59 protein-coding genes and 1 pseudogene (1 of these 60 only partly in view) are annotated in these 54,636 nt (G+C 57.7%); 33 read left to right on the top strand and 27 right to left on the bottom strand.

The genetic code is table 11. The annotated features are described in order from the left end of the window. The 3 genes from ACODS3_RS24890 to acnA all read right to left on the bottom strand — a co-directional run. Positions 1 to 297, bottom strand: the beginning of a protein-coding gene (locus ACODS3_RS24890; RefSeq protein WP_201006194.1) for a methyl-accepting chemotaxis protein. Its footprint begins 1,269 nt before the window's first position; the window shows 297 of its 1,566 coding nt (coding positions 1-297); it begins with the start codon at positions 295 to 297; its stop codon lies off the left edge, out of view. A 109-nt stretch (positions 298 to 406) separates the two neighbouring features. After that, positions 407 to 1,198 carry a CPBP family intramembrane glutamic endopeptidase gene (locus ACODS3_RS24885; RefSeq protein ID WP_489036714.1) on the bottom strand — a complete coding sequence of 264 codons (792 nt, stop codon included), beginning with the start codon at positions 1,196 to 1,198 and terminating at the stop codon, positions 407 to 409. Positions 1,199 to 1,292: 94 nt separating this feature from the next. Further along, on the bottom strand, positions 1,293 to 4,037 hold the full coding sequence (acnA, locus tag ACODS3_RS24880; protein ID WP_489036712.1) for an aconitate hydratase AcnA: 2,745 nt from the start codon (positions 4,035 to 4,037) through the stop codon (positions 1,293 to 1,295). A 159-nt stretch (positions 4,038 to 4,196) separates the two neighbouring features. Here acnA and rlmM point away from each other — a divergent pair, with 159 nt between their 5' ends. The 3 genes from rlmM (at position 4,197) to pdxB (ending at position 6,794) form a co-directional block, all read left to right on the top strand. Next, positions 4,197 to 5,279, top strand: a complete 1,083-nt coding sequence (gene rlmM, locus ACODS3_RS24875) for a 23S rRNA (cytidine(2498)-2'-O)-methyltransferase RlmM (RefSeq protein WP_201006199.1) — start codon at positions 4,197 to 4,199, stop codon at positions 5,277 to 5,279. A 54-nt stretch (positions 5,280 to 5,333) separates the two neighbouring features. Continuing rightward, on the top strand, positions 5,334 to 5,588 hold the full coding sequence (gene tusA / locus ACODS3_RS24870) for a sulfurtransferase TusA (protein ID WP_201006201.1): 255 nt from the start codon (positions 5,334 to 5,336) through the stop codon (positions 5,586 to 5,588). A gap of 66 nt (positions 5,589 to 5,654) precedes the next feature. Then, positions 5,655 to 6,794, top strand: a complete 1,140-nt coding sequence (gene pdxB / locus ACODS3_RS24865) for a 4-phosphoerythronate dehydrogenase PdxB (RefSeq protein ID WP_201019933.1) — start codon at positions 5,655 to 5,657, stop codon at positions 6,792 to 6,794. A gap of 68 nt (positions 6,795 to 6,862) precedes the next feature. Here the strand turns inward: pdxB and ACODS3_RS24860 are convergent, their stop codons facing one another. After that, positions 6,863 to 7,042: a PA1571 family protein gene (locus tag ACODS3_RS24860; RefSeq protein ID WP_201006205.1), complete on the bottom strand. Its 180-nt coding sequence runs from the start codon at positions 7,040 to 7,042 to the stop codon at positions 6,863 to 6,865. A 201-nt stretch (positions 7,043 to 7,243) separates the two neighbouring features. Here ACODS3_RS24860 and ACODS3_RS24855 point away from each other — a divergent pair, with 201 nt between their 5' ends. After that, a complete protein-coding gene (locus tag ACODS3_RS24855) occupies positions 7,244 to 9,025 on the top strand; it encodes an ABC transporter transmembrane domain-containing protein (RefSeq protein ID WP_489036708.1) in 1,782 nt (593 codons plus the stop codon). A 43-nt stretch (positions 9,026 to 9,068) separates the two neighbouring features. On the opposite strand, the gene ppnP is transcribed toward ACODS3_RS24855, so the two are convergent. Both ppnP and ACODS3_RS24845 read right to left on the bottom strand, forming a co-directional pair. Then, positions 9,069 to 9,350 carry a pyrimidine/purine nucleoside phosphorylase gene (gene ppnP / locus ACODS3_RS24850; RefSeq protein WP_201006209.1) on the bottom strand — a complete coding sequence of 94 codons (282 nt, stop codon included), beginning with the start codon at positions 9,348 to 9,350 and terminating at the stop codon, positions 9,069 to 9,071. A gap of 83 nt (positions 9,351 to 9,433) precedes the next feature. Then, a complete protein-coding gene (locus ACODS3_RS24845; protein ID WP_201019931.1) occupies positions 9,434 to 9,976 on the bottom strand; it encodes a 3'-5' exonuclease in 543 nt (180 codons plus the stop codon). A 250-nt stretch (positions 9,977 to 10,226) separates the two neighbouring features. On the opposite strand from ACODS3_RS24845, the gene ACODS3_RS24840 reads away from it, so the two are divergent. Beyond that, on the top strand, positions 10,227 to 11,075 hold the full coding sequence (locus ACODS3_RS24840; RefSeq protein WP_201006212.1) for a substrate-binding periplasmic protein: 849 nt from the start codon (positions 10,227 to 10,229) through the stop codon (positions 11,073 to 11,075). A 13-nt stretch (positions 11,076 to 11,088) separates the two neighbouring features. Here ACODS3_RS24840 and ACODS3_RS24835 read toward each other — a convergent pair whose 3' ends face one another. The 3 genes from ACODS3_RS24835 to ACODS3_RS24825 all read right to left on the bottom strand — a co-directional run bounded on the left by ACODS3_RS24835 (position 11,089) and on the right by ACODS3_RS24825 (position 13,027). Continuing rightward, positions 11,089 to 11,256 (bottom strand): DUF2897 family protein, encoded by a 168-nt coding sequence (locus ACODS3_RS24835; RefSeq protein WP_201006214.1) that lies wholly within the window; start codon positions 11,254 to 11,256, stop codon positions 11,089 to 11,091. A gap of 113 nt (positions 11,257 to 11,369) precedes the next feature. Continuing rightward, on the bottom strand, positions 11,370 to 12,734 hold the full coding sequence (eat, locus tag ACODS3_RS24830) for an ethanolamine permease (RefSeq protein ID WP_201019929.1): 1,365 nt from the start codon (positions 12,732 to 12,734) through the stop codon (positions 11,370 to 11,372). A gap of 17 nt (positions 12,735 to 12,751) precedes the next feature. Beyond that, positions 12,752 to 13,027 carry a hypothetical protein gene (locus tag ACODS3_RS24825; RefSeq protein ID WP_489036704.1) on the bottom strand — a complete coding sequence of 92 codons (276 nt, stop codon included), beginning with the start codon at positions 13,025 to 13,027 and terminating at the stop codon, positions 12,752 to 12,754. On the opposite strand from ACODS3_RS24825, the gene pyrF reads away from it, so the two are divergent. Continuing rightward, on the top strand, positions 13,026 to 13,724 hold the full coding sequence (gene pyrF, locus ACODS3_RS24820) for an orotidine-5'-phosphate decarboxylase (protein WP_200994097.1): 699 nt from the start codon (positions 13,026 to 13,028) through the stop codon (positions 13,722 to 13,724). The genes ACODS3_RS24825 and pyrF overlap by 2 nt on opposite strands. A gap of 164 nt (positions 13,725 to 13,888) precedes the next feature. On the opposite strand, the gene ACODS3_RS24815 is transcribed toward pyrF, so the two are convergent. Beyond that, positions 13,889 to 14,893, bottom strand: coding sequence for an NADP-dependent oxidoreductase (locus ACODS3_RS24815; RefSeq protein ID WP_201019927.1), 1,005 nt, complete (start codon positions 14,891 to 14,893; stop codon positions 13,889 to 13,891). 198 nt (positions 14,894 to 15,091) lie between these two features. Between ACODS3_RS24815 and ACODS3_RS24810 the strand changes: the two genes are divergently transcribed. The 3 genes and pseudogenes from ACODS3_RS24810 (at position 15,092) to ACODS3_RS24800 (ending at position 18,222) form a co-directional block, all read left to right on the top strand. Next, on the top strand, positions 15,092 to 16,027 hold the full coding sequence (locus tag ACODS3_RS24810) for a S66 peptidase family protein (protein ID WP_201019925.1): 936 nt from the start codon (positions 15,092 to 15,094) through the stop codon (positions 16,025 to 16,027). Between the two features lie 224 nt (positions 16,028 to 16,251). Beyond that, positions 16,252 to 17,364, top strand: a pseudogene (locus tag ACODS3_RS24805) (HAMP domain-containing protein); the annotation flags it as partial. Further along, the gene (locus ACODS3_RS24800; protein WP_489036728.1) at positions 17,341 to 18,222 is read left to right on the top strand and encodes a methyl-accepting chemotaxis protein; all 882 of its coding nucleotides are present in this window, start codon (positions 17,341 to 17,343) and stop codon (positions 18,220 to 18,222) included. The pseudogene ACODS3_RS24805 and the gene ACODS3_RS24800, both read left to right, overlap by 24 nt. A 2-nt stretch (positions 18,223 to 18,224) precedes the next feature. On the opposite strand, the gene ACODS3_RS24795 is transcribed toward ACODS3_RS24800, so the two are convergent. Then, the gene (locus ACODS3_RS24795; RefSeq protein WP_489036702.1) at positions 18,225 to 19,418 is read right to left on the bottom strand and encodes a benzoate/H(+) symporter BenE family transporter; all 1,194 of its coding nucleotides are present in this window, start codon (positions 19,416 to 19,418) and stop codon (positions 18,225 to 18,227) included. A gap of 50 nt (positions 19,419 to 19,468) precedes the next feature. After that, positions 19,469 to 19,942, bottom strand: coding sequence for a MarR family winged helix-turn-helix transcriptional regulator (locus tag ACODS3_RS24790; protein WP_201006227.1), 474 nt, complete (start codon positions 19,940 to 19,942; stop codon positions 19,469 to 19,471). Positions 19,943 to 20,024: 82 nt separating this feature from the next. Between ACODS3_RS24790 and ACODS3_RS24785 the strand changes: the two genes are divergently transcribed. The 3 genes from ACODS3_RS24785 to ACODS3_RS24775 are packed head-to-tail and all read left to right on the top strand — an operon-like array spanning position 20,025 to position 22,241. After that, positions 20,025 to 21,191, top strand: coding sequence for an aminotransferase-like domain-containing protein (locus ACODS3_RS24785; RefSeq protein WP_201019919.1), 1,167 nt, complete (start codon positions 20,025 to 20,027; stop codon positions 21,189 to 21,191). 38 nt (positions 21,192 to 21,229) lie between these two features. Next, complete coding sequence (locus ACODS3_RS24780) at positions 21,230 to 21,832, top strand: glutathione S-transferase family protein (RefSeq protein WP_201006229.1); 603 nt, start codon at positions 21,230 to 21,232, stop codon at positions 21,830 to 21,832. Positions 21,833 to 21,854: 22 nt separating this feature from the next. Beyond that, positions 21,855 to 22,241: a lysozyme inhibitor LprI family protein gene (locus ACODS3_RS24775; protein ID WP_489036699.1), complete on the top strand. Its 387-nt coding sequence runs from the start codon at positions 21,855 to 21,857 to the stop codon at positions 22,239 to 22,241. A gap of 18 nt (positions 22,242 to 22,259) precedes the next feature. On the opposite strand, the gene ACODS3_RS24770 is transcribed toward ACODS3_RS24775, so the two are convergent. Both ACODS3_RS24770 and folE read right to left on the bottom strand, forming a co-directional pair. After that, on the bottom strand, positions 22,260 to 22,631 hold the full coding sequence (locus ACODS3_RS24770) for a glutaredoxin family protein (RefSeq protein WP_201006231.1): 372 nt from the start codon (positions 22,629 to 22,631) through the stop codon (positions 22,260 to 22,262). A gap of 71 nt (positions 22,632 to 22,702) precedes the next feature. Beyond that, positions 22,703 to 23,248: a GTP cyclohydrolase I FolE gene (gene folE, locus ACODS3_RS24765; RefSeq protein WP_236124300.1), complete on the bottom strand. Its 546-nt coding sequence runs from the start codon at positions 23,246 to 23,248 to the stop codon at positions 22,703 to 22,705. Positions 23,249 to 23,483: 235 nt separating this feature from the next. On the opposite strand from folE, the gene ACODS3_RS24760 reads away from it, so the two are divergent. Further along, positions 23,484 to 23,675 carry a hypothetical protein gene (locus tag ACODS3_RS24760; protein ID WP_201006283.1) on the top strand — a complete coding sequence of 64 codons (192 nt, stop codon included), beginning with the start codon at positions 23,484 to 23,486 and terminating at the stop codon, positions 23,673 to 23,675. 39 nt (positions 23,676 to 23,714) lie between these two features. Here ACODS3_RS24760 and ACODS3_RS24755 read toward each other — a convergent pair whose 3' ends face one another. The 3 genes from ACODS3_RS24755 to ACODS3_RS24745 form a co-directional block, all read right to left on the bottom strand. Next, positions 23,715 to 24,272, bottom strand: coding sequence for a Smr/MutS family protein (locus ACODS3_RS24755; protein ID WP_201006233.1), 558 nt, complete (start codon positions 24,270 to 24,272; stop codon positions 23,715 to 23,717). A 47-nt stretch (positions 24,273 to 24,319) separates the two neighbouring features. Beyond that, positions 24,320 to 24,640, bottom strand: a complete 321-nt coding sequence (locus ACODS3_RS24750; protein WP_201019913.1) for a hypothetical protein — start codon at positions 24,638 to 24,640, stop codon at positions 24,320 to 24,322. A gap of 134 nt (positions 24,641 to 24,774) precedes the next feature. Beyond that, positions 24,775 to 25,365, bottom strand: a complete 591-nt coding sequence (locus ACODS3_RS24745; protein WP_201006236.1) for a cysteine hydrolase family protein — start codon at positions 25,363 to 25,365, stop codon at positions 24,775 to 24,777. Positions 25,366 to 25,565: 200 nt separating this feature from the next. Between ACODS3_RS24745 and prmB the strand changes: the two genes are divergently transcribed. Next, positions 25,566 to 26,474 carry a 50S ribosomal protein L3 N(5)-glutamine methyltransferase gene (gene prmB, locus ACODS3_RS24740; protein WP_201006238.1) on the top strand — a complete coding sequence of 303 codons (909 nt, stop codon included), beginning with the start codon at positions 25,566 to 25,568 and terminating at the stop codon, positions 26,472 to 26,474. 37 nt (positions 26,475 to 26,511) lie between these two features. Here the strand turns inward: prmB and ACODS3_RS24735 are convergent, their stop codons facing one another. Both ACODS3_RS24735 and ACODS3_RS24730 read right to left on the bottom strand, forming a co-directional pair. Next, entirely contained in the window at positions 26,512 to 27,312 is an 801-nt protein-coding gene (locus ACODS3_RS24735) for a hypothetical protein (RefSeq protein WP_201006240.1), read from the bottom strand. Between the two features lie 115 nt (positions 27,313 to 27,427). Beyond that, positions 27,428 to 28,423, bottom strand: a complete 996-nt coding sequence (locus ACODS3_RS24730; protein ID WP_489036695.1) for an alpha/beta hydrolase — start codon at positions 28,421 to 28,423, stop codon at positions 27,428 to 27,430. Between the two features lie 143 nt (positions 28,424 to 28,566). Here ACODS3_RS24730 and aroC point away from each other — a divergent pair, with 143 nt between their 5' ends. From aroC to ACODS3_RS24700, 6 genes are all read left to right on the top strand, one after another. Further along, positions 28,567 to 29,658 carry a chorismate synthase gene (gene aroC, locus ACODS3_RS24725; protein ID WP_201019910.1) on the top strand — a complete coding sequence of 364 codons (1,092 nt, stop codon included), beginning with the start codon at positions 28,567 to 28,569 and terminating at the stop codon, positions 29,656 to 29,658. Positions 29,659 to 29,698: 40 nt separating this feature from the next. Next, entirely contained in the window at positions 29,699 to 30,862 is a 1,164-nt protein-coding gene (locus ACODS3_RS24720; RefSeq protein WP_489036692.1) for an MFS transporter, read from the top strand. Further along, the gene (locus tag ACODS3_RS24715) at positions 30,859 to 31,473 is read left to right on the top strand and encodes a methylthioribulose 1-phosphate dehydratase (RefSeq protein WP_201019908.1); all 615 of its coding nucleotides are present in this window, start codon (positions 30,859 to 30,861) and stop codon (positions 31,471 to 31,473) included. The genes ACODS3_RS24720 and ACODS3_RS24715 overlap by 4 nt, the downstream gene beginning before the upstream one ends. Positions 31,474 to 31,553: 80 nt before the next feature. Next, positions 31,554 to 32,099 carry a 1,2-dihydroxy-3-keto-5-methylthiopentene dioxygenase gene (locus tag ACODS3_RS24710; protein WP_201019907.1) on the top strand — a complete coding sequence of 182 codons (546 nt, stop codon included), beginning with the start codon at positions 31,554 to 31,556 and terminating at the stop codon, positions 32,097 to 32,099. A 67-nt stretch (positions 32,100 to 32,166) separates the two neighbouring features. Next, on the top strand, positions 32,167 to 32,841 hold the full coding sequence (mtnC, locus tag ACODS3_RS24705; RefSeq protein WP_201019905.1) for an acireductone synthase: 675 nt from the start codon (positions 32,167 to 32,169) through the stop codon (positions 32,839 to 32,841). Positions 32,842 to 33,123: 282 nt separating this feature from the next. Then, on the top strand, positions 33,124 to 33,846 hold the full coding sequence (locus ACODS3_RS24700; protein ID WP_201006250.1) for a helix-turn-helix domain-containing protein: 723 nt from the start codon (positions 33,124 to 33,126) through the stop codon (positions 33,844 to 33,846). A 96-nt stretch (positions 33,847 to 33,942) separates the two neighbouring features. On the opposite strand, the gene ACODS3_RS24695 is transcribed toward ACODS3_RS24700, so the two are convergent. Then, a complete protein-coding gene (locus tag ACODS3_RS24695) occupies positions 33,943 to 34,221 on the bottom strand; it encodes a DUF3509 domain-containing protein (protein WP_201006251.1) in 279 nt (92 codons plus the stop codon). A gap of 331 nt (positions 34,222 to 34,552) precedes the next feature. Between ACODS3_RS24695 and ACODS3_RS24690 the strand changes: the two genes are divergently transcribed. Beyond that, positions 34,553 to 35,083 (top strand): ankyrin repeat domain-containing protein, encoded by a 531-nt coding sequence (locus ACODS3_RS24690; RefSeq protein ID WP_201019904.1) that lies wholly within the window; start codon positions 34,553 to 34,555, stop codon positions 35,081 to 35,083. Positions 35,084 to 35,171: 88 nt separating this feature from the next. Then, positions 35,172 to 35,696 (top strand): hypothetical protein, encoded by a 525-nt coding sequence (locus ACODS3_RS24685; RefSeq protein WP_489036688.1) that lies wholly within the window; start codon positions 35,172 to 35,174, stop codon positions 35,694 to 35,696. Here the strand turns inward: ACODS3_RS24685 and ACODS3_RS24680 are convergent. Further along, complete coding sequence (locus ACODS3_RS24680; RefSeq protein WP_201006254.1) at positions 35,693 to 36,619, bottom strand: ZIP family metal transporter; 927 nt, start codon at positions 36,617 to 36,619, stop codon at positions 35,693 to 35,695. The two genes, ACODS3_RS24685 and ACODS3_RS24680, sit on opposite strands and share 4 nt — an antisense overlap. 138 nt (positions 36,620 to 36,757) lie before the next feature. Between ACODS3_RS24680 and ACODS3_RS24675 the strand changes: the two genes are divergently transcribed. From ACODS3_RS24675 to ACODS3_RS24640, 8 genes are all read left to right on the top strand, one after another. Then, on the top strand, positions 36,758 to 36,949 hold the full coding sequence (locus ACODS3_RS24675) for a PLDc N-terminal domain-containing protein (protein WP_201006255.1): 192 nt from the start codon (positions 36,758 to 36,760) through the stop codon (positions 36,947 to 36,949). Between the two features lie 159 nt (positions 36,950 to 37,108). After that, positions 37,109 to 37,969, top strand: a complete 861-nt coding sequence (gene speE, locus ACODS3_RS24670) for a polyamine aminopropyltransferase (protein WP_201019901.1) — start codon at positions 37,109 to 37,111, stop codon at positions 37,967 to 37,969. A gap of 276 nt (positions 37,970 to 38,245) precedes the next feature. Beyond that, a complete protein-coding gene (locus ACODS3_RS24665; protein ID WP_489036685.1) occupies positions 38,246 to 40,339 on the top strand; it encodes an LTA synthase family protein in 2,094 nt (697 codons plus the stop codon). 140 nt (positions 40,340 to 40,479) lie between these two features. Beyond that, a complete protein-coding gene (locus ACODS3_RS24660) occupies positions 40,480 to 40,716 on the top strand; it encodes a hypothetical protein (RefSeq protein WP_201006259.1) in 237 nt (78 codons plus the stop codon). Between the two features lie 245 nt (positions 40,717 to 40,961). After that, the gene (locus ACODS3_RS24655; protein WP_201006260.1) at positions 40,962 to 41,303 is read left to right on the top strand and encodes a ribonuclease E inhibitor RraB; all 342 of its coding nucleotides are present in this window, start codon (positions 40,962 to 40,964) and stop codon (positions 41,301 to 41,303) included. A gap of 489 nt (positions 41,304 to 41,792) precedes the next feature. Then, the gene (locus tag ACODS3_RS24650) at positions 41,793 to 43,202 is read left to right on the top strand and encodes a circularly permuted type 2 ATP-grasp protein (protein WP_201006261.1); all 1,410 of its coding nucleotides are present in this window, start codon (positions 41,793 to 41,795) and stop codon (positions 43,200 to 43,202) included. A gap of 12 nt (positions 43,203 to 43,214) precedes the next feature. Then, complete coding sequence (locus ACODS3_RS24645) at positions 43,215 to 44,171, top strand: alpha-E domain-containing protein (protein ID WP_201006262.1); 957 nt, start codon at positions 43,215 to 43,217, stop codon at positions 44,169 to 44,171. Further along, the gene (locus ACODS3_RS24640; RefSeq protein WP_201019898.1) at positions 44,168 to 44,965 is read left to right on the top strand and encodes a transglutaminase family protein; all 798 of its coding nucleotides are present in this window, start codon (positions 44,168 to 44,170) and stop codon (positions 44,963 to 44,965) included. Before ACODS3_RS24645 ends, ACODS3_RS24640 begins: the two co-directional genes overlap by 4 nt. An 82-nt stretch (positions 44,966 to 45,047) precedes the next feature. Here the strand turns inward: ACODS3_RS24640 and ACODS3_RS24635 are convergent, their stop codons facing one another. Further along, positions 45,048 to 45,419 carry a rhodanese-like domain-containing protein gene (locus tag ACODS3_RS24635; protein ID WP_201006264.1) on the bottom strand — a complete coding sequence of 124 codons (372 nt, stop codon included), beginning with the start codon at positions 45,417 to 45,419 and terminating at the stop codon, positions 45,048 to 45,050. Between the two features lie 614 nt (positions 45,420 to 46,033). On the opposite strand from ACODS3_RS24635, the gene ACODS3_RS24630 reads away from it, so the two are divergent. Next, positions 46,034 to 46,762, top strand: a complete 729-nt coding sequence (locus ACODS3_RS24630) for an amidotransferase (protein ID WP_201006266.1) — start codon at positions 46,034 to 46,036, stop codon at positions 46,760 to 46,762. Between the two features lie 48 nt (positions 46,763 to 46,810). Here the strand turns inward: ACODS3_RS24630 and ACODS3_RS24625 are convergent, their stop codons facing one another. From ACODS3_RS24625 to ACODS3_RS24605, 5 genes are all read right to left on the bottom strand, one after another. Then, positions 46,811 to 47,782 carry a magnesium and cobalt transport protein CorA gene (locus ACODS3_RS24625; protein ID WP_304575874.1) on the bottom strand — a complete coding sequence of 324 codons (972 nt, stop codon included), beginning with the start codon at positions 47,780 to 47,782 and terminating at the stop codon, positions 46,811 to 46,813. A gap of 137 nt (positions 47,783 to 47,919) precedes the next feature. Continuing rightward, positions 47,920 to 48,609: a crotonase/enoyl-CoA hydratase family protein gene (locus ACODS3_RS24620; protein WP_201019895.1), complete on the bottom strand. Its 690-nt coding sequence runs from the start codon at positions 48,607 to 48,609 to the stop codon at positions 47,920 to 47,922. 217 nt (positions 48,610 to 48,826) lie between these two features. Beyond that, a complete protein-coding gene (locus ACODS3_RS24615) occupies positions 48,827 to 49,507 on the bottom strand; it encodes a class I SAM-dependent methyltransferase (RefSeq protein WP_489036680.1) in 681 nt (226 codons plus the stop codon). A gap of 30 nt (positions 49,508 to 49,537) precedes the next feature. Further along, on the bottom strand, positions 49,538 to 49,831 hold the full coding sequence (locus ACODS3_RS24610; RefSeq protein ID WP_201006271.1) for a DUF6388 family protein: 294 nt from the start codon (positions 49,829 to 49,831) through the stop codon (positions 49,538 to 49,540). A gap of 139 nt (positions 49,832 to 49,970) precedes the next feature. Then, positions 49,971 to 50,858 carry a manganese catalase family protein gene (locus ACODS3_RS24605; RefSeq protein ID WP_304575871.1) on the bottom strand — a complete coding sequence of 296 codons (888 nt, stop codon included), beginning with the start codon at positions 50,856 to 50,858 and terminating at the stop codon, positions 49,971 to 49,973. A gap of 360 nt (positions 50,859 to 51,218) precedes the next feature. Between ACODS3_RS24605 and ACODS3_RS24600 the strand changes: the two genes are divergently transcribed. Both ACODS3_RS24600 and ACODS3_RS24595 read left to right on the top strand, forming a co-directional pair. Beyond that, complete coding sequence (locus ACODS3_RS24600; RefSeq protein WP_489036678.1) at positions 51,219 to 52,940, top strand: ShlB/FhaC/HecB family hemolysin secretion/activation protein; 1,722 nt, start codon at positions 51,219 to 51,221, stop codon at positions 52,938 to 52,940. A gap of 51 nt (positions 52,941 to 52,991) precedes the next feature. Next, the coding region (locus ACODS3_RS24595; protein ID WP_489036676.1) for a two-partner secretion domain-containing protein at positions 52,992 to 54,636 on the top strand (1,645 nt) is incomplete at its 3' end.

The raw sequence follows: 54,636 nt of genomic DNA, 5'->3' as shown, positions 1-54,636 counted from the left end.
CACATAGGCGTTGACCCAATAGTGATCGCCATTCTTGCAGCGGTTCTTGACGATACCCATCCACGGCTGGCCACGTTTCAGAGTGGTCCACATGTGCTCGAAAACGGCCGGAGGGACGTCAGGATGACGAACCAGATTATGCGGAGCCTTTATCAGCTCTTCATGACTGAAACCGGAGACTTCCTGGAAAATCTCGTTGCAGTAGGTGATCACGCCTTTGGTATCGGTGGTAGAAATCAACCGCTGTTCAGCAGGAAATGTCCGCTCACGTTGAGTGATTGGCTGGTTGTTACGCATGGCTTTCGGTCCTTCGATCCAATAGGCTTCGGAGAGTTATCGGCAAACTTACCTGTAAATTGAGCCTGTTAAGCGAAATGATTAGCGATTCATTGTCATCCATCAATGCTTATCGATTGAGCATCGGGTAGGTGAACAGGCCGAAATGCACCAGATTCAACCCCAGGTGAGTGATCACCGAGGCCAGCAGGCCACCGAACCGATAAGCGATGCCATAACCTGCCCCAGCCAGGCTCGCGAGCAATATCCATTGCCATCCCGAGCCCACATGGGCAAGCCCGAACAGTATGGCAGCGATACTGATGGCAAGTGTGCTACCAAACCATAGTTTGTTAAAAAATTGTTGCAATGCACCTTGCAGATAAGCGCGGAAAAACAGCTCTTCGGTCAATGTCACCAGCAGCAGATTATTCAATAGCCAGAGTGTGCCGTGCTCCGGCCATTTTGCAGACCAGCCGGTTACCCCGAGGGCTATTGCCGTTGTCATGCACAGTACGCTGGTGGCGATCAGCGTGCCGGCTGCGACTTTCAGCGAGCGGGCAACGCCTGTTGACGCCAGTATCCAGGGGCAGAACAGCAGTATCCAGAAGCCGATCAGGGGTTTGTCCAGATTCAGGGACATGGAGAAGGGCGCGGCTTCAGGGCTGAAGCGAACCGCGTCGAACACTTTTGCGTTGTTGAAACCGGGCAACAGATGGCTGGCCAGCGCAATGCCCGTGACAATGAAGGTGGCATGCCCAAGCCCGCGGACAAGCCTGTTTCCTGACTGCCTTGCGCAAAGCCCTGCAATAAGCAGAACGCCGACAGCCAGGGCCGCGGGCCACTCCAGTTGCCCGTAAAACAGGGCAATGGAGTAGCCGAGGCCAAGCAGGCCGAAAAATACCCACAGCCTTGGTGCCATTGAGAATCTCCTGAAGCAAAAGCGGAGATTCTAGGGGTTTCCAGCGGGCGTGTGCGGTATCAATAGATATTGGCCAGGCATCATTTTCACGACGTCAGGACGCAATCAACTGCCTCAACACGTAATGCAGAATACCTCCTGCCTTGAAGTATTCCACTTCGTTGAGGGTGTCGATCCGGCATAGTACGTCCAGATTTTCCTGGCTGCCGTCTTCCCGGGTGATCTTGAGCGTCAGGCTCATGCCCGGCTGCACCTCTGCATGTGTCAGCCCGCTGATTTCCAGTGTCTCCTTGCCCGTCAGCTTCAGGGATTTGCGGTTCTGGTCATTTTTGAATTGCAGGGGCAGCACGCCCATCCCGACCAGATTGGAGCGATGAATCCGCTCAAAGCTTTCGGCGATGACGGCTTTTACGCCCAGAAGGTTCGTGCCTTTGGCTGCCCAGTCGCGGCTTGAGCCGGTGCCGTATTCCTGGCCTGCGATAATCACCAGTGGTGTGCCTTCTGCCTGATAGCGCATGGCAGCGTCGTAGATGGCCAGCTTTTCGCCGCTGGGTACGTGAAGGGTATTGCCGCCTTCCTCGCCGCCCAGCATTTCATTGCGAATGCGGATATTGGCGAAGGTGCCGCGCATCATCACTTCATGGTTGCCACGACGTGATCCGTAGGAGTTGAAGTCCTTGGGTTCTACGCCCTGATCGCGCAGGTAGCGTCCGGCCGGGCTGTCAGTCTTGATATTGCCCGCCGGGGAAATGTGGTCAGTGGTAACCGAGTCACCCAGCAGTGCCAGGATTCGTGCGCCTTGAATATCTTCGATCACCGGCAAAGGGCCGGCAATGTCTGCAAAGAACGGCGGGTGCTGAATGTAGGTGGAGTCCGGCTGCCAGACATAGGTGGCCGCCTGAGGGACTTCGATGGCCTGCCATTGTTCGTCACCGGCAAAGACCTCGGCGTACTCCTTGTGAAACATGCTGGTGTTGACGCTTTCTACCGCTTCGGCGATTTCTTTCTGGCTGGGCCAGATATCGCGCAGGTAAACCGGTTTGCCGTCCGAACCTTCACCCAATGGTTCGCTACTGATATCGATGCGCACACTACCTGCCAAGGCATAGGCCACAACCAGCGGTGGTGACGCCAGCCAGTTGGTCTTGACCAATGGGTGTACGCGGCCCTCGAAATTGCGGTTACCGGACAATACCGAGGCCACGGTCAGGTCCGAGTTCTGGATGGCGTTCTCTATGGGCTCCAGCAGTGGCCCGGAATTACCGATGCAGGTGGTACAGCCATAACCCACCAGATCGAAGCCCAATGCATCAAGGTATTGCGTCAGGCCAGCGGCCTTGTAGTAATCGGTGACGACCTTGGAGCCGGGAGCCAGCGAGCTTTTTACCCAAGGCTTGCGCTTGAGGCCTTTTTCCACTGCTTTTTTCGCCACCAGCCCGGCTGCCATCATCACGCTGGGGTTGGAGGTGTTGGTGCAGGACGTAATGGCCGCGATAACGACTGCGCCGTCTTTCAGGCGATAAGTCTGGCCGTTGTGCTCATATTCAGCTTCGCCGCTGAGCTGTTCGGCATTGCCCACGGCCACGCCACCGCCGCCTTCGCTTTCCAGGCGACCTTCTTCTGTGCGGGCAGGTTTGACCTGCAGGCCGAGAAAGTCATCGAATGCCTGGGCGACGGCAGGCAGATCGACTCTGTCCTGCGGACGTTTCGGCCCGGCCAGGCTGGCCTGTACAGTGCTCATGTCCAGTTCCAGGCTGTCGGTGAACACAGGCTCCTTGCCAGGCAGTCGCCACAGGCCCTGCGCCTTGCAATAAGCTTCCACCAGCTTCACCGTTTCATCCGGGCGGCCGGAAAGGCGCAGGTAATCCAGCGTTACATCATCCACCGGGAAGAAACCGCAGGTTGCACCATATTCGGGTGCCATGTTGGCAATGGTTGCGCGGTCAGCCAGCGGCAGGTCTGCCAGCCCGTCGCCATGGAATTCGACGAATTTCCCGACCACGCCTTTCTTGCGCAGCATCTGGGTGACGGTCAGCACCAGATCCGTCGCGGTGATGCCTTCCTTGAGCTTTCCGGTCAGTTTGAAACCGATCACTTCCGGGATCAGCATCGACACCGGCTGGCCGAGCATGGCCGCTTCGGCTTCGATCCCGCCCACGCCCCAACCCAGCACACCCAGGCCGTTGATCATGGTGGTGTGGGAGTCGGTGCCGACCAGGGTGTCGGGGAATGCATAAGTGCGGCCATCCTCTTCCTTGGTCCAGACCGTGCGGCCCAGGTATTCCAGGTTCACCTGATGGCAGATTCCGGTGCCCGGCGGTACGACGCTGAAGTTATCGAAGGCGCTCTGGCCCCAGCGCAGGAAGGCATAACGTTCTCCGTTGCGCTGCATTTCAATATCGACGTTGTCGCTGAAGGCGTCGGGATCGCCAAACCGGTCCACCATGACCGAGTGATCGATGACCAGATCAACCGGCGATAGCGGGTTGATACGCTGTGGATCGCCACCGGCCTTGGCCACGGCGGCGCGCATTGCGGCCAGATCCACCACAGCGGGCACGCCGGTAAAGTCCTGCATCAGAACCCTGGCCGGGCGGTACTGAATTTCGCGGTCCGAACGGCGTTCGGTCAGCCAGGCCGCAAGGGCCTTCAAGTCGGCTCCGGTGACGGTCTTGTTGTCTTCCCAGCGCAACAGGTTTTCCAGCAGCACTTTGAGCGACATGGGCAGCTTGTCCAGGTCACCCAATGATTTGGCAGCTTCCGGCAGGCTGAAGTAGTGATAGGTCTTGTTATCGATTTCGAGTGTTTTCAGGCTTTTCAGGCTATCCAGGGAGGGCATGAATGACTCCTTAAAGAGTTATGCAAGCGGTACTGGCTCCATGCAACAGGTCGGGAGCGCAGTCCGAGGCTCGTCATTCTGTGGACTGTCGGGCTGCGCCAGTGGTTCCTGATTGGGCTATCATGAGCGGCTTTCAAGTCTGCGGGGCCGTGAGTCACCATGAATACGCTGTTTATGCATTGTCGACCCGGTTTTGAGAGCGAGGTCTGTTCGGAGATATCCGACCATGCTGCACGCCTGAACGTGGCAGGTTATGCCAAGGCCAAGCCCGATACGGCCTGTGCCGAGTTCATTTGCACTGAAGAGGATGGTGCCCAGCGTCTGATGAGCGGTCAGCGTTTTGATCGCTTGATCTTCCCTCGGCAGTGGGCTCGGGGAGTCTTTCTCGATTTACCTGAAACCGACCGCATCAGCGTGATCCTGGCTCATATGGCGAGTTTTCCTGTCTGCGGCAGCGTGTGGCTGGAAGTGGTCGACACCAACGATGGCAAGGAACTGTCGAATTTCTGCAAGAAATTCGAGGCTCCGCTGCGCAAGGCGCTGACCCAGGCGGGCAAACTGGTGGACGATTCGCGCAAGCCGCGTCTGTTGCTGACCTTCAAGAGTGGCCGAGAGGTGTTTCTCGGTCTGGCCGAGGCAGATAACTCGGCGATGTGGCCCATGGGGATTCCGCGTCTGAAGTTTCCTCGTGAAGCGCCAAGCCGTTCGACCCTGAAGCTCGAAGAGGCCTGGCATCACTTTATCCCGCGTCAGGAGTGGGATGAGCGCCTGTCCAGCGACATGACCGGCGTAGACCTGGGGGCGGCGCCGGGTGGCTGGACCTATCAACTGGTGCGTCGTGGCATGCTGGTGACGGCCATCGATAACGGCCCGATGGCCGAAAGCCTGATGGATACCGGTCTGGTGCAGCATTTGATGGCCGATGGTTTTACCTACAAGCCTCGCCAGACAGTGGACTGGATGGTCTGCGACATCGTCGAAAAACCGGCACGTAACGCCGCCTTGCTGGAAACCTGGCTGGGAGAGGGGCTGTGCCGTGAGGCCGTGGTCAATCTCAAACTGCCCATGAAGCAGCGTTACGCTGAAGTGCGTCGGCTGCTTGATCGTATCGAGGAAGGGTTCCAGGCGCGTGGTGTCAGGGTTTCGATTGGCTGCAAGCAGCTTTATCACGACCGCGAAGAAGTGACCTGCCACCTGCGCAGGCTGGACGTTGCCAAGCCAGCCCGCCCGCGCAAGGGCTGATTGGCCTGATTGAATCAATTGAGCGACAATTGCCGCCAGTTTTTGGAGTGCCTCATGTCTGAACCCATCGAAAACCAGCCTGTTGATGCAACCCTGGATGCCAGCGGCCTCAATTGTCCTGAACCTGTGATGATGTTGCATCAGAAGGTTCGTGACCTGCATGCCGGTGGCCTGCTCAAGGTGATCGCCACGGACCCTTCGACCCGTCGTGACATTCCCAAGTTTTGTGTGTTTCTAGGGCATGAACTGGTCGAACAACAGACCGATGGCGGTACTTTTCTCTACTGGATTCGCAAGAAACAGGATTGAGGCAGGTTTTACCTGCCGCAACCGTGTTTCACTACGGGTTATCCCTCAGTTACCAGAGACTCTTTCATGCGCATTGTCGCTGACGAAAATATCCCGCTGCTTGATGCCTTTTTCGCTCATTTTGGCGAGATACGCCGTCTGCCGGGGCGCTCTATCGATCGGGCCGCGGTTGCCGATGCCGATATCCTGCTGGTGCGCTCGGTGACAAACGTTGACCGCACGATGCTTGAAGGCAGCCCGGTGCGTTTCGTCGGGACCTGCACCATTGGGACGGACCATCTGGATCTGGAGTATTTCCAGCAGGCGGGCATTCAATGGTCCAGCGCTCCTGGCTGCAATGCCCGAGGCGTTGTGGATTATGTATTGGGCAGTTTGCTGACCCTGGCCGAAATCGAAGGTGCAGACCTCAAGCAGCGCACTTATGGTGTCGTGGGTGCAGGTCAGGTGGGTGGCCGCCTGATCAAGGTGTTGAAGGCTCTGGGCTGGAACGTACTGGTCTGTGATCCGCCTCGGGCTGGCGAGGGCGGCGAGTTCGTCAGCCTGGATGAGATCGTTGAGCGCTGCGATGTCATCAGCCTGCACACGCCTTTGACCAGGGTGGGGGAGCAGCCAACCTGGCATCTGTTCGATAAGTCGCGGTTACTTCAGCTCAGGCAGGGTGCCTGGCTTATCAATGCCAGTCGTGGTGCAGTGATCGATAACGTTGCGCTGCATGATGTCCTGCTTGAACGTGAAGACCTGCAAGCGGTACTCGATGTATGGGAAGGCGAACCTCAGGTCAACGTGCCGCTGGCGGATCTGTGCGTGATCGGCACGCCGCATATTGCAGGCTACAGCCTCGATGGCAGGCAGCGTGGAACCGCGCAGATCTATCAGGCGCTCTGTGCCTTTCTCGATCAGCCGGCAACCATTCTTCTGGACGATCTGCTGCCTCGGCCCTGGCTGGCGCAAGTCAGCCTGGACGGGCAAACCGATCCTGTCTGGGCACTGAACATGCTGTGCAGGGGTGTCTATGATCCGCGTCGCGACGATGCCGATTTCCGTCGCAGCCTGGTGAACGATACCGCCAGCCAGCGTCTGGCTTTCGATGCCTTGCGCAAGCACTACCCGCCACGTCGGGAAATCGAGGGTTTGAAAGTCCGGCTGGAAGGCGATTCGCAGGCCTTGAAGCAGATGGTCTTGGCGCTGGGTGCATCGCTTGTCTGAACAGGCGCACAGGATTCAAGGCAGAAAAAACCCGACACTGGGTCGGGTTCTGAAAAATGGGGTGATGCTTAATTATTCTGCTTTGCAGGCGTGACCCAGAACTTTTCGCATTCCTGGCAGGCAGCCTGAACCATTTCTTCGGTAATGAGGACTTCGTGTCCATCCTTGTCGAGCACAGCGCCACCTACAGAGAGGTCGGGGGTGGATCGAACGACCTGGACTTGATTGCTGCTTTCTTGCACGTTCATAGTCTTTCTCCTTGATCAGGTGTTACATCTAAACTACCCGCGTTTGATGACCGTGCAGTGACACTTCCAGTCGCAAGCGGAGTCCCAGTGCAACAGAAATGATATAAAACCGCCAGTATTTGCTTAGATCGATCCTTTCTAGAAGAGAAGCAAGGCGTCATAACGCTTGGCTTTCCTGCCCCCCATACAGGTTTAATGATTATGTCGTCGGTGTTTTCCATCGCTCAGCGGCCTTCTATCCGTCTGGCTCTGAGTTTTCTCGTCCCTTACCGCTGGCAGGCTTTGGGGGCATTGCTGGCCTTGATCATTACGGCAGGTCTCATGCTCTTCATGGGGCAGGGCATCAAGATGATCGTGGATCAGGGGTTCGTGACGGGCTCGGCTGAACAACTTGAGCGATCCATCGGTTTTTTCCTGCTGGTGACTGTGGGGTTGTCGATCGGCACCTTTACCCGCTTTTATCTGGTGTCCTGGATCGGCGAGCGGGTTGTGGCGGATTTGCGCAATCGCGTATTCGAGCACCTGATCAATCTGCATCCGGCTTTCTATGAAAATAACCGCAGCTCGGAAATCCAGTCCCGCCTGACGGCAGATACCACCTTGCTGCAGTCGGTGGTGGGGTCGTCTCTGTCGGTATTCCTGCGCAGTGCGCTGATGGTGATTGGCGGCATCATTCTTTTGTTCATCACCAACCCGAAGCTGACCAGTATCGTGGTGCTCACCTTGCCACTGGTGATCGTGCCAATCCTGGTATTCGGTCGCCGGGTGCGTCGTCTGTCCCGCGAGACGCAGGACCGTGTGGCTGACGTAGGCAGTTATGTCGCCGAAGCGCTGAGGCAGATCAAGACCGTTCAGGCGTATAACCACCAGGAGCACGACAAGGCGCATTTTTCCCGGACGGTCGAGAATGCCTTCGGTACGGCACGCAAGTATATCTTGCAAAGGTCCTGGCTGATTACCATCGTGATCTCGCTGGTACTGGGTGCTGTTGGCGTGATCCTGTGGGTTGGCGGGATGGACGTGATCAAGGGCACCATCAGCAGCGGTGAATTATCGGCTTTTGTGTTTTATGCCCTTCTGGTAGGCACTTCCTTTGGTTCGCTGAGTGAGGTGATTGGCGAGTTGCAGCGCGGCGTGGGTGCAGCCGAGCGCATCAGCGAACTGCTTCAGGTCTCTAGCGAAATCACACCTCCAGCCAGCGGCCTGCTTTGTCTGCCGGGCAGAATCAGTGGTCGTCTGGCGTTCGAGGGCGTCAGTTTTGCCTACCCGTCACGGCTCGATCACAATGCGGTCGACGATCTGACCCTGAGCATCGTGGCCGGTGAAACCATCGCGCTGGTCGGTCCATCGGGGGCGGGCAAGTCCACGCTGTTCGATTTGTTGCTGCGTTTCTACGATCCTCAGCAGGGCCGCATCCTGATTGAAGGGACCCCCATTCTTCAGCTTGATCCTCAAGACCTGCGTCGCAACTTTGCCCTCGTTTCACAGACGCCAGCCTTGTTCTTCGGCAGTGTCGAAGACAACATTCGCTATGGCAACTCAGAGGCCAGTATCGAGCAGGTGGAAGCCGCAGCGCGCATTGCTCATGCCCATGAGTTCATCATGCAAATGGCTGATGGCTACAAGACCCATCTGGGGGATGGCGGCCTTGGGTTGTCCGGTGGTCAGCGGCAGCGTCTGGCGATTGCCAGGGCATTGCTGGTCGATGCACCGATTCTGTTGCTGGATGAAGCGACCAGTGCGCTGGATGCTCAAAGCGAGCACCTTATCCAGCAGGCGCTGCCAAGCCTGATGAAGGGGCGTACGACGCTGGTTATCGCCCATCGACTGGCCACGGTACAGAATGCCGACCGTATTGCAGTCATCGATCAGGGGCGTCTGGTGGCGGTGGGGACGCATCAGCAACTGATAGCCGGCAATGCGCTGTATGCGCGTCTTGCGGCACTTCAGTTCAATGTGCAGATGGAAGGCGAGATGGGTTGAGGCTTTGGCTGGCTGCGTGTCTGGCACGCAGCCTTGGCTTTACTCAGCGGTATTCGCACAGGTAAGCAGTATCGACACTTACCTTCAACTGAAACTTGCTGTTGGCCGGTACATTGAACTGGCTGCCGGTGCTGAAGGTTTCCCAGTCAGTGCTGTCCGGTAGCTTGACGATCAGTTCGCCGGAGATGACATGCATGATTTCGCGTTGTGCAGTGCCGAACTCATATTCGCCCGCTGCCATCACACCAATGGTGGCCTGGCCTTCCGTCTGACTGAAAGCGATGGATTTGACAGTGCCGTCGAAGTATTCATTGACCTTGAACATGCGAGATTCCTTGGTGAAAGGGCTGAAAAGGGTCGAATAGTATGCCCAAGGTATCAACCATCGTCACTTGGCAATCCTGATATTCAATTGGGAAGAATCAGCGGCAGCAGTCTGGCGGTGTTGCGTGCATCGACCAGAGCGCGGTGTTGCTGGCCGCTGAACTGCATGCCGGCCAGTTGCAGCGCGCTGTTGAGCCCCGGCGCGCGTTGTAGTTGGCGGGCCTCGGCGAAGCGCTGCTTCAGGTTCACATAGGGCATCTCGCTCAGGGCGCTTTGCAGATGATGCTGGCGCCACTGCTCCTCCAGTTGCCTGCGGTCGTAATCGCCCCAGCTGGCCCAGCCGACAACACGGGCCTGATGATGGCTGAGCCAGCGCTCGAATTGTGGCCATACGCTGGTCAGCGGTGCGGCGCTGTCGATATTGCTTTGGCTGATGTGGGTCAGTTCTCGGCAGAAGTGCGTCAGCAAGGGGCGGCGTGCGGGGCGTACGAAGCGCTCGAAATGATCCAGTTCGCGTCCGTCCTGATTCACCAGCGTTGCACCGATCTCGATGATTTCCATTTCTGCGACCGGCCATCCGCCTTCCTCGGTGGTAGCCTCCAGGTCGATCACCAGCCAATGCGGCATTATGAAGCTCCATCCAACAGTTTGAGTGAGATCAGAGTAGCCATATTCATTCGGCTATGCTCGATAAGGTTTTGCCACGGGGTTGCCGATACTTCAATCGACCGTTGAATACTCCTTGAGTGCCTTGTCTTTTGTCGCCATTCACCTGTCGGCTTTCATGGCGCATCCGATTATGCCGATTCATTGATTTGGTAGTTGTTTAAACTGCTGAAAGCGCATAGCGTGTGGCGTTTTTGACCGATACCTTTTCATGAAGACGCACGCAGTAATAACCGATGTGTTGTTGCGCAGGGGAGCGATGCTGATTGTATCGCTGTTATTGAGCTGGCAGGTTCAAGCCGCTCAAGTCGTGCAGGTTGCGGCCGTGCATTTTCCGCCCTATATGATTCGCCCTGAAAGAGGCAATGATACCGGGCTTCTGCCCAAGCTTATCGAGGCCTTGAATGCCAGTCAGCACGACTACGAGTTCGTGGTGGTGCCGACTTCCGTGCAGCGTCGCTTTCGTGACTTTGCACAAGGTCGCTTCGACATTGCCATTTTTGAAAACCCGGACTGGGGTTGGAAAAGTGTTGCCTATGACAAAGTGGATATGGGGCTGGAAGATGCCGAAGTCTTTGTTGCCCGACGGGCGGAAGGGCGTCAGCAGAGTTATTTCGACGACCTGTCCGATAAACGCCTGGCTCTGTTCAGTGGTTATCACTATGGGTTTGCCAACTTCAATGCCGACCCGAAGTTTCTGAGCGAGAACTTCAACGTCACGCTGACCTATTCACATGACAGCAATTTATTGATGGTCATACGCGAACGTGTGGATATTGCGCCGGTAACGCGCTCTTACCTGGTGGATTTCATGGCGCACAACCCGACCGAAGCCGAGCAGTTTCTGGTGTCCGAGCGGGTGGATCAGCTCTATCGTCAATATGCACTGTTGCGTCCGGGTGGCAGCATCAGCGCAACGAAGTTTGATCAGTTGTTGCAGCAGTTGCGTGACAGTGGGGCGTTCGCGAAGATCTTCGAGCCTCTGCACATAAAGGTATTGGCCGTGCCTCCTTACTCGGCTGCGCAAGACAAGGCAGCGAGCAAGAAGGCTGGAAGGTGAGAGAAGGCCAGGATCACTGATCCTTGGCTTCCTTGGCATCCATCTGCGCATTACGTTCATGAATACGCTTGAGCTGCTCTTCGGTCAGAGGCAGCTTTTGTGCTGTGTCGCGCAGTAACATCAGGCCGCCGACGATGGAGCCAATTGCAACGATCAGAATCAACCAGGCATACCAGGGCATAGCACTCTCCTTGTAGTCATACCGGTTTGAGCAAGGTGTTGCCCAATGGTTCAAGTGTATGCGCTCTGGAAGGGCCGCGTGAAACCGTGATGGTTTCACGCGGCCTTTTGCTGTTATGAGCCGGTCAGCATCGCGTCGGCAGGGGCGTTGGCGCGCGATTGGGAGGTAAGGCTGAAGTAGATGAAGCCTACAGCCATGAAGCAGAGGAAGATGAACCCGATCAGCATGTTGAACCAGGCCATTGCCACCAGGCATACCACGGCCAGCGCCAGGGCGATTCCTGGCACGACAGGGTAGCCCGGTGCGCGGAAGCTGCGTTCCAGCAGGGGTTCGGTCTTGCGCAGTTTGAACAGGCTGAGCATGCTCATGATGTACATCACGATTGCACCGAATACGGCCATGGTGATCATGGCTGCGGTCAGGGTCATACCGCTCAGGTTGATCAGGCCGTCGCTGTAGATGGCTGCAATGCCGATCAGGCCGCCCGCGATGATTGCCCGGTGAGGCGTCTGGAAGCGTGAGAGCCTGGCCAGCGAAGCGGGCAGGTAACCGGCACGCGCCAGGGCGAAGAACTGACGCGAGTAACCCAGGATGATCCCGTGGAAACTGGCAACCAGCCCGAACAGGCCGATCCAGACCAGCATGTGCAGCCAGCCGGAGTTATCACCCACCACGGCCTTCATGGCCTGTGGCAGCGGGTCGTTGATGTTGGACAGGGTGCGCCAGTCGCCGACACCGCCCGCAAACAGCATTACGCCGATGGCCAGCACTACGAGGGTCAGGATGCCGCTGACATAGGCTTTCGGAATGGTGCGTTTCGGGTCCTTGGCTTCTTCGGCAGCCATGGCTGCACCTTCGATAGCCAGGAAGAACCAGATTGCGAACGGAATCGCGGCGAACATACCGGCAATCGCGCCCGGCCCGAAGGTATCTGAACCTGCCCAGCCATGCAGTGCGAAGTTACTGAAACTGAAGGCCGGAGCCACCACGCCCATGAACACCAGCAACTCGGCCACGGCCAGGACGCAGACAACCAGCTCAAAGGTCGCCGCCAGTTTCACGCCCAGAATATTGAGGGTCATGAAGACGATATAGGCGCCGACCGCTGCATGCTTGGGGTCCAGGGTCGGAAACTGCACATTCAGGTAGGCACCGATTGCCAAGGCAATGGCCGGTGGCGCAAAGACAAATTCGATCAGTGTCGCCATGCCAGCGATCAATCCACCTTTCTCTCCGAATGCGCGGCGACTGTAGGCGAATGGCCCGCCCGCGTGGGGAATGGCAGTGGTCAGTTCGGTGAAGCTGAAGATGAAGCAGGTGTACATCGCTGCGACCATCAAGGCCGTGACCAGAAATCCGAGTGTTCCCGCCACACCCCAGCCGTAGCTCCAGCCGAAGTATTCGCCGGAGATCACCAGCCCGACTGCGATCCCCCATAAGTGAATTGTGCCTAGCGTTGGCTTGAGTTGTTGACTCATGTGTTTCTCCCTGAGGGTCAGAAAAGCATTGAAATATTTTTTTGCTTGCTCTTTTTATTTGCTTTGTTTGCAGGCTCCGTGCCAGTGCATGAATCGTCGTCGTATTGCTTCAAATGAGGTCGTTTGCAGAACGGCTCTGGTCGCTGCCTCGTGTTCTGGCGCAGGTTTGGTGCGCAAGGCCGCAAGGGTGAGCGCTGTAAGTGCGTATTGGCTTTTTTAAAGTCCAGGTCCCGTCCGCCAGCAGGTTCGGCTACAATGCGCGCCGATTTCGACTTACCTGAGAACACGCTCATGTCCGCCTGCCAGACTCCTGTCATCGTCGCCCTGGATTTTCCGACCCGTGACGCCGCCTTACGGTTGGCTGACCAGCTTGATCCGAAACTGTGCCGGGTCAAGGTCGGCAAGGAACTGTTCACCAGTTGCGCTTCGGATATCGTTGAAACCCTGCGTAACAAGGGCTTCGAGGTTTTTCTGGATCTTAAATTTCACGACATTCCCAACACCACGGCCATGGCTGTCAAGGCAGCAGCGGAAATGGGTGTCTGGATGGTGAACGTGCATTGCTCCGGCGGCTTGCGCATGATGTCGGCGTGCCGTGAAGTGCTGGAAAAGCGCAGTGGCCCTCAACCGCTGTTGATCGGTGTTACCGTGCTGACCAGCATGGAGCGTGAAGACCTGGCAGGTATCGGTCTGGATATCGACCCTCAAGTGCAGGTGCTGCGCCTGGCTGCCCTGGCGGAAAAAGCAGGCATGGACGGTCTGGTATGTTCGGCTCTGGAAGCCCAGGCGCTGAAGGCTGCTCATCCGTCCCTGCAACTGGTCACCCCCGGCATTCGCCCTGCTGGCAGCGCCCAGGACGACCAGCGTCGTATCCTGACACCGCGTCAGGCGCTGGACGCTGGTTCCGACTATCTGGTCATCGGCCGTCCGATCAGCCAGGCCGCCGATCCGGCACAGGCCCTGGCGGCTGTGGTTGCCGAACTGGCCTGATCCTCCGGTAGGATCATGCTGGTACAGTTAAGGTCATAAATCACTTTGTGGGAGGCAGCTTGCTGGCGACTTCAGCGTACAGACGCAGAATATCTGCCGGTTTTGAGGCTTTTTCGCCAGCAAGCTGTCTCCCACAAGTTTTGTTCCTTGACTGATCGTTCCTATCAGACCTTCAGCACCAACTTGCCGAAGTTCTCGCCACTGAAGAGCTTGAGCAGGGTTTCAGGGAAGGTTTCCAGCCCGTCGACCACATCCTCACGGCTCTTGAGCTTGCCTTCGGCAATCCAGCCTGCCATTTCCTGACCGGCTTCGGCGAAGCGCGAGGCGTAGTCCAGCACCACAAAGCCTTCCATGCGCGCACGGTTGACCAGCAGCGACAGGTAGTTGCTCGGCCCTTTGATCGGTGAGGTGTTGTTGTACTGGCTGATGGCGCCACAGATCACGACGCGGGCTCGCGGTGCCAGGCGGCTGAGCACGGCATCCAGGATATCGCCACCGACGTTATCGAAATACACGTCCACGCCTTTGGGGCACTCGCGTTTCAGTCCTGCCAGAACGTCTTCGCTCTTGTAGTCGATAACGCCATCAAAACCCAGTTCGTCGATCAGCGAGCGGCACTTTTCCTGCCCGCCCGCGATGCCGATGACCCGGCAGCCCTTGAGCTTGGCGATTTGCCCGGCCACGCTGCCCACCGCACCGGCAGCACCGGAGATCACTACGGTGTCGCCGCTTTTCGGGGCGCCCACATCCAGCAGTGCGAAGTAGGCGGTCATGCCGGTCATGCCCAGTGCGGAAAGGTAGCGGGGCAGCGGCGCGAGTCTTGGATCAATCTTGTAAAAGCCTTTGGGTTCGCCGACGAAGTAATCCTGAACCCCTACCGAACCTTGTACGTAGTCGCCTGCCGCGAACTGCGGGTTCTTCGATTCGATCACTTCGCCAACGCCCAGGGCGCGCATGACATGGCCCAGTTCAACCGGCGGGATATAGGATTTGCCCTCGTTCATCCAGCCACGCATGGCCGGGTCGAGGGAAAGGAATTGGTTGCGCACCAGAATCTGTCCGTCTGCCACTTCTGCGACCGGTACCTCCTGATACGTGAAGTTCTCTCTGCCGGGATGGCCAACAGGTCGCTTGGCGAGCAGAAACTGGCGATTGGAAAGAGTGGTCATGACAGGTCCTCGATCTGAAGAAGAAAGGCTGATTGAAGCTGTTGATGCTCTTTGAGGCAAGCAACGGTCATGTAGCGAATGCGGCTCCATCCAGCAGGATGATGCCTGTTGGCAGTCGTCACCGAAGGTGTTTCGACTTGAGTCACCCGCAGTGGTGCTCTACATTGCCTGTTCATTGAAAGTCTGGATTGTCGCGCAATGTCCCCTACGAATTTGCCAACCCTTTATCCCCGCGCGCTGCGTGCAGGTGACGCTGTTGCGCTGGTGTCGCCTGCCGGGCCGGTGGTTGCCTCCAAGGTCGAAGCCGCAGTGGAGGTGCTGAAGGGCTGGGGATTGAAGCCGCGGGTCTATCCCCATGCATTGGGCAAGCATTCCTTTTATGCCGGCACTGACGAGGACCGCCTCGCGGATCTGAACAGCGCACTGGCCGACCCGGAAATCCGTGCGGTGATCTGCAACCGTGGCGGTTACGGCACGCAGCGAATTCTTGGGCAACTGGATTTTGAATCCGTTCGGCGCGATCCGAAGCTGGTCACCGGCTTTTCCGATATCACGGCCCTGCACGGTGCCCTATGGACGCATGCAGGTCTTGCGACCATCCACGGCCCGGTGGCGGCTCAACTGGAGCGTGGCGGCTTGTTCGTCAGCGGCATGCGCCATGTGCTGATGAGCGCCGAGCCGGTGCTGCTCAAGGCCGATCCCGAGGCTGCGACCGGTAGTGTGCGAACTCAAGGCAGCGCCAAGGGTTTGCTGCTCGGTGGCAATCTGAGCATGCTCAGCACCTGCATCGGCACGCCTTACATGCCGGATCTGACAGGTGCCATCCTGCTGATCGAGGATGTCGGGGAAGCGGCTTATCGGGTCGACCGTCTACTGACTCATCTGGGCAATTGCGGGATCCTGCAGCGTCTGGCCGGTATTGCCGCGGGCGATTTCAGTGTGCCTGCCCATACCGCCGGTTCGATCACCCCGGCCCACGTGTTGCAGGAACGACTGGGCAATCTGGGGATTCCGGTTCTCGGAGGCTTGCCGGTGGGTCATGGCGACGTCAATCAGGCCGTGCCGCTGGGTACTCAGGCCATTCTCGATGCGGATGCGGGAACACTTTTAGTGTCCGCCGCTGCCCATTCTTGAGGCACGAACCTCTCTTATAGCATCGCGTTTCTCTGTGCAGGCGGAGCGTTCGGCCGCCTGCTGCCAGGGCAACCATCCTGAAAGCGACGTCTGCATAGCTCTTTGCCATTATTCCTGACCCGCAGGCTTGCACTCGACCCTGCCCGTTGCGAATGTGCACGGATATTGAATGGCCTCGTGAGTGGATCATTCAAGGCGAATGAGTCGAACGGGGGTTGAACGCTATGATCTTGGCCATTCAAGGACGCTTCGCCAACCTCGGTATGGCGAAGAAGCTGGGCTTTGGTTTTACTCTGGTGCTGCTGTTGACGGCTCTGGTGGCAGCCATTGGTGTCTGGTCGCTGAAAAGCATCAGCCAGCATGTCGATGGCCTGAAGCAGATGTCTTCCCTTAATAGTGGACTGCTGCGTGTACGCTTGCTCGAGCAGGAATACGCCCTGCACAGCGATCCCAAGGTCGTGGAGCAGATTCACACCCGAATCGATGACCTGAGCACTCTGGCGCAATCGCTGCAAGAGCAGTCGCCTGCCAACGAGGCGATGCTGTTTCAGGTTCGGCAGGCATTGGGCGCCTACCGCACCTCTTTCGATGAATTCGTCGATATCAGTCAAAGCAAGGATCTGGCACTGGAAATGGCCAGTTGGTCGGTGTCCAGCGTAGCCAACAATCTTGAAGTGTTGCAGGCCGGGCTGGCCGATGATGGAACCTGGACCCTGAAGGATTCTCAGGGGCAGCAAGGTGCAGAGTTCGTCGAGCAGGCCGGCAAGGTCAGTCAGGTATCGAAGCTGATGCAGCAGGCCATGGACGAAGCCCGTGTACGTCTGGACAAGAGCCGCAGGACCGGGTCGGGCGAAGCTGCGAAAACCGGGACCATCGAGCAGGCCGATCAAGCCAGGGGGCTGGCCGAAGAACTCAAGTCCCAGATCAAGGATGAGGGTTATCTGACGGTGTTGGGTGAAGTCAGCACGCACATCGTCAGCTTCACCGAAAAGCTCAAGGAGTACACCGACCTGCTGGCCAGGGAAGCTCAGGTTTCCGGCCAGTTGGCGACCAATGCCCGGCAAGTGGTGGAACTGGTCAAGCAGGTTTCTGCCACCGAAGATCAGTCCATGCAGACTCAGCTCACCGCCAATACCTTGCAGATTATCGGGTCGTCGGTGGTGGCCTTGTTGGTGGGGTTTATTGTTTCCTGGTTGATTACCCGCTTGATCGTCGGCCCGCTGCGCGGTGTTATCGGCCTGGCACAGCGCATTGCCGCAGGAGACTTGAGTGGCAGTGTGCAGGTTCGGCGGCGCGATGAAATCGGTCAGTTGATGCTCGCCATGCAGCAGATGGGCGAGGGCTTGAGCCGTATTGTCAGTGGCTTGCAGTCGGGCATCGAGCAGCTGTCGAACTCGGCGCACTCCTTGTCGGCCGTTACTGAACAGACCAACCTGGAAGTCAGTTCCCAGAAGGAAGAAACCGAACAGGTCGCCACAGCGATGAATCAGATGACCGCCACTGTCCATGATGTGGCGCGTAATGCCGAAGAGGCCGCATTGGCTGCGCAGGCGGCTGATGAAAAGGTGGACGGTGGGCAGGCGGTGGTGCGTCAGAGCATGCAGCGTATTGAGCAACTGGCCAGTTCATCGCAGTCTGCCAGCCAGGGTATCCAGAACCTGAGTGCCGAGATTCAGAACATCGGTCAGGTCTTGAATGTGATCAAAAGCGTTGCCGAACAAACCAACCTGCTGGCACTCAATGCCGCTATCGAGGCGGCTCGGGCGGGTGAGCAGGGGCGTGGTTTTGCGGTGGTGGCGGATGAGGTTCGTGCCCTTGCCAAGCGTACTCAGCAATCAACCCAGGAGATCGAGAATCTGGTGTTCAGGCTGCAAAGTGGCGCTCAGGCGTCGGTTGAGCAGATTCAGAGCAGTGGCGAGCTGGTGAAGCTGGCGGTCAGCGATGCGCTGCAAACCGAAAGCGCGTTGGGTGGTATTGCGGTAGCTGTTTCCATGATTCAGCAGATGAACCAGCAGATCGCTGCGGCCGCCGAGCAGCAAAGCTCGGTGGCCGAGGAGATCAACCGCAGTGTGACAAGCATCCGTGCCAGTGCCGATCAGTCGGCTCTGGCCATGCAGGGCAACGCAGCTTCCAGTCTTGAACTGGCCTCATTGGGAGTGGAACTGAAGGGGATGGTCGGGCATTTCAGGCTTTAACCTCATCCACTCTTGCGCATATTGAGGATCAGCAGCGTCAGTACCCCGGCCACGATTCCCCAGAGTGCCGAACCAATGGAAAACAGGGTCAGGCCTGATGCGGTGACCATAAAGGTGATGAGTGCCGCTTCCCGCTCCTTGGGCTCGTTCATGGCGACGGTCAGGCCGTTGATGAGTGAGCCGAACAGCGCCAGAGCGGCAATCGACAGCACCAGCTCCTTTGGAAAGGCTGCGAACAATGCCGCCAGGGTCGCGCCGAAGATTCCGGCGATGCCGTAGAAAACCCCGCACCAGACGGCGGCCGTATAACGCTTTTTCTTGTCTTCATGGGCATTGGGGCTGGTGCAGATGGCGGCGCTGATCGCTGCCAGATTGAGCCCATGGCAGCCAAAGGGTGCGGTCAGCAGCGAGGTGATGCCCGTGGCTGTAATCAGAGGCGAAGAGGGCGTGTGATAGCCATCGGCACGCAACACGGCGATGCCTGGCATGTTCTGCGAAGTCATTGCCACCACGAATAACGGAATGCTGATGCTGATGGTCGCCGCCAGCGAGAACGAAGGCGTCGTCCAGACCGGCGCGGCCACTTCCAGAGAGAGGTCAGTGAAATTCAGCAGCCCCAGCACGCCGGCTATTGCGATCCCCACCAGCAGCGCCGCCAGTACCGAATAGCGCGGCGAGACTCGTTTGACCAGCAAGTAGGTGAAAAACATGGCCAGTACCAGGCTGGTGCGATGCTGTACGGCGATGAAGATATCGCTGCCGATCTTGAACAGGATCCCGGCCAGCAAGGCCGCCGCCAGGGAGGCGGGCAAGCGCTTGACCAGCCGCTCGAAACTGCCGGTCATGCCGCAGATGACCACCAGGAGCGAGCAGGTGATGAACGCGCCGATAGCCTCCGGGTAAGCCACGCCGCCCAGTGTGGTAATCAGCAAGGCGGCGCCGGGTGTTGACCAGGCCACGCTGATCGGCGTGCGGTAGCGCAGCGACAACCCGATACTGCAAATCGCCATGCCTATGAACATCGACAAGAGCCAAGATGACATCTGGCCACTGGTGAGGCCAGCAGACTGCCCTGCCTGAAGCATCAGCACCAGCGAACTGGTGCAGCCGGTCATCATTGCAATGAAACCAGCGACCACGGCTGAAGGTGATGAGTCTGCCAATGGGCGCAGTGGCGCCTTGAGGGTCTCGTTCATGCAGGGCTTTCCTTAAACGGGCAGGTTTGAAAGGTGTCGGTATTTCTTATTCAGTTATCGGTATCTGTGCCGCCGGGCCGGGCGCCCGACTGGAGCGTCTGCCCCAGCGCCTGGTTGACGGCTAGCCATCCATCCACCGCAGCCTGACCTGCGTCGGAGAATACCCGCTGCAAGAGCTTCACCTGTTCCTGGCGCAACGCCTGCTCGAATCTGATTCCTTCTTCGCTCAGTACCAGCAGTCGCTTGCGCTTGTCGGTATCAGGCGTCGTGCTGTGTACCAGCTCCATGGCAATCAACTGGCGCAGTGGCACATTGAGCGCCTGTTTGCTGACCCCCAGCACGGTGAGCAGCTCCTTCACGCTCAGGTCGGGGTAGCGAGCAATAAAAAACACAATGCGCTGATGAACACGGCTGAGCCCGCGCCGGGCCAGCATTTCATCGGCTTTGGCGGTAAATGCCTGGTAGCCGAAAAAGAAGGCTTCCATGGCAATTTGCTGATTGGCAGGATTTTTAAGGTCAAGCATGTTGACGTATCCGGGCTTTGCGTCGTAATTTGAGTCAACAAGTTTGACGTATTTCCCTTTCACTCGGCTACAGGTAGTTGCCATGGCTTTCTCCGAACGTGTTACCCGCCTGAAAAGTTCATTGATTCGCGAAATCCTGGCCGCTGCACAACGGCCTGAAGTGATGTCCTTTGCCGGCGGCTTGCCTGCCGAGTCCATGCTGCCGAAAGTGGAGTGGGCCGACATGCCGTTGACTCTGGGGCAATACGGCATGAGCGAAGGCGAGCCCGAGCTGCGTGAAGCGCTGGCCGCCGAGGCGCGGGCGCTGGGTGTTCCTTGTCAGGCCAGCCAGGTCCTGGTCGTCAGCGGTTCGCAGCAGACGCTTGATCTGGCCGCCAAGCTGTACATCGACAAAGGCACTGAAATCCTGCTGGAAGCCCCGACTTACCTGGCAGCGCTGCAAATCTTCCAGTTGTTCGGCGCTGATTGCCTGACTGTGCCCTTGCAGGCCGAGGGGCCGGATCTGATTGTCTTGCGGCAGCGTCTGGAGCAGCACAAGCCTGCGTTCGCCTACCTGATTCCGACCTTTCAGAACCCATCAGCGGTGCGTTATAGCGAAGCGAGTCGTGATGCGGTCGCGGCTCTGCTCGACGAGTTTGGCGTGACGTTGATCGAAGATGAGCCTTATCGCGAACTGACCTTCGATGGCGGCAATGCAAGACCGATTGTCGCTCGTCTCAAAAAGGCCAGCTGGATCTATACCGGAACCGTCTCCAAAACCTTGCTGCCGGGGTTGCGTGTCGGTTACCTGATCGCCAGTGCGGATCTGTTCCCGCATCTGCTGCGCCTGAAGCAATCTGCCGATCTGCATACCAACCGGATCGGTCAGTGGCAGGCCTTGCAGTGGATCGGCACCGAACACTACCGTGAACATCTGAGTGAGTTGCGTGGGTTCTATCGACAGCGACGCGATGCATTCGAGGCGGCCTTGCAGGAACACTTTGGCGATCTGGCCGACTGGAACAGCCCGCAAGGTGGGTTATTCTTCTGGCTGACGCTCAAGCAGAAGCTCGATACCCGCACTTTGCTGGATGCTGCGCTGTCTCAGGATGTGACTTTTATGCCGGGTGAACCGTTCTTTGCGAACCCGGACGCCAACCACGGTCATCTGCGGTTGAACTTCAGCCATATTGATCCGGCGCGTCTGGATGAGGGCTTGAAACGATTGGCCGCGGTAATTCGCTTGGCCAGTGCAAGGCAGGCGGCTTGATTCGATCCAATACAAGGGATTCCAGCGGGAGCAGGGCGATGTACAAGGTTTACGGCGATTACAACTCAGGCAATTGCTACAAGGTCAAACTGATGCTCAGCCTGCTGGGCTGCGAGTACCAGTGGGTGCCTGTCGATATTCTCAATGGCGAAACCCAGACCCCGGCGTTCCTTGAAAAGAACCCCAATGGCAAGATTCCGGTGCTGGAACTCAGTGACGGCACCTGCCTGTGGGAGTCCAATGCGATTCTCAATTTCCTGGCCGATGGCAGTGCCTACCTGCCCACTGAGCCTCGGCTGCGTACGCAAGTGCTGCAATGGCAGTTCTTCGAGCAGTACAGTCATGAGCCTGCGATCGCGGTGGCACGGTTTATCCAGTTCTATCTGGGTCTGCCTGAAGAGCGTCTGGCCGAGTACCGTGCATTGCAGAAGTCTGGCTATCGTGCCCTTGCAGTGATGGAGCAGCAGCTCAAGCGCACGCCGTTCCTGGTGGGCGACAGTTTTTCCATCGCCGATATCGCTCTCTACGCCTATACCCACGTTGCCCATCAGGGCGGTTTTGACCTGACCCCATATCCTGGCATTCAACAATGGCTGGAACGGGTCAAGGAGCAGCCCGGTTATGTAGGCATGCTGGATTGATCGAAAGAGAGAGGAGCGTTTCGTGAGGTATTCCATCGTCGCTCTGGCAGCCGTCATCGCTCTGGGCATTGGTTGTTCGGCGCAGGCCGAGGATTGCAATGCCAACCAGGCCAGCATGAATCAATGTGCCGGCAAGGACCTGGCTGCGCTTGATGCTGAGTTGAACAGGCAGTACAAGGCGCAGATGAGCTGGCTGAAAGATCCCGCCAGGAAGCAGGCACTCAAGGACGCGCAGCTCAAGTGGATCGCCTTCCGCGATGCCGACTGCCTGTATCGCGTGGGCAAGGCTGAGGATTCGGGGTCGATCTGGCCTTTGCTGCAATCACAGTGTCTGGCCGAGCATACCCGCGTGCGGGTCAAGGAGTTGAAGGCGTATGTGGCGTGTCGCGAGGATGGCTGCCCGCGTTGATGCAGGCAGCCTAAAGGTTCAGACAGTGCTGAAGCGCTGATCCAGGTACTCGATGATGGCCTTGGACTCGTAGAGCCAGGTGGTCTTGTCGCCTTCCTGGATACGCAGGCAAGGCACCTTGATCCTGCCGCCTTCGTTGAGCAGCGTCTGGCGGTCGTTTTCATTGTTCTTGGCGTCCCGCAGGGCGACCGGAACATTGAGGCGGCGCAGGGTGCGGCGGGTCTTCACGCAGAACGGGCAGGCATGGAACTGGTACAGGGCCAGATCTCTGGCTGCTTGATCGACGGCAGCCTGAGCCTGAGGTTCGCGTTTCTTCCTGGCCGGGCGGGTCAGGAAGTCAGCGAAGATAACGAGCTGGCCAAGGCCAACCCTGAGGGCTTTCATGAACACGGTCAAACCTCTTGCGGGGCACGCATTGAAAGGGCGGGCCCGCGCCAACAGGCGGCGCAGGCTGCTGCGCCTTACTTGATAAGGCTGAGGAATTCGCTGCGGGTCGCTGCGTTTTCACGGAACTCGCCAAGCATCACCGAAGTGATCATCGAGGAATTCTGTTTTTCCACGCCGCGCATCATCATGCACATGTGCTGGGCTTCGATGACCACTGCAACGCCCAGGGCGCCGGTCACCTGCTGGATGGCTTCGGCGATCTGACGGCTCAGGTTTTCCTGAATCTGCAGGCGCCGGGCGAACATGTCGACGATACGCGCCACTTTCGACAGGCCCAATACCTTGCCATTGGGGATGTAGGCGACATGGGCCTTGCCAATGAACGGCAGCAGATGGTGCTCGCACAGCGAGTACAGTTCGATGTCCCTGACCATCACCATCTCGCTGGCGTCGGAGCTGAATAGAGCACCGTTGGTCACTTCTTCGAGAGACTGTTCATAACCGCGACACAGGTACTGCATGGCTTTGGCTGCACGCTTTGGCGTGTCCAGCAGGCCTTCGCGCGAAACATCTTCGCCCAACTGACTCAATATGGCGGTGTAATTCTGTTCCAGTGTCACAGGAGTGTGTTTCCGTGTGGGTTTCGATAAACGCGAGGGGCATGGCCCTCGCCAAAGTCGCACATAATAACTTACACATGCGAACAGGTGTATGGCCACTGCACAAATCGGCATGTGAAGTCTGTTTGTATCGCTTTTATTACGCTTTGGCTACCCGATTGCTACCGACTTCCATCGCTGGCTGCGGTCATAGGGAGCAGTAGTCAATCACTGCTTCATGAGAGAGTAAATTCGGATGTTGAGTCGAGTAGCAAAAATAGCGATGGTGATCGTTGTCCTGACTTCGGTTTCCGGCTGCTGGCCGTTCTGGCCCGGCCCTGGTGGTCACGGCGGTGGCGGAGGCGGCGGTCATCATCAGGGTGGTGGCGGCCCCGGTGGTCCGGGCGGTCCTGGTCCGGGTTTTGGTCCTGGTGGCGGTCCTCGCTGACAACGCGGGTCGGGCAGCGTCAAGGCTGCCCGGCCTTCATCACTCGTCGCGACCTTCCATCATGGTGCGCTTGAGCATGACGTAAACCGCGCCAGCGCCGCCATGTTTGGCCAGGCATGAGCAAAAGCCCAGCACTTGCGGGTGCTGGCGCAGCCAGGTGTTGACGTGGCTCTTGATCATCGGGCGCTTGCCGTCCAGGCGAACAGCCTTGCCATGAGTGACACGCACGCAGCGGATTTCCAGCTTTGTGGCTTCGGCGAGAAATTCCCACAGGGTTTCCCTGGCCACTTCCACGCTCATGCCGTGCAGGTCCAGGCTGCCCTCGAAACTGATCTGGCCAAGCTTGAGCTTGCGCATCTGGCCTTCCTGCACGCCATCGCGAGCCCAGCTCAATACATCTTCCGGGCCGACATCGATCACGAACTGGTCGGACAGCCCGTCGACCGTGACCGAATCGGTACGCACCGTGGCGGACTGACGTAGCTTTGCCAGCAGTTTGCGGTCGGTCTTGGGTTTGCCGACGTCGGCGTGCTCGTGCTTGATGGGCTTGACGCCGCGCGTCTCGTTTCTGAACAGGGAAAAATCGTCGTCTTGCATGGGGGCCTCCGCGAAGGAAGCTAGTTTAACCCTGTCGAGCGGCAGGGTCAGTCGTGTTTTTTCATCAGGTGCGCAGACATGCTCAACCCTTTCGCACGGCGTTGACGTCGGCGGCAGCGGCGCCACAGCCAGATGCCCAGGTACAGCACCAGAAGCCCGATGCCGGCAATCACGGCAGCACCTGCCGGGGTTGCATCGAGATCGCCGAGCGCCTGGGGATGGCCGATCAGGCCGGATGCACCCGCCATTGTCAGCAGTACGCCCAGGGTCACCAGCAAGGTGGCAAACGCGGTACCCAGACGCATGCGCCAATTGCCCGGCTCTTTGGAGCGCAAGCGACGGGCATCGAAACCGCCGGATATTTTCATGCCGATTTCCTCAGTGGTTATCGGCGCTATGACCCGAATGAAGTGGGGTTGTTCCCGGTTTCCATGGGCGAGGGGGAGTAAAGGGATGGGCGGTTATGTGAGAGGGTTCACACAACCACACAGGCCGCCTGTCGTCAGATCAGGTCTTTGGTCAGTGCCAGCGTGGCGAAGTTGTCCGCCATGATCGCCATTTCCGTGCGGTGTACGTCATGAGCGCTGACGTCGCCGTTGGGGCCGGGCAGATTGCGGGTGGCGCAGGCATCGTCAACCAGGGTGACGCGATAGCCATAATCCTTGGTCGCACGCACGGTGGTGCTGATGCTCGAATGGCTCATGAAGCCGCAGATGATCAGGTCCAGATGACCCAGGCTTTGCAGCAGCTCATGCAGGCCGGTGCCGTTGAATGCGTTGGGCAGGCGTTTCTCGACCAGATGTTCATCACCTTGAGGTACCAGCTCCGGGACCAGCTGGCCACGTTCGCCTTGCGGGTCGAACAGGCCGCCCACGGTGCCAAGGTGGCGTACATGCACGATAGGGCATTTTACGGCGCGGGCTTTGGCCACCAGTTGACCGATATTGTCCAGGGCTTCATGGATGCCTGTCAGCGCCAGAGGACCGCTGAGGTACTCTTTCTGGGCGTCGATGATAATCAGTGTGGCATTGCTCAAGTTGGCCGCTGCATGAACGCGGCCACTGAGTTGAAACATGGTCTTTAAAGATGACATCCAGAGGGCTCCTTCGGGTGGGGCTTTTGCGACATTCTCCTCTGGCTGAGCGCTTCTGTGAATCTCAACAATCACAAGCCCCGGTTTTATTGGGCTGCAGGGCATTTTGCCGCGGCAGTTGGTGGCGGTTTGCCTTGATGAAGGGCGGTTAATGGTGGAAACTTCCGGGTCTGCCAGATAGTTTCCCCAGGAGTTTGTCCATGATCACTTCTCGTTTGCGCACCGTGCGTGACCATATCCGTTGGGCCGTCAGCCGCTTTCACGAGGAAGATGTATTTTTCGGACACGGCACCGACAATGCCTGGGATGAAGCGCGGCAACTGGTGCTCGGTGCTCTGCATCTGCCTTGGGAAATTGCCGACAGCTATCTGGACTGCCGCCTGGAAGTCGATGAAATCTCTGAATTGCAGCGCCTGATCAAGCGTCGCATCGATGATCGCGTTCCTACGCCTTACCTGCTGGGAGAAGCCTGGTTCTGCGGCATGTCCTTTATTGTCGATGACCGCGTATTGATTCCCCGCTCACCGATTGCCGAACTGATCGAAGACCGCTTTGCACCCTGGCTCGCCAATGAACCCGCCCGCATTCTGGACCTGTGCACCGGTTCCGGTTGCATTGGCATTGCCTGCGCCGACGAGTTCCGGGACGCCGAAGTGGTATTGGCCGACCTGTCGTTCGAGGCCCTTGAAGTGGCTAACCAGAACATCGAGCGCCATGGTGTGGAAGATCGCGTCTATACCGTGCAGGGCGATGGTTTCGATGGCCTGCCGGGGCAGCGTTTCGATCTGATCGTGTCCAACCCGCCGTATGTCGATGCCGAAGACTTTGCCGACATGCCCGATGAGTACCAGCATGAGCCGGAACTGGCGCTGGCCTGCGGTAACGACGGCCTGAATCTGGTGCGCCGCATGCTGAGCCAGGCGGCCGATCATCTGACCGAGAAAGGGTTGTTGATTGTCGAAGTGGGCAACAGCCAGGTTCATGTCCAGGCGCTTTACCCGGAAGTGGATTTCGCCTGGCTGGACTTCCAGCGCGGTGGGCATGGCGTGTTCATGCTGACTGCCGAACAGTGTCGCGAGCATCAGGCGCTGTTCGATTCCAGGATTTGAGGCCGTTGTGAGCGGGGTTTCAGACCCCGCTCACAAGCTAGCGATGTGTCGCAATCCAGATCAGCAATCCCGCCTGAAACACTGCAAAGGTCACCAGGCAAGCGATGGTAAAGCGCAGGCTGCTGTCTTCGCGCTTGTACTTGCTCACCCGGTCTTCATGAGCACGAATCACGACTTCCTGTTCGGTCAGGTTCTGCTCGGCCTTTTCCAGCATCTGTGATGCTTCGAGGATCTCGATGATCCGCACCTTGTCGTTGTTCCAGGTGCTGTGCAGGTTGCCGACGTGAACATCCTTGATGCTGCCTTTCATATGCTGCGCATCGGCATAGATGACTTCAAAGCCCAGCGTGCGCAGGAAGTGATCGCGGCGCAGGCGGGTGTCTTCGTTCAGGCCGTCCTTGCTCGCCAGCGGGACGCCTTCAATCTTGTAGGATGACCATTTCTTTTGTGCCCAGTGAACCGCGTGGGCAATCAGGAAGCGCCCAAGACCACGGTTCCAGGGTTCTATCTGCAACCCTGATTCGGGGCCAAAGCGCACCATATGTTTCTGGTGATCGACCCACACGTCCAGATTGTTCTGTTCCTTGCGCACCCGTTGCCCCGGCAACTGGATATTGATGCGCAGCAGGCTCAGTTCCTTGCTGTGGCGCTCGGCTCGTCCGAATTGCACGAAACGCAGCGGCCGTCCGCCGGTTGCGCGGTCGGTTGGCAGCGGCGAAAGGCGAAGCATCTGAAAGCTTTCGGGCACCACATCTTCCCAAGGCTGTGGCGGCAGGGCCTCGGCTTCTGGCTTTTCTGGGGCTTCGGCTTTTTCGGTCACGGTAGTTGTGTCAGTCATTAACGATGATCCTGTCCATGGCCTTGTGCAGCAAACACAATGCCAGCACATCCCTATCGGCCGGTTTTCCCAAGTCTGAAGGGGTTTGCGGCTTTGTTGACGTCAAATCTTTCGCTCAAGCAGGTGGCAATGCACCGATAAAGCGCAAGATGTGCGCTGAAAGCTCGCTCGCCAGTGGCAATGTCGGGTTTCTGTAGGATTGCAGTTGCTTATCCAGATCGTCGGGGACGATGCGCAGTACGTGATTCATGCCGTCGATCAGCGCAAGTTCGGCATCTGGCCGGGCTTTTTTCAGGATCAAGGCGTCATTGATGCTGACCTGAATATCGTTGCGCCCCTGGATAATCAGCGCAGGCATCTGCAACTTGCCGAACGCGACGGCCGGGTCCTGACGAAACAGCGAGATCAGATAAGGCTGGACGCTGGGCCGGAACACGACCTCCAGGTCGGCAGGCACCTTATCGTCGGTCTTGCCGGCCTTGAGTTCATCAAGCAACTGATTGCTGCGCTGCAACAGTTCTGGAGGCAGGCGTTCGCGAAATTGTTCACGCAGCACCTGATCCACCGGGCGACCCGTGCCCGCGACGGAAATCACGGCATTTGCTCCGGCCTTTTCCGCAGCCAGTGACGCCACCAGCGCGCCTTCGCTATGCCCCAGCAGAATCAGTGAGCCAAGTCGCGGGTTGGCCTTGAGCTTCTGGGCCCAGGCCTGTACGTCGGCGACATAGCCTTCAACGCTCAGGTTGCGTTCGTCCGGGGTTGCGGCCTTGCTGGCCGCGACGCCGCGTTTGTCGTAGCGCACGCTGGCAATATTGTTCTTGGCCAGGATTATGGCCAGACGCTTCATGCTGTCGTTGCGTCCACCTTCCGGATTGTTGCCGTCGCGGTCGGTGGGGCCTGAGCCGGCAATGATCAACACCACGGGCACCGGTTTTGTGGATTGCGGGAGCAGAAGGGTGCCGAACAGTTTTCCGTTTTCCGTATCCACGCTGATCGGGCGCTGCACGATGGCGGGGGATGCAGCGTTGGCTACGCCAGCCAGCATGCACAGTGTCAGGGCCAGCATGCGCAGGGCGTTCAGGGCTCGAATCGGGGAAGTGCCAGGTAGCATCGCAAGGCCATCATTGGTTCAGGTTTCGCTTTGACGCGCGCCGTTGCATAAGGTTCGAGGATGAACTGCGCGGCCAGCCTGCGTATACTGGCGCGCTTGATTGAATTGATCTGGTTTTTTGGCTGATTTCTCGGAGCGCCCGCATGTCCGGCAACACTTTCGGCAAGCTGTTCACTGTCACCACCGCCGGCGAAAGCCATGGCCCGGCGTTGGTCGCTATCGTCGACGGCTGCCCGCCGGGGTTCGAGCTGTCCCTGGAAGACCTGCAACGTGACCTGGACCGGCGCAAGCCCGGTACCAGTCGCCACACGACCCAGCGTCAGGAAGCCGATGAGGTCGAGATCCTTTCAGGCGTGTTCGAGGGCAAGACCACGGGCGCTTCCATCGGCCTGCTGATCCGCAACACCGACCAGAAGTCCAAGGATTACTCGGCGATCAAGGACTTGTTCCGTCCGGCTCATGCCGACTACACCTACCATCACAAATACGGCATCCGCGACTATCGCGGTGGCGGTCGCAGCTCGGCGCGTGAAACCGCCATGCGTGTGGCGGCTGGTGCCATCGCCAAGAAGTACCTGGCGACCCAGGGCATTGTCATCCGTGGCTACATGAGCCAGCTTGGCCCGATCCAGATCCCGTTCAAGACCTGGGACTCGGTCGAGGAAAACGCCTTTTTCTGCCCGGACCCGGACAAGGTGCCGGAGCTTGAGGCCTACATGGACCAGTTGCGTCGCGACCAGGATTCAGTGGGTGCCAGGATCACTGTGGTGGCTGAAGGCGTGAAGCCGGGCCTGGGCGAACCGATCTTTGATCGCCTGGACGCTGAACTGGCCCATGCACTGATGAGCATCAATGCCGTCAAGGGCGTGGAAATCGGTGCGGGCTTCGACTGTGTCGCCCAGCGCGGCACCGAACATCGAGACGAGCTGACGCCGGAAGGTTTCCTGTCCAATCAGGCGGGTGGCATCCTGGGCGGCATTTCGTCCGGCCAGCCGATCGTTGCGCATCTGGCGCTCAAGCCGACTTCCAGCATCACTACGCCGGGACGCTCCATCGATGTCGATGGCAACCCGGTGGAAGTCATCACCAAAGGCCGTCACGACCCTTGCGTCGGCATTCGCGCCACGCCTATCGCCGAAGCGATGATGGCTATCGTGTTGCTGGATCATCTGTTGCGTCATCGTGGACAAAACGCCGACGTCAGCGTCAATACGCCTGTATTGGGGCAGCTGTAATGAATGGCGCTGTTACGGTCGTTGATCATGGATGACTGACGTGGCGCCACTGCCTGCCGGACAGCTTCCCTATTGGAGGCTCTCCGGGTTCTACATCTTCTACTTCGCTCTGCTGGGGTCGGCCGCCCCCTATCTGGCTCTGTATTTCCATCATCTCGGGTTTTCCAGTGCGCGGATTGGCGAACTGGTCGCGATCCCGATGCTGACGCGCTGTATCGCTCCCAATCTGTGGGGGTGGCTGGGTGACTATACGGGGCAGCGCCTGTTGATCGTACGCCTGGGGGCGCTTTGCACCTTGCTGGCGTTTTCCCTGATTCTGGTCGACAAGAGCTACGCCTGGCTGGCCATGGTCATGGTGCTGTATTCATTCTTCTGGCATGCCATCCTGCCGCAATTCGAAGTCATCACCCTGGCGCATCTGCGCGACCAGACCTGGCGCTACAGTCAGATCCGGGTCTGGGGTTCGGTTGGCTTTATCCTCGCGGTCATAGCGCTTGGGGGCGTGTTCGAGTTTTTCAGCCTGGACCTGTTTCCCCATATGCTGCTGATCGTCATGGCCGGTATCGCGATCAGCAGTTGGTGGGTGCCCAATGCACAGCCGATGACTTCTGCGCAGCCACTGGATGCTGGCGGTTTTCTCAGGCAGCTGACGCGCCCCAGTGTGCTGGTCTTTTATGTTTGCGTGGCCTTGATGCAGCTCAGCCATGGGCCGTACTACACCTTCCTGACCTTGCATCTGGAGCAGTTGGGCTACAGTCGCGATGTGATTGGCATGCTCTGGGCCGTGGGTGTCGTGGCCGAGGTACTGATGTTCATGGGCATGAGCCGCATATTGCAGCGCCTTTCCGTGCGTCAGGTATTGATGGCGAGTTTTCTGCTGGCGTCGCTGCGCTGGTTATTGCTGGGAGGTCTTGCCGAGCATTTGCTGGCGTTGCTCGTGATTCAGCTCATGCACGCTGCGACCTTCGGCAGTTTTCACGCGGCTGCCATTCATTTCGTGCAACGTAGCTTCGGTTCACGCCAGCAAGGGCAGGGGCAGGCCTTATATGCCGCCTTGTCTGGAGTGGGAGGCGCGTTGGGTGCGTTGTACTCCGGTTATAGCTGGAATGCGCTCGGGCCGTTCTGGACATTTGCCATCGCCAGCCTTGCGGCATTGGCGGCAGCCGTCATGATTGCTACATCAAAGAAAGAGGAGGGTGTATGACCCGCGAACAACTCAGCCTGGAAATCATCGAAGCCGGGCGGTTTCTGTATGGACGTGGCTGGTCGCCCGCCACCAGTAGCAACTATTCCGTACGCCTGTCCGCCACCGAAGCACTGTTGACGGTGTCCGGCAAGCACAAGGGCCAGTTGGGTATGGACGATGTGCTGGCCACCGATCTGTCGGGTAACAGCCTTGAGCCCGGCAAGAAGCCTTCTGCCGAAACCCTGTTGCACACCCAGCTTTACAGCTGCAAGCCTGAAGTGGGCGCGGTGTTGCATACGCACTCGGTCAATGCGACCGTCCTGTCGCGGCTGACCGACGCCGATCATCTGGTGTTCGAGGATTACGAGCTGCAAAAGGCTTTCGCTGGCGTGGTCACCCATGAATCCCGGGTGGTGGTGCCGATCTTCGATAACGATCAGGATATTGCTCGCCTGGCCTCAAAGGTGCAGCCTTGGCTGGACGCTCACCCCGACTGTGCCGGCTACCTGATTCGCGGGCACGGCTTATATACCTGGGGTGCGAAGATGAATGATGCGCTGCGTCAGATCGAAGCGTTCGAGTTTCTGTTCGAGTGCGAGCTGAAAACCCGTACGGTCCTGAATCGTTGACCTTTAACCGTTAATCAGGGAACCCAGCCTGAACGGCCTGTAAAAGCCGGGGGCCTGTTTCCAGCCGAGGAATTTACATCATGAGCTGCCTGTCCGTTTACCACGTATCCAGCCCTGAAGTGCCCAACAAGGTTCTGACCAACCTGGAAGATATCGCTTCGACCCTGGCCGAGCACGGCGTTGCGTTCGATCGTTGGCAGGCGGCTGCGCCGATTACGCCGGGCGCCAGCCAGGAAGAAGTGATCAGTGCCTATCGCACGCAGATCGACAGGCTCATGACCGAGCGCGGTTATATCACCGTCGATGTGGTCAGCCTCAACAGCGATCACCCGCAGAAGGCCGAACTGCGCGCCAAGTTCCTTGAAGAACACCGCCACGGCGAAGACGAAGTACGTTTCTTTGTCGCCGGGCGTGGCCTGTTCACGCTACATATCGATGATTACGTGTATGCCGTGCTGTGCGAAAAAAACGACCTGATCTCGGTACCCGCCGGAACCCGGCACTGGTTCGACATGGGCGAAAACCCGCACTTCGTCGCCATTCGCCTGTTCAACAACCCGGAAGGCTGGGTGGCGAATTTCACCGGTGAAGATATCGCCGGTCGTTTTCCACGGCTGGATGATTGATAAATGACGCATTGAGGAGCGCGCTTGCTCGCGGCCTCAATGGCTCAAAACTAGGAGCCTATCCCTGATGCCCATCAAAGTTATCCTCACGGATATCGAAGGCACGACCAGTGCTGTAAGTTTCGTGTTCGATGTGCTGTTCCCGTTTGCAGCAAAACATTTACCCGATTTTGTCCGCCAGCAGTCGGATACACCTTCGGTAGCCGCTCAATTGCAGGCTGTACGCCAGGAAAGCAACGAACCTGATGCCGATGTAGAGCGGGTGATCGACATTCTTCTCGACTGGATTGCCCAAGACCGCAAGGCCACACCCCTCAAGGCCTTGCAAGGCATGGTCTGGGAACAGGGCTATAACGCCGGGCAACTCAAGGGTCATGTCTACCCGGATGCGGTCGAAGCGCTCAAGCGCTGGCATCAGGAGGGTTATAAACTTTATGTTTATTCTTCCGGCTCGATTCAGGCTCAGAAACTGATTTTCGGCTGTTCGGAGGCGGGCGATCTGTCCGGCCTGTTCAGTGGCTATTTCGACACCACGTCCGGCCCCAAGCGCGAAGAGCAATCCTATCGCACCATCACCGCCAGCATCGGCTGCCCGGCCGAGGAGATCCTGTTTCTGTCGGACATCGTCGAAGAACTCGATGCCGCCCAGGCTGCGGGTATGGCGACATGCGGGCTGGTACGCGCTGGCGGTGAGCTGCCGGGGCATGAGTCAGTGGCCAGCTTTGCCATGATTGCCCCGTAGGAACTAATTCATTCGCGAAGACGGTATTCCAGACGATGCATTTTCTCTGGATGTACCGTCTTCTCGCGAATGAGTTCGCTCCTATGGCCATCATTCCTTCCTTATCTGTAATCCCGATCTTGCTTTCAGGTAGGCCCGTGCCTGTCTTTTTGTGCATAAATCCTGTTTGTTTTACCCCTCGTTTTTAAACGCAATTATTCGTGTAAGTTCTGGCGGCCATTCCCCCTGATTAATCAAAAAACAGCTGTGCATTAGAGAGGGGGCGCAATAGGAGCGGCAGCGATGTGCAGTGCCAGGACAGTAAATACAACGATGGGTTTATTGATACAGCAGATGGTCAGTAGCATTACCGAGGACGATGGCCAGGTGGCTATCGCAAATGCACTTCAGTGGCTCAGGCATGAATGCCGCTGTGAGCGAGCGATGTTCTACCAGTTCAAGGGCTCGTTATTGCTGACGTTCATCACTTCCAATGTCGATGATACCTGGGGAGATATCTATCGAAACCGCCGCATGCTGACGGAAGATCCGGTTATCCGTTGTTATCGCAATGCGCTGGGTTTTCTCGACTGGCGAGAGGCGTTCAAACAGTATCAGGCCCCTGATTGCTATAGCGCAGCGGTTGATGCCTGCCAATTGATGCCAGCCTTGTCCTACGCTTACTCCAGCCATTGCCGAGGTGTCAGTGGCGTGACGTCGGTGTGTACGTTGAGTGCGATGCAACGGGGTACTACAACCGAGGACCGGTACTTGCTGAGCAGTCTGGTGCCGGTGCTGCATATGGTCGGCAGGGGAACCCGGTTTCGATCCCATGGTTTGACCGGCAAGGAACTGGAAATCCTGCAATGGGCGCGCGATGGCAAGACCGCCTGGGAAATCGCCTTGATCCGCGAAGTGTCCGAGGCCACGATCAAGTATCACTTCAAGATGATCTACAGCAAGCTGGGGGTTGCCAACCGCGCTCAGGCGGTAGGGGAGGCTCTGTGCCGTGGCTTGATCAAATGAGACAGGCAAAAAAAACCGCGAAAGCAATAATGTTTCGCGGATAACAAGGGAGGAGGTGGCCGCCGACAGCAGTCGGCGGCAGGGTGATACGGTCTGTCAGCGGGTATGGTAAGTCGGCAAGTCAAAACGGTGCTGGCTTTGCAGCATCGAGATTGCGGGTAATTCACTGGCTTGTGCTGCCAGGTCACGGCGAATGGCGCTGATGACCCACTCAAGCTGAACCGGTGTGTGCAACTGGGCATAGGAGATGGAGCGTCGAATCTGTTTGCCTTCGTTATCGCGCAGAGACAAGAGCACACCACCGTCCGGGCGAGGCTGGGCAGTAACGGTATAGCTGGAGAATACGGAAGCGAATTTTTCTTGGATAAAAGACATGTCTAGCGGCTCCATTGCTCATGGGATAACAAGCTTGTGAGTACTATTGCAGTGTCCATGCCATGGTTTGGTCTTTATTAAATTCCTTTAAAATCAACAGCTTGTAAATATTACGGTTTTCATGCTTCGTGCAATTTGCATGAATGGCCATCGGGCATCCTGCATTTTGCTGGTTGCCGACGAAGCCTCTCGCCGTGCAAGAGCACGCGCAATATTTTCCTATCGGGCATATAGCTTGACCCAAAGGGCACGGCTGGCAAGACTTGCGGTCATTGTATCGAGTGCCGCAAGTGATATCGGGTTCTCGTAACCTTGCGCCAGGGAGTGACACATGACTGATTCAAACACCAATACCCCGAAAACCATGACCCATGACGAAGCTGCCGAGTTCGCCGAGCAGGTGTTCGAGGTCGCTCGACAGGGCGATGCGCAGATGCTGGGCCGGCTGCTGGAAAAAGGCCTGCCTGCCAATCTGCGCAATCACAAGGGCGATACATTGCTGATGCTCGCCAGTTATTACGGTCAGCAGGATGCCGTGCGTGTATTGCTCGATCACAAGGCTGATCCGGAAATCCGTAACGACAATGGCCAGAGCCCGATTGCCGGTGCCGCGTTCAAGGGGGATCTGGCGGTCGTCAAACTCCTGGTCGAGTCTGGCGCGGACGTGGAGGGCGCTTCGGCAGACGGTCGGACAGCGTTGATGATGGCGGCGATGTTCAATCGCACTGAAATCGTCGACTACCTGATCGGCAAGGGTGCCAACCCCCATGCCCGCGATGCCAAGGGCGTCAATGCACTGGGTGCTGCTCAGGCAATGGGGGCGACAGAAACCGCCGGGCAGTTGAGCAGGCTGGGCGTTTGAGGGCTCTGGTCCTGAATCGATAGAGGTGTGCAGCGTTTCCCGCTATCCTGCGCGCCTCGTTTTTTGCCTCTATCAGGATCGCCCCTTCATGAAAGACTCCCTCATTGAATTAATCAGCAAAATCAGTTCGGGCTGCATGGGGGAAGACGAGATTGCAGGCATCGCTGCCGAAGCCGCTCAGGCTTACGCGGACCCCGAGGCATTTCTGGTTTCCAACCCCGATATCAACTACGACGATACGTTTCCCATTCCCCTGGGTGAGTGGGTGGTAGTGGGCAGCCTGCCGGAAACCGTATTGTTTCAGGCAGACACCTACATGGACCTGTTCGAGCAGATCGTCCAGTCGTTCGGCAAGGACGTCTCCTTCAATATCAAGCCCAGGCAACTGGCCAAGGTAGAAGCGCTGACTGCGCTCAATCGTATCCAGATCCAGCTGAGCAGCATGAACAAGGAAATGGGCGGCTATGTGCTCATGTATTTCAGTCAGCCGCTGGATGATGAGTTGCAGGCGGTATTGGTCTACGGCTGTGATGAGGCGCGAGTGCTTGAACTGGCCGCAGTTGCCGGCATCCATGCCGCGTCTTCATTGCAGGTACTTAAAGCCAAAGCCTAACCCAGGGCGGTATCCAGAAACATCATCACCCCGAAGCCCAGCATCAAGCCCAGGGTTGCAGAGGTCTGGTGACCATTGCGGTGGGTTTCGGGTATGACTTCGTGTGAAACCACGAAAATCATGGCACCTGCCGCCAGACCCAGGCTCAGCGGGTAAGCAATCGCAAAGCCGCTGGAAATCCCCAGGCCAACCACTGAGCCCAGGGGCTCCATCAGGCCTGAACCAATCGCCACCAGCATGGCTTTGAACGCCGATAGGCCGGTTGCCCGCAACGCCAGGGCAATTGCCAGCCCTTCGGGAATATCCTGGATGGCAATCGCGGTGGTCAGGGGCAGGCCGACATTCATGTCGCCGCCGGCAAAACTGACACCAATGGCCATGCCTTCCGGCAGGTTGTGCAGGGTGATTGCCAGCACGAACAGCCAGACCCGGTTGATACGGTCGGCATTCGGCCCTTGTCGGCCTACGCTTTCGTGCTCATGGGGCGTGAATCGATCCAGCCCCAGCATCAGCAGCACGCCAAGCCCCAGCCCTGTCACCACGGTGGCGGCGGCGAGCGGGCCGTTGCCGGTGATGTCGCGCGCAGCGGCCAGCCCGGGCAGAATCAGCGAAAAGGAACTGGCTGCCAGCATCATTCCGGCGGCAAACCCGAGCATGATGTCCTGAGTCCGCTGGCTGATATTACGGAACGCGACAGCCATTACCGCACCCAGCGCCGTCGCCCCGAAGCCCGCCGTGCCGCCTATCAAGGCGTAGGCCAGATTGCTCTGGTTGGTGCCGAAGAAGGCGTTATAAAGACTGGCGGCACCCAGGCCAATAACGATGACCAGCGCCAGAAGGAATCCCAGGCTTACCAACGGGCTGGTCTGGAGTTGAGCTGACCACGTTGCCCATAGCGTTCGGGGTTGCAAGGGTGTTTGCATGAAAGGCGACCTGTCTGAAAACAATGATTCAAAGGATAGCGGACTCAGTTTCCGAGCATGGAAATGTGCCGTTGGTTCAATGGGGCTGACTATTCTCTATGGAGTCATTACTTACACAGTCTGCACAGGAGCTACATCATGGGTTCAACTTTCAATAGCCTGATCGGCTTGATCATTCTGGCCCTGGATATCTGGGCCATCATCAATGTACTGAAAAGCAGCGTGAGCACCGGTATGAAAATCGTCTGGGTGCTGTTGATTCTACTGCTTCCGGTATTGGGGCTGATTATCTGGGCGATTGCCGGCCCTCGCGGTAATGTTCGTATCTGAGGCAACCGGGCAGGAGCGAATGAATTCGCTCCTGCGCATGGACTCGTTTGTCGTTATGCAGTGATGAGGTTCGACCTGTCATCTTTCGCAACGTAGAATGCGCGCCTTTCTTGTGGGCGGTCGGCCGTCCTGTCATCAGTCTTTAGCGGGAGCTTACCCATGAGCGATTATCAGGAAACGTTGTACGAAGGCTATGGCCAGCGCTTTCGTATGGAAAAAATGCTGCATGAAGTCCGTACCGAGCATCAGCATCTGGTGATTTTCCAGAATCCGCGGATGGGGCGCGTAATGGCCCTCGATGGCGTAATCCAGACCACCGAAGCTGATGAATTCATCTACCACGAAATGCTGACCCACGTGCCGATCCTGGCTCATGGTGCTGCCAAGCGTGTGCTGATCATCGGTGGTGGCGACGGCGGCATGCTGCGTGAAGTCGCCAAGCACCTGAGCGTCGAGCACATCACCATGGTCGAGATCGATGCCACCGTAGTGGAAATGTGCAAGGAATTCCTGCCTGGCCACTCCAGCGGTGCTTTCGAGGATTCTCGTCTGAACCTGGTGATCGATGACGGCATGCGTTTCGTCGCGACCACCGAAGAGAAGTTCGACGTGATCATTTCCGACTCCACCGACCCGATCGGTCCGGGTGAAGTCCTGTTCTCGGAGAACTTCTATCAGGCCTGTCATCGCTGCCTGAACGAAAACGGCATCCTGGTCACTCAGAACGGCACGCCGTTCATGCAGTTGAGCGGTGTGCAGACCACGGCTGGTCGCATGAATGGCCTGTTTGCGGACTGGCATTTCTATCAGGCGGCAATCCCCACCTATATCGGTGGCGCAATGACCTTCGCATGGGGCTCGACCAACACCACCTATCGCAAACTGCCGCTGGAAACCCTGCGCCAGCGCTTTGTCGGTAGCGGTATTGTTACTCGCTATTACAACCCGGAAATCCATATCGGTGCTTTCGCCTTGCCACAATACGTGCTGCAAGCCGTGAACAAACCCAGCAACGACTGAGGTTTTCTTCAGGCATGGGCATGACCTGAATCCTTGAAGGTCATGCCCGCGTGGCAAGGATTGCGGCACCGCTCACATCGGTTGCCTGCGACGCGCAACAAATTTTTCACACCCTTTTGTCGAAAATGGCGCGCGATTATTCAGTGCCACGCTCTGATAAGCGCTAAAAACACGGCAATCACGTAATATCAGCCCCCCATGCGCTGCCTCCTCTTTCGGATCGGCAGGTATCGCATATCCGAACTCAATTCCTGAATCCACCGGATCCTGACAAAAATGGCTAACACGGACGCCCAGATTCATCGGCAAGCTTTGTCCCGCCTGCAACACCCCACTGTCAAATCACATCTGGCCTACACGCTGCTCAGCGGCCTGGCCTTGATGGTGATGTACACCCTGCTGCGTATCGGGCTGCTGGTCTACAACCGTGAAATGATTGGTGATACGCCGGCATCGACCTTTATCGAAGCACTGTTCAACGGCATGCGCTTCGACCTGCGTCTGACGGTCTATCTGCTCATTCCTCTGATGCTGTCGCTGTTCAGTGTCAGGGCCATGTCTGCGCGGGGCTTCTTCCGGTTCTGGCTGACACTGGTCGGCAGCATCACGCTGTTCTTCGGCCTGATGGAGATGGACTTCTACCGTGAATTCCACCAGCGTCTGAACGGTCTGGTGTTCCAGTACGTCAAGGAAGACCCCAAGACTGTGCTGAGCATGCTCTGGTACGGTTTCCCGGTGGTGCGTTATCTGCTGGCGTGGGCGCTGGTCACCTGGTTGTTGAGCCTGGTGTTCAAGGGGATTGACCGCGTGACGCGCCCTCGTCGCGAATTCAGTGTCAGCAGTGGCAGCAATCGCTCGATTGCTCCCTGGTACCTGCGCATCGTTGTCTTCTTCATCGTGCTGGTCATCGCAGTCATTTCTGCTCGTGGCACCTTGCGTCAAGGCCCGCCGCTGCGTTGGGGCGATGCTTATACAACGGAGTCGAACTTCGTCAACCAGTTGGGCTTGAACGGTACGTTGACGCTGATTACCGCCGCGAAAAGCCGCATGTCCGAAGACCGCGACAATATCTGGAAAGCCACTTTGCCTCAGCCTGAGGCGCAGCAGGTCGTGCGCGACATGCTGTTGACCCCCCATGACCGGCTTATTGATCCGAATACTGCTGCCGTACGCCGAGACTTCACTCCGCCAGCGGAAAACACGTTGCCGATCCGTAACGTGGTGGTGATCCTGATGGAAAGCTTCGCTGGCCACTCGGTCGGTGCTCTGGGCGACAAGGCCAACATCACGCCTTACTTCGACAAACTGTCCAAGGAAGGTCTGTTGTTCGACCACTTCTTCTCCAACGGTACCCATACCCACCAGGGCATGTTTGCCACCATGGCGTGCTTCCCGAACCTGCCGGGCTTCGAGTACCTGATGCAGACTCCCGAAGGCAGCCACAAGCTGTCGGGCCTGCCGCAGTTGCTCAGCACAGGACGCAACTACGATGACGTCTATGTCTATAACGGCAACTTTGCCTGGGACAACCAGTCGGGCTTCTTCAGCAATCAGGGCATGACCAACTTTGTCGGCCGTGAAGACTTCGTCAACCCGGTGTTCTCCGACCCGACCTGGGGTGTGTCCGATCAGGACATGTTCGACCGTGGTGCCGAGGAGCTGAAAGCCCGCCAGAATGGCAAGCCGTTCTATGCCTTGCTGCAAACCCTGTCCAACCACACGCCTTATGCCTTGCCGGAAAACCTGCCGGTGGAGCGTGTCACCGGGCATGGCACGCTGGATGAGCATTTGACCGCCATGCGCTATTCCGACTGGGCGCTGGGACAATTCTTCGAGAAGGCCAAGAAAGAGCCTTACTTCAAGAACACCCTGTTCGTGGTACTGGGCGACCATGGTTTTGGCAACAAGATGCAACTGACCGAAATGGACCTTGGCCGTTTCAACGTGCCATTGCTGCTGATCGGGCCGGGCGTGCAGGAGAAGTTCGGCCAGCGCAGCAGTATCGTGGGCACTCAGGTCGATGTGGTTCCGACCATCATGGGGCGCCTGGGCGGTCAGACCCGCAACCAGTGCTGGGGACGCGACCTGCTTAACCTGCCTGAAGGCGACAAGGGTTTTGGTGTGATCAAACCGTCGGGCAGCGAGCAGGTGGTGGCTATCATCCATGGCAACCGTATCCTGATCGAACCAACGGAAATGCCTGCCAAGGTCATGACCTACACACTGGGCGCCAACCCGCATGCCGAAGTGGTTCCCGATGCTCCGGACACGGCCGAGCTCAAGCAGAAGCTGGAAAGCTTCCTGCAGACAGCCACCAAGAGCCTTCTGGATAACACTGCCGGGGTAGAGGCCAGCAAGAACCCTAACTGATCTTTTGCTGTCATGAACGAAGGCCCTCTGCACTGGTTGCGAGGGCCTTTCTTTTTACCTGCATTTTTCTTGAACGAATGCCGTTGGCAAAAGGTCCAGATCATGTAGGCCAGCGTTCTGGCTTTGTTCTGGAGACATCGATGAGACAGTGGGCCATTTCATATATCGATAAAGATGGTGTACAGCAACGTCATGATATTGATTCACTGGAGCGCCCGAGCGAGGAGGCTGCGGCACGTCTTCTGCGTCCCATTCTGTTTCCGGTCACCGATGAACTGAACCTCAATGATCTGGAGGGGAGAACCGAGGAGCCCACAGTGAAAACCCTCAAGGATCACAACAGTGTCCAGATCATTTCCATTACAGAAGTAATCTGATTCATTTACACACGCAAAGACTTGTTGTGTCAGGCACTTGGCAGCCGACCCGAGATGGGTCTACTCTGCAAACGAGGCCGATACGTCGGCCTCTCCATGTCGAAACCCGAGCTGTCACAGGCTCGGTTTGGTCAGCTTCATGCTTGATTCCCCACTTCGGATTAACTGTCGTGTGGCGACCCCCGCCAAGGTGGTCGTTCTGGAAGAGTTGAAACTCTATCTATCGTTGCATAGGAGGACGTTTCATGAGCACAGCCTATCAAGAGGACATCAGCAGTAACGTACTGCGCCGCATGAAAGAAGGCGGTTTTGATTTTGCACGCAGTTACCCCATCGAGTTCTATGCCGTATTCCCGGATGAGGAAAGGGCGCGGCAGGCAGCAGGACAGTTTCGTGGTGAATCCATCAATACCCAGATCAACGTGCGTGACGACGGTGCGTGGCACTTGCAATTGAGCAAGGTCATGTATGCCACGTACGACGGGATCGGAGACTTTGAGCAAGACTTCCAGAGCGTGATTTCACCGATGGACGGTGAAGTTGAAGGATGGGGGGTCACAGCGGAGATCAGAAGACTGCACGCATGAATCATCTCGATCCAGTCACGACCGGCCAATTGCGGAGCACTCTGCAATTGGCCGGTCTTGTTTTTGGGTGCTGGTGGCAGGAGCGAATTCATTCGCGAAAGCCCACTGAAGTAAATTCGATGGTCAAAAAAAAGCCACTCAATGGAGTGGCTTGAAGGGAAGTCCGGTTATAAAGGCGCGAGGGCGCAGGTGCTGACATATTTCCAGAAAAAAACGTGAAACAGGCATTCGGGCCTTTGTTTGCTCGGTGCTGGTGATTGTGGCGAACTAATATCTCACCATCAAATCAACACTGACTATGCTGGTGATAGATTTCGCGAGTGACTGACGCTTCCGAATGAGGCGTAGGAGAATTGACTGGGGCGTTTATTGCACAGGAATGGTGCGCTGGATGTTCTTGTTTTACATAAGTTGTTGATATTAAAGCGTTTATGCCGATGGCACGGGCCTTGCGAAGGCCCTGATGTCCATGGTGACAAGGAGTACGGCATGATCCGCACCTTTTATGACGAGATGTACGACGCTGGCGGTCAGGTCCGCCCGCATTATCGGGAATTTGCCCGCTGGTTGGGGGATACGCCTCCTGAGCTTCTGGCTCAACGCCGGCGTGAAGCCGATCTATTGTTTCATCGCGCCGGGATCACGTTCACGCTCTATGGTGACGAGCAGGGGACCGAAAGGTTGATCCCCTTCGATACGATCCCGCGCAGCATTCCTGCCAGTGAATGGCGGGTTGTGGAGCGCGGCTGCATTCAGCGCGTCAAGGCGTTGAACATGTTTCTCGCCGACCTGTATCACGATCAACGGATCATCAAGGCGGGCATCATTCCTGCCGAGCAGGTCCTGGCCAACGAGCAATACCAGTTGGCAATGCAAGGTCTGAATCTGCATCGTGATCTGTACTCGCACATCTCCGGGGTCGATCTGGTGCGCGATGGCGATGGCACTTATTACGTGCTTGAAGACAACCTGCGCACCCCGAGTGGCGTGAGCTACATGCTCGAAGATCGCAAGATGATGATGCGCCTGTTCCCGGAGCTGTTCGCCGCGCAACGCATTGCACCGATCGATCACTACCCGAACCTGTTGCTCGACACGCTCAAGAGTTCGAGCCATCTGGACAACCCAAGCGTTGTGGTCCTGACGCCTGGTCGTTTCAACAGCGCATTTTTCGAGCACGCCTTTCTGGCGCGGGAGATGGGCGTTGAACTGGTGGAAGGGGCTGACCTTTTCGTCCGTGATGATCGTGTCTTCATGCGCACCACCGACGGCCCGAAAGCCGTTGATGTGATCTACCGCCGTCTGGACGATGCCTTCCTCGATCCGCTGGCCTTCAACCCCGATTCGATGCTGGGTGTTCCGGGCCTGCTGTCGGCCTATCGTTCCGGCAATGTGGTCCTGGCCAATGCCATCGGCACCGGGGTGGCCGACGACAAGTCGATTTATCCATATGTCACAGACATGATCCGTTTCTATCTGGATGAAGAGCCGATCCTCAAGAACGTGCCGACCTGGCAGTGCCGCAAGCCTGAAGAGCTGTCCCATGTGCTGGCCAATCTGGGTGATCTGGTGGTCAAGGAAACCCAGGGCTCCGGTGGTTACGGAATGCTGGTCGGTCCTGCGGCAAGTGCTGCTGAAATCGAATCGTTCCGTGCCCGTCTCAAAGCCAAGCCACACGCTTATATCGCCCAACCGACCTTGTCCCTGTCGACCTGTCCGACCTTCGTCGAGAACGGCATCGCCCCGCGACATATCGACTTGCGCCCATTTGTCCTCTCCGGCCGCGAAACCCGCGTCGTGCCTGGCGGGCTTACCCGAGTAGCGCTGCGTGAAGGCTCGCTGGTGGTGAACTCGTCGCAAGGTGGTGGAACCAAGGACACCTGGGTGGTCGAGGATTAAGGATACCTGCCAATGCTAAGTAGAACTGCCTCGGATCTTTTCTGGATGTCGCGTTACCTGGAGCGAGCGGAGAACCTCGCCCGAATGATGGACGTGAGTTATTCGCTGTCATTGATGCCCCAGGACGGGCGCGGCGGGCTGGATGAAATTGCCATGCCGCTGCTGATCACCGGAACCCTGGATGCTTATGTGGAGCGTCATGGCGCCTTGCATGCCGAGCGCATGCTGCACTTCTTTGCCCTTGATGCAACCAACCCGGCCAGCATCTACAGCTGTCTTGGCGCAGCACGGGCCAGTGCCCATGCGGTGCGCGGACGAATTACCGCTGACATGTGGGAGAACATCAACTCCACCTGGCTGGAGATTCGCGGGATCGCCGAGCAAGGGCTGGCGCGCTATGGCATGAGCCATTTCTGCGAGTGGGTGAAGGAGCGTTCCCACCTGTTTCGTGGCGCGACCTACGGCACCATCATGCGTAACGATGCGTTCCGTTTCATTCGCCTGGGCACCTTCATCGAGCGTGCCGACAACACCATGCGCATGCTCGATGCACGTTATGAAATGCTTGAGTTGCGTGGGCCGCAGGCCAACGCGGCGGCGGATAACTCGGCAGCCGGTTACTACCAGTGGAGCGCCTTGTTGCGCGCCTTGTCGTCCTTCGAGGCCTATACCGAGCTGTACCGGGACGCGCCGGGTGCGCGCCATGTTGCCGAGCTATTGCTATTGCGTGCCGACATTCCGCGTTCCTTGCGGGCCTGCCTGGAAGAGTTGGACCTGATCCTCGCCAGCCTGCCGGGCGCCAATGGCCGACCGGCACAGCGTCTGGCGGCGGAAATGGATGCACGCCTGCGCTATACCAGCATCGACGAGATCCTGGCTGAAGGCCTGCATGAGTGGTTGAACGAATTCATTCCCCTGGTGGCCCAACTGGGTGATGCCATCCACACTTCATATCTGGAGGCTGCATGAGACTCTCAATTAGCCACGAGACCACCTATCACTATGATGATCAGGTTCGGGCCAGCATCCAGTATCTGCGCCTGACTCCCCATGACAGCGAGCGTCAGCAGGTTCTGAGCTGGCAGTTGAGCCTGCCGCGTCCGGTGCGCGCGCAGATCGATCCGTTTGGCAACATCCTGCATGTGCTGAGCCTGGACGAGCCCCATGAATCGATCATCATTGGCGCCCGCGGTCAGGTTGAAATCGATGAAACCCGTGAGTCCGAATACGAAAGCCAGTCGGCGCTGCCGTTTCTGCGCTTTACCCGTCTGACCGAAGCGGACGAGGCCATGCGCGCATTTGCAGCCAAGGAGAGCAGCAAGCGTACTGATCGTACGGGGCTGATCGATCTCATGCAGGCGCTGAATCAGCACATCGTCTACACGCCGGGGGCGACGGAAGTCGATACCAGCGCGGTTCAGGCGTTTGCCGGTCGTTCAGGCGTCTGCCAGGACCACACCCATGCATTCCTGGCGTGCGCCCGTAGTCTTGGCGTTCCGGCACGTTATGTCTCCGGTTATCTGTACAGCGAAGACAAGGATCACCTGTCCAGTCATGCCTGGGCCGAGGCCTGGATCGACGATGGCTGGTACAGCTTTGACGTCACCAACACTCTCGCCATTCCGGCACGCCACCTGAAACTGGCAGTCGGCCTGGATTATCTGGATGCCTGCCCGGTACGTGGCATGCGTCGTGGTGGGGGTTACGAGCAGATGCACGCCAAGGTGTCAGTCTCGACACAGGTTCAGGTGCAGCACCAGTAAGCTTCAAACCGCTGTGGGAGCGAATGAATTCGCTCCCACACGCTCGCCTGATTCATGACAGGTAAGCTGTTGGCGCAAGCAGTTATTCCGCCGGATCATCGGTAATGTCATACAGCGCATTATGCAGCTCTTCATAATTGCCGCCGTTGATGACACTGAAGTAACCCGCCTGTCTGAGTTTGTCCTGCGCCTTGCTCGCTTTTTCACTGCTGCTGCTGAAAATGACGAACACAGAGTTGCGGTCGGTGAGCACCTGTTTCAGTTGGTTGACCAAGCGTGCATCTTCGACCCGAACCGCATTGAGTACGGTGCCAGCGTCGTATTCGGTCTGGCTGCGCACATCCACTGCCAGTTTCCCTTCCTTCAAGGCGGCCACGGCGGCGGCCTGTTCTACTTCACCAGCCTGCACCGCGAAGCTGCAAGCCAGAATACCCATTGCTATCCATTGGCGCATAAGTCCATCTCCCGGCATTTAACAGGAAGATTGGCACAGATAAGGACGGTTCGGTAGCGCATCCTGAATCAGCCGAACAACCTGTTCAGATTCGGCAGGATCAAGAGAAGAGTGGTCGCGAATACAATAAGTCCCGCCTGACGTATCTTTGAATGCTTGAACATGGCTGACTGCCTTTTGTTGTTATTCCTGAGCGACAAAAGCTCACCGGATTCATCAATTACGAAATCGGGCAGCTGGCAAAGGTGGTGCTTATGAACAGGTGGTCCCGGCCACATGGCCGCTGACCTGACGCTGGATGTATTTTTATCGCGCCTTCCTGTTACAGATTTAACCTTAGAGGCCGCATTGCATATGGCTTAGAACTATTTGATATTTAAGTCTGATAATTTCTGATTAAAGGTTATTTAGGAACTGCTGATAATATGGTCAGGCCTTGGCTAGAGGCTTTGAGGGAGCGTCGTTAGCCTGCTACCGTTCGTCCGGCCAAGGTATGTCCTGCGAGCGATACCAGGTGGGGGCCGTGCAGATACTGGCTTCTTGCTTTGATCGTGCAATTCAAGGCAGGCTTTGCCAGTGCGCTATTGCCCTTTTACTGTTTCAGGTCCTTTTTTATGTCGTTACGCATCTGCATTCTGGAAACCGACATCCTGCGCCCGGAGTTGGTTGAGCAATATCAGGGTTATGGGCGGATGTTCGAGTTATTGTTTGCGCGCCAACCGTTTGCCGTACAGCTCAGTGTCTACAACGTGGTGCAGGGCATTTATCCACCCGAAGACGAGCGCTTCGATGCCTATCTGGTGACCGGCAGCAAGGCCGACTCATTTGGCAGCGACCCCTGGATTCAGACGCTCAAGGCCTATCTGCTCAAGTTGTATGAGCGGGGCGACAAGCTTTTGGGGATCTGTTTCGGGCACCAGTTGCTGGCGCTATTGCTGGGTGGCAAGACCGAGCGTGCCAGCCAGGGCTGGGGAGTGGGCATTCATCATTATCAACTGGCTTCTTCTGAGCCCTGGATGACTCCGTCGATGGACAAGCTGACGCTGCTGATCAGCCATCAGGATCAAGTCACGGCATTGCCGGAAAATGCCACGGTCATCGCTTCCAGCGATTTCTGCCAGTACGCGGCTTATCACATCAACCATCAGGTCCTGTGCTTTCAGGGGCACCCCGAGTTCATCCATGAATTTTCCCGCTCCTTGCTGGACCTTCGCCAGCAGACACTGGGCGAGCAGGTTTATCGCAAGGGCCTGGACAGCCTGGAGCATGAGCACCACGGCACAACGGTAGCCGAGTGGATTACGCGCTTTGTGGCCCACAAACCGGGCCAGAGTGTGGCTTGAAGCCTGAGTGCTCCCGGCGCGATACCAGACGCCGGGAGCACTTTGCCCTTACAGCCAGCCCGAGCGCTTGAAGCTGCTGAACAAGGCCGTGCAGCCTCCCACGATCACCCCCAATACTGCGAAGTAGCCGTAGTGCCAGGTCAACTCCGGCATATTCTCGAAGTTCATCCCGTAGATCCCCGCGACAGCGGTCGGAAACGCCAGAATGGCCGCCCAGGCCGCGAACTTGCGTTGCACGATGCTTTGTCGTGACGACTCCAGCAACAAACCGATCTCAATGGTCTGGCTGGCGATATCACGCAGATTGGCCAGGTCTTCCATTTGCCGTTTGACGTGAATCTCCACGTCACGAAAGTACGGGCGCATGTTCTTGTCGATGAAGGGAAAACTCAGCTTTTGCAATTCCTCACCGACTTCCACCATTGGCGACACATAACGCCTGAGGCGCAGCAGGTCGCGACGCAGGCTGTGAATGCGGTGGATATAGGATTCATTCAGGATGCCGCCGAGGACGTTTTGCTCCAGCTCTTCCAGCTCGGCATGAATGGCTTCGGTGACCGGCTGATAGCTCTCGGTCACAAAGTCCAGCAGGGCATAGAGCACGAAGTCTTCGCCATGCTCCAGCAGCAATGGCCTGGCCTCACAACGCTGGCGCACGATGCCATAGGACTTGGAGTGCCCATTTCGCGAAGTGATGATGTAGCCCTTGCCGGCGAAGATATGGGTTTCGATGAATTGCAGCCTGCCGTTTTCCCGCACGGGGGCGTAAGTGACGATAAACAGCGCATCGCCGAAAGTTTCAAGTTTCGGGCGGCTATGGACTTCCAGCGCATCTTCAATGGCCAGTTCATGCAGGTTGAATTGCTTTTTAAGACTTTCCAGCTCCTGTGGGGTGGGCTGCTCCAGCCCTATCCAGACAAAATGCTCAGGTTTGGCTGCCCAGGCCGCGCCTTCTTCAAGGGTGATATTGCTGACTTTCTTGCCTTTGCTGTAAACCGCTGCTGCAACAACTCGGCCCATATCGGTATCGCTTCTTTTTCAAGGAGTGGCAGTGATGCAAAAAGGATTGCGCCAGGGTGAGCTTAACCAAACGCTCATGAGTCCGCAGATAATAAAAAGCCCGCATGGGCGGGCTTCATATCTGTCGAACGCCATGCTTAGAGCGAATGCTGCTTATCGAGTTCTATCGCGGCATCCAATGTATCGAGCAGCGCCTTTCTGGCTTTCAGCTTGGTTTTCCTGTGGGCATTCATGTTGATCTTTTTCAACTGCACGGCAGCGGCGCGGGCGGTTGCCAGCAGCTCGTCGACGCTGACCACCTTGTCCAGAAAACCCGCGTCCAGCGCGCCTCTGGGGTCGAATATCTCGGCGTTGATTACCGAGCGATGAAAGGCGGACTTGCTCAGGCGGTCACGTGCCAGTTCGATGCCGACATGGTGCATGGTCATGCCGATCTGTACCTCATTGAGGCCGATATTGAAGGGGCCTTCGACACCGATCCGGTAATCGGCTGACAACAGCAGAAAAGCACCTTTGGCCACGGCATGACCCGGGCACGCAACAATGATGGGGAAGGGGTGAGCCAGCATGCGACGCGCCAGAGTCGAACCCTGGGCTACCAGGCCGATAGCCGCCTCGGCACTGGAAGTCATGACCTTGAGGTCATAGCCGCCCGATAGGATGCCCGGTTGCCCGGTGACGATCACCACGGCACGATCTGTCTCGGCCTGATCCAGCGCGGCATTGAATGCGGCAATCACATCCGGCGAAATGGCGTTGACCTTGCCGTTGTTGAGAGTCAGCGTGGCAATACCATCGTCCAGTTGGTACGAGATCAGATCACTCATGGCGCTATTCCTTCTTGTTGAGATGCGCAGACGTTACTCAGCTGCAACCATCAGGTAAAGCGCTGACTGATCGGTCATGAACGGATTGTGAGGTCATCCACGAAGCAAGCCGGTAGGAGTGAATTCATTCGCGAGGCGTCATTCTAGGCGATAGATTCTCTTCGGATGTACGGGCACCTTCACGAATGAATTCGCTCCCACGGAAACACGATTTAATTCATTGGGTTACGTCTTGTTTGATGAGAGGCGATCTGGCCGTAAACAGTGCCACTTTTCCCGTCACCTCGACCGTCACCTCACTGAAATGCTGAGCCAGAGCGTTACGCAGACCGGCAACGCTATCACTGCGATTACCGAAGATGCCTTTCTTGTTATAGACGTCCATCAGCTTGCGACCAAACCCGTTGTGCCCGGCTTCGTCGCCCAGAATGGTTGCGCCGAACAGCACACCGTCATCTTTCAGGCGGGTCTTGAGGTTGGCGAAGACCTGCGCCTTGTCGCTCATGGTTCCGGGCAGGCAGTGCAGCAGATAGAACAGAGAGATCGAGTCAAACCCTGTCTCATGTTCGGGTTCGAACGGCTTGAACACATCGTGGCGGATTACCCGGATGCCCGGCCGCCCGAAGCGCTGGCGTGCGGCTTCCAGGCTGCTGCTGTTGAGGTCCAGCAAGGTGACTTCGGTACTGATGGGCAGATCGGCATTGGCCAGGTAATAGCCGGTGCCGACTCCTACATCCAGATGGCGTGCGCCGACATGGCGATTGAAGAACGGCTGCAATACCTGCGTCGTCGAGCACTGCCAGGCAAAACGATTGGAAACCCCCAGGACCCACCAGTCATAGAGTTTCAGGGTCAGGGGAGAGTAAACGGCTGCGCCCGCTTCGGAAGAATGGTTCATGGCACTTCTATTCCTTGTACAGGCCCGGGATTACTGTTCGATTTCGTTCAGTTCGCAATACTCGTCCCAGTCCATGCCCAGGGCTTCGGCCACCTGTGCGTGGGCTTCAAGGCGCATGCTCTTGAGTTGTTCCGGGGTTTCGGCAATCAATTGCAAAGCCAGTTCCCAAGGCTCTATGCCCTGATCCTCGGCTTCATCCTCGAACGCCCACTGCGCTTGCTGCTTTTGCTCTTCGGGGCTGAGGTTCTTGATTTCATCCTGCAAGGTCGGATGGGTAGAGAGGTATTTCGCCAGGGCGGCTTCGTTCCACTCAAGTGCATTCATGCCGGGTTTCCTCAAACTCAATGGGGTGGCCAGGCTTGCGGGGAGCAGGCCTGGCGAGACGGCGAGATTGTGAGGGAACATTTCAAACGCTGCCAGTGCTGGCACTGCTGAATAACGGTGTTACGCCAGCCCGCCGGATTCAAAGTGATTCTTTACCCTGCAGCAGACCTGATCCCAGCTCCGCCGCAGTAAGCGGGTCGGCGTCAGGATCGGACTTGGTGCGTTCTTTCATCATGGTCAGGGTCAATGCATCCTCTTCATTGAGTGTCACCGATGCAGTGCCATCGCCACCGTCAACAGCGGGGTGTGGATTTTCGACATACTCGAACTCTTCATCACTGTTCCATGGCCCGCGAAGGTTCGGCTCGCCACTGGACATGTTGAAGTAGGTGCGGGTGAACTCCGGCATGCCGGGCAACTTGCCTTGCGGGAAGTTGGGCTGGATCGAGTGCAGTGCTTTTTCAAATGACTTCTGGTGAGCGATCTCGCGTGTCATCAGGAAGCCAAGTGCCTCCTTGATACCAGGATCGTCGACAACATTCAGCAGGCGCTCATACACGATCTTGGCGCGAGCTTCGGCGGCAATGTTGGAGCGGAAGTCAGCGGTGGGTTCGGTGATCGAATCGACGTAGGCGGCCGTCCATGGAACGCCCGCAGAGTTGACCAGTGGAGCACCGCCACCATAAAGCACACTGGTGATGTGCGAGTCGTTACCCGCGCCATTGATGCTGCGATACAACTCACCCTCTTCCTGCACGCCTTCGGCCATCTGTCCTTTCGCGCCCCGGTTGAGCATGACGATGATCGAGCCGACGATTTCCAGGTGGCTCAGTTCTTCCGTGGCAATGTCCATCAGCAGGTCTTTACGTCCTGCATCCTCTTCGGCCAGCGCTTGCGTGAAGTAACGGGCTGCTGCCGCCAGTTCGCCTTGTGCGCCACCGAACTGCTCCAGCAGAAGATTGGCAAGGCCGGGATTGGGCTCGGCGACACGTACGGTGTACTGAAGTCTTTTGTTATGTAAAAACATCGGGTTTTCCTCAGCTCAGGTTTTTGCGCGTTTGCCACTTCGGGCAATGGCGCAGGCATAAGTTCTGAGGAGGCCTGGAGACTAAAGATTCTTTGTTTATTCGTTTACTGCGATGGGCGGAACATGATGAATAGTTCAAGGTTGCTGATGAGCTGTTGTTTCAGGAAAAAAGGGTTCTGTGCGGCAGCCATTTCGCCATCGCTTCTTCCTGCCGAAGGGATTCCTTGCATGTAATGAGGGAAGAGGGAAGGCTCTGGATAAGGAGGAAAATACGGGCGTAACAAACCCGATACGCGGTCGATACAAAAAATTGACGCCATTCTAATGTCAAACTACAATCGCGCCGAATTTGATATCGATATGATATTGCAAGGACGCACCGTGCATTCCTCCGCATCAAGGGCAGCTCTGCTTGTCCTCCTCGCTGTAACCCCCTTGGCTTCCCTGGCCGCTCCCAACCCCGGTGAGCAGGACCTGATCCGCGATCGTCAGGATCGTCTACTCGAAGAGCAACGCCGTCGCCTGGAAGAACTCAAGGAATTGCCCGGTGCCCAGCCAGCCCCGCAAGCTCCCGAGGCGCCAGTCGATACGCGCTGTTTCAAGATCGACGTCATTGAACTCAAGGGCGCCGACTCGTTGTCGGGCGGTGAGCGCGATGCCTTGCTCAAGCCTTTTCTGGGTGAGTGCCTGGGCGTCGCTCAACTCAACGACGTGCTCAAGGCCGTCACCGATCACTATATCGACAAGGGATGGGTTACTACCCGCGCCTATCTGCCGCAACAGGATCTTTCCAAGGGCCATCTCGAAGTGCTGGTGGTCGAGGGCAAGCTGGAGAAACTGCGTAGCGAGGAAGGCAGTGGCCTGACCCCGCGCGAGCTGGAAATGACGTTTCCGGGGCGTGAAAGCGAAGTGCTGAACCTGCGTGAAATCGAGCAGATGGTCGATCAGCTCAATCGTCTGCCGTCCAATCAGGCGAAGATGGAACTGACGCCGGGGCAGGCCGTGGGCGGCAGCGATGTGCTGGTGAAAAACACGCCTCAGAAACCCTGGCGCACCTCTCTGGCCCGTCATAACAACGGTCAGAAAAGCACTGGCGAACAGCAGTGGGGCGCGGGCTTCGAATGGGACAGCCCGCTGGGGCTGGCCGACCAGTTAAGCCTGCGTGGCGGGCGCGACGCTGTCACTGACCATCAACGCAGCTCCTACAGCAGCATGTTCAGTTACAACCTGCCGTGGGGCTGGTGGAATTTCAGTTACTCCTACAACGACAGTGAATACCGAACCCTGGGGCAAGGTGCCGGGATCGACTTCAAGTTCACCGGTGAAAGCCAGGCCCATCAGTTGCGCGTCGATCGGGTGATTCAGCGCGATGCCCGTGGCAAGACATCCGTGAATGCTGGCATCAGCCACCTGCGCACTCGCAGTTTTGTGGAAGACAGCGAACTGGCGATTGGCTCTCAGCGTATTACCGAGACGCAGTTCGGCATCGCCCATGGTCGGCTGATCGGCAGCGCATTTGCCAACCTGGAACTGGGCGTCCAGCAAGGCAGCGGTGCGCTGGATGCGATGGGCGATGGCCATCCTGCAGGCAATGAACCCACGGCCCGCTACCGCAAATACACCGCAACGTTCAGCTATCAGCAGCCTTTCGAGCTGTGGGGTGAAAGCTTCAGTTTCAACAGCTTGGCCACCGGCCAGCGCAGCGAAGACCGGCTCTACAACAGCCAGCGCCTGAGTATCAGCGGGCAATCCGCAGTGCGTGGCTATAAAGAGCAGTTTCTTTCCGGCGACAGCGGCGGCTACTGGCGCAACGACCTGCGCTGGACCCGACCGGTCGGTTGGGAATGGTTGCAGCCGGTGCTCCAGCAATACGGCATGAGCGTGTCTTACGACCAGGGCGTCATCCGTCACGACGCCAATAGTGAAGGTGAAAACGGTCGGGTATCCAGCAGTGCGGTTGAGTTGTTCACCCGCGGCAAATACCTCGCCGCCAACGTGACTTTCGCCCATTCGCTGGAGCGGCCTGCCGCGCTGAGCGAGCGGGAAGCACCGATCTACTTTCGGCTTGAACTGTTTTTCTAAGCCTTTCTGACCCTTTACCAACCGTTCTGACCTCCCGCAGGAAACCTCCGCATGGACGCCAAGCATCTCGCCTTTCTGGCCCGTCAACCGTCGGCCCGTGTGCAACTGCGTGAGCGTTTCTGGGGGATGCCCAAGCGCGGTATTGCGCTGATCCTGGCCAATGCCATGTTCTGGCAGCCGCTGTGGGCGCAGGCGGACGGGATTGTGGTGAGCAGCGGTTCCACCAGCGTCGGGGCTGCGGGCAACGGGGTGCCGATCGTCAATATTGCGGCGCCGAATGCCAGTGGTCTGTCACACAACCAGTTCCAGCAGTACAACGTCGGCAGCCAGGGGGTGATCCTCAACAATGCCACGGCGCCCACCCAGACCCAGAACACCCAGCTGGGCGGGATCATCATCTCTAACAGCAACCTGCAAGGCGCGGCCGCGACCACGATTCTCAACGAAGTGGTCAGCAACAACCGCACCGAACTCAAGGGCTACACCGAGGTGGCGGGGCAGGCGGCGCGGGTGATTGTTGCCAACCCGTACGGCATCACCTGTGATGGCTGCGGTTTTCTCAATACGCCGCAAGCGACCCTGACCACCGGCAAGCCGGTGCTGGATAGCAACGGCAATCTGGTGCGGTTCAACGTCCAGGGCGGCAGCGTGGCCATCGAGGGGCTGGGGCTCAATGCCGACAACCTCGACCAGTTCGACATCATCACCCGCAGCGCAAAGGTCAACGCCGAGCTGCACGCCAAGAAGCTCAACATCATTGCCGGTCGCAACGACGTTGATGCCCAGACCCTGAACGCCACGGCGCTGGCGGACGACGGCAGCACCAAACCACAACTGGCCATCGACAGCTCGGCCTTGGGCGGCATGTATGCCGGTGCCGTGAAACTGGTGGGCACCGAAGCCGGTGTAGGGGTGAGGCTGGCGGGGAATATGGCGGCCAGTGCCGGTGATATCCAGATCGATGCCAATGGCCAGTTGAGCATGGTGCAGACGGCGGCCAGCGGGGCGGTGACGGTGAATGCCAACGCGGTCGAGGTCAACGGGCCGCTGTATGCGGGTTCGTCGCTGTCGATCACGACGCCGGGCGATCTGGCCATCCAGCAGAATATCGCCGCACGGGACAGCGTCACGCTGTCCAGCACCGGGCACCTGAGCAACAGTGCGATCATCGAGGCGGGCGTCAATGCTGATAACAGCCGCAATGCCGCCGGCGATGTGGTGCTGTCGGCAGGCAACCTGACCAACACCGGCAACATTGTCGCCAGCCGTGCCGTGCAGGCGACCGTCACCCAGACCTTCAACAACCAGGGCGCGACCCTGAGCGGGCAGGCCAGTACCCGCATTACCGCCACGACCCTGGATAACCGCCAGTCAGGCCGGATTCTGAGCCAGGGCGGCAACGTGAGTGTCACGGCCAGCAACGTATCGAACGGCCAGAAGGGCCTGATGTCCAGCGCGGGAACGCTGACAATCAATGCCGACTCACTGGATAACACCGCGGGCAGTATCACCAGCACCGGCACTACCAACCTCACCGTCACCGACGCCGTGGTCAACCAGGGCGGCGAAATCCTCAGCGATGCCAGCCTGACCCTCACCAGCGGTCGCCTGGACAACAGCCTCAGCGGGCGTATTGCGGGTAAAGGCGTGACCGTCACCACCGGCGCGTTCAACAACAGCCAGGACGGTCGCCTGA

The sequence above is a fragment of the Pseudomonas sp. FG43 genome, assembly GCF_057809175.1.
Note: the sequence above shows the minus strand (reverse complement) of the source record. Positions and strands in the feature narration are given on the sequence as shown.

Coding starts and splice junctions, on each gene's coding strand:
- ACODS3_RS24810 (WP_201019925.1), top strand. CDS start 15,092: ATGTCCCCTACGAATTTGCCAACCCTTTATCCCCGCGCGCTGCGTGCA.
- ACODS3_RS24845 (WP_201019931.1), bottom strand. CDS start 9,976: ATGCCGCATTGGCTGGTGATCGACCTGGAGGCTACCACCGAGGAAGGC.
- ACODS3_RS24860 (WP_201006205.1), bottom strand. CDS start 7,042: ATGAACGTGCAAGAAAGCAGCAATCAAGTCCAGGTCGTTCGATCCACC.
- aroC (WP_201019910.1), top strand. CDS start 28,567: ATGTCCGGCAACACTTTCGGCAAGCTGTTCACTGTCACCACCGCCGGC.
- ACODS3_RS24795 (WP_489036702.1), bottom strand. CDS start 19,418: ATGAACGAGACCCTCAAGGCGCCACTGCGCCCATTGGCAGACTCATCA.
- ACODS3_RS24825 (WP_489036704.1), bottom strand. CDS start 13,027: ATGAGCGTGTTCTCAGGTAAGTCGAAATCGGCGCGCATTGTAGCCGAA.
- ACODS3_RS24665 (WP_489036685.1), top strand. CDS start 38,246: ATGGCTAACACGGACGCCCAGATTCATCGGCAAGCTTTGTCCCGCCTG.
- ACODS3_RS24615 (WP_489036680.1), bottom strand. CDS start 49,507: ATGAACCATTCTTCCGAAGCGGGCGCAGCCGTTTACTCTCCCCTGACC.
- ACODS3_RS24710 (WP_201019907.1), top strand. CDS start 31,554: ATGAGCTGCCTGTCCGTTTACCACGTATCCAGCCCTGAAGTGCCCAAC.
- ACODS3_RS24835 (WP_201006214.1), bottom strand. CDS start 11,256: ATGCCCTGGTATGCCTGGTTGATTCTGATCGTTGCAATTGGCTCCATC.
- ACODS3_RS24715 (WP_201019908.1), top strand. CDS start 30,859: ATGACCCGCGAACAACTCAGCCTGGAAATCATCGAAGCCGGGCGGTTT.
- pdxB (WP_201019933.1), top strand. CDS start 5,655: ATGCGCATTGTCGCTGACGAAAATATCCCGCTGCTTGATGCCTTTTTC.
- ACODS3_RS24750 (WP_201019913.1), bottom strand. CDS start 24,640: ATGAAAATATCCGGCGGTTTCGATGCCCGTCGCTTGCGCTCCAAAGAG.
- ACODS3_RS24625 (WP_304575874.1), bottom strand. CDS start 47,782: ATGGGCCGAGTTGTTGCAGCAGCGGTTTACAGCAAAGGCAAGAAAGTC.
- ACODS3_RS24605 (WP_304575871.1), bottom strand. CDS start 50,858: ATGTTTTTACATAACAAAAGACTTCAGTACACCGTACGTGTCGCCGAG.
- ACODS3_RS24755 (WP_201006233.1), bottom strand. CDS start 24,272: ATGCAAGACGACGATTTTTCCCTGTTCAGAAACGAGACGCGCGGCGTC.
- pyrF (WP_200994097.1), top strand. CDS start 13,026: ATGTCCGCCTGCCAGACTCCTGTCATCGTCGCCCTGGATTTTCCGACC.
- ppnP (WP_201006209.1), bottom strand. CDS start 9,350: ATGTTCAAGGTCAATGAATACTTCGACGGCACTGTCAAATCCATCGCT.
- ACODS3_RS24690 (WP_201019904.1), top strand. CDS start 34,553: ATGACTGATTCAAACACCAATACCCCGAAAACCATGACCCATGACGAA.
- ACODS3_RS24780 (WP_201006229.1), top strand. CDS start 21,230: ATGTACAAGGTTTACGGCGATTACAACTCAGGCAATTGCTACAAGGTC.
- acnA (WP_489036712.1), bottom strand. CDS start 4,037: ATGCCCTCCCTGGATAGCCTGAAAAGCCTGAAAACACTCGAAATCGAT.
- ACODS3_RS24655 (WP_201006260.1), top strand. CDS start 40,962: ATGAGCACAGCCTATCAAGAGGACATCAGCAGTAACGTACTGCGCCGC.
- prmB (WP_201006238.1), top strand. CDS start 25,566: ATGATCACTTCTCGTTTGCGCACCGTGCGTGACCATATCCGTTGGGCC.
- ACODS3_RS24760 (WP_201006283.1), top strand. CDS start 23,484: ATGTTGAGTCGAGTAGCAAAAATAGCGATGGTGATCGTTGTCCTGACT.
- ACODS3_RS24680 (WP_201006254.1), bottom strand. CDS start 36,619: ATGCAAACACCCTTGCAACCCCGAACGCTATGGGCAACGTGGTCAGCT.
- ACODS3_RS24620 (WP_201019895.1), bottom strand. CDS start 48,609: ATGAGTGATCTGATCTCGTACCAACTGGACGATGGTATTGCCACGCTG.
- ACODS3_RS24695 (WP_201006251.1), bottom strand. CDS start 34,221: ATGTCTTTTATCCAAGAAAAATTCGCTTCCGTATTCTCCAGCTATACC.
- ACODS3_RS24855 (WP_489036708.1), top strand. CDS start 7,244: ATGTCGTCGGTGTTTTCCATCGCTCAGCGGCCTTCTATCCGTCTGGCT.
- ACODS3_RS24685 (WP_489036688.1), top strand. CDS start 35,172: ATGAAAGACTCCCTCATTGAATTAATCAGCAAAATCAGTTCGGGCTGC.
- ACODS3_RS24785 (WP_201019919.1), top strand. CDS start 20,025: ATGGCTTTCTCCGAACGTGTTACCCGCCTGAAAAGTTCATTGATTCGC.
- ACODS3_RS24635 (WP_201006264.1), bottom strand. CDS start 45,419: ATGCGCCAATGGATAGCAATGGGTATTCTGGCTTGCAGCTTCGCGGTG.
- ACODS3_RS24745 (WP_201006236.1), bottom strand. CDS start 25,365: ATGTCATCTTTAAAGACCATGTTTCAACTCAGTGGCCGCGTTCATGCA.
- ACODS3_RS24675 (WP_201006255.1), top strand. CDS start 36,758: ATGGGTTCAACTTTCAATAGCCTGATCGGCTTGATCATTCTGGCCCTG.
- ACODS3_RS24630 (WP_201006266.1), top strand. CDS start 46,034: ATGTCGTTACGCATCTGCATTCTGGAAACCGACATCCTGCGCCCGGAG.
- ACODS3_RS24730 (WP_489036695.1), bottom strand. CDS start 28,423: ATGCTACCTGGCACTTCCCCGATTCGAGCCCTGAACGCCCTGCGCATG.
- ACODS3_RS24840 (WP_201006212.1), top strand. CDS start 10,227: ATGAAGACGCACGCAGTAATAACCGATGTGTTGTTGCGCAGGGGAGCG.
- ACODS3_RS24610 (WP_201006271.1), bottom strand. CDS start 49,831: ATGAATGCACTTGAGTGGAACGAAGCCGCCCTGGCGAAATACCTCTCT.
- ACODS3_RS24645 (WP_201006262.1), top strand. CDS start 43,215: ATGCTAAGTAGAACTGCCTCGGATCTTTTCTGGATGTCGCGTTACCTG.
- rlmM (WP_201006199.1), top strand. CDS start 4,197: ATGAATACGCTGTTTATGCATTGTCGACCCGGTTTTGAGAGCGAGGTC.
- ACODS3_RS24885 (WP_489036714.1), bottom strand. CDS start 1,198: ATGGCACCAAGGCTGTGGGTATTTTTCGGCCTGCTTGGCCTCGGCTAC.
- tusA (WP_201006201.1), top strand. CDS start 5,334: ATGTCTGAACCCATCGAAAACCAGCCTGTTGATGCAACCCTGGATGCC.
- ACODS3_RS24815 (WP_201019927.1), bottom strand. CDS start 14,893: ATGACCACTCTTTCCAATCGCCAGTTTCTGCTCGCCAAGCGACCTGTT.
- speE (WP_201019901.1), top strand. CDS start 37,109: ATGAGCGATTATCAGGAAACGTTGTACGAAGGCTATGGCCAGCGCTTT.
- ACODS3_RS24640 (WP_201019898.1), top strand. CDS start 44,168: ATGAGACTCTCAATTAGCCACGAGACCACCTATCACTATGATGATCAG.
- ACODS3_RS24600 (WP_489036678.1), top strand. CDS start 51,219: ATGATATTGCAAGGACGCACCGTGCATTCCTCCGCATCAAGGGCAGCT.
- ACODS3_RS24800 (WP_489036728.1), top strand. CDS start 17,341: ATGCTCGCCATGCAGCAGATGGGCGAGGGCTTGAGCCGTATTGTCAGT.
- ACODS3_RS24660 (WP_201006259.1), top strand. CDS start 40,480: ATGAGACAGTGGGCCATTTCATATATCGATAAAGATGGTGTACAGCAA.
- ACODS3_RS24650 (WP_201006261.1), top strand. CDS start 41,793: ATGATCCGCACCTTTTATGACGAGATGTACGACGCTGGCGGTCAGGTC.
- ACODS3_RS24700 (WP_201006250.1), top strand. CDS start 33,124: ATGTGCAGTGCCAGGACAGTAAATACAACGATGGGTTTATTGATACAG.
- eat (WP_201019929.1), bottom strand. CDS start 12,734: ATGAGTCAACAACTCAAGCCAACGCTAGGCACAATTCACTTATGGGGG.
- ACODS3_RS24735 (WP_201006240.1), bottom strand. CDS start 27,312: ATGACTGACACAACTACCGTGACCGAAAAAGCCGAAGCCCCAGAAAAG.
- mtnC (WP_201019905.1), top strand. CDS start 32,167: ATGCCCATCAAAGTTATCCTCACGGATATCGAAGGCACGACCAGTGCT.
- ACODS3_RS24790 (WP_201006227.1), bottom strand. CDS start 19,942: ATGCTTGACCTTAAAAATCCTGCCAATCAGCAAATTGCCATGGAAGCC.